General features: G+C 66.7%; 36 protein-coding genes and 2 pseudogenes. 28 read left to right on the forward strand and 10 right to left on the reverse strand.

Annotated features, from left to right (window positions below):
- Positions 1-82: 82 nt before the first annotated feature.
- Complete coding sequence (gene pfkB, locus ADBZ5N_RS04050; RefSeq protein WP_526256237.1) at positions 83-1,120, reverse strand: 1-phosphofructokinase; 1,038 nt, start codon at positions 1,118-1,120, stop codon at positions 83-85.
- 11 nt (positions 1,121-1,131) lie between these two features.
- The gene (locus tag ADBZ5N_RS04055; protein ID WP_526256206.1) at positions 1,132-1,911 is read right to left on the reverse strand and encodes a DeoR/GlpR family DNA-binding transcription regulator; all 780 of its coding nucleotides are present in this window, start codon (positions 1,909-1,911) and stop codon (positions 1,132-1,134) included.
- 110 nt (positions 1,912-2,021) lie between these two features.
- On the opposite strand from ADBZ5N_RS04055, the gene ptsP reads away from it, so the two are divergent.
- On the forward strand, positions 2,022-3,710 hold the full coding sequence (ptsP, locus tag ADBZ5N_RS04060) for a phosphoenolpyruvate--protein phosphotransferase (RefSeq protein ID WP_526256207.1): 1,689 nt from the start codon (positions 2,022-2,024) through the stop codon (positions 3,708-3,710).
- A 7-nt stretch (positions 3,711-3,717) separates the two neighbouring features.
- Here ptsP and ADBZ5N_RS04065 read toward each other — a convergent pair whose 3' ends face one another.
- Positions 3,718-5,871, reverse strand: coding sequence for an FUSC family protein (locus ADBZ5N_RS04065; protein WP_526256208.1), 2,154 nt, complete (start codon positions 5,869-5,871; stop codon positions 3,718-3,720).
- A gap of 6 nt (positions 5,872-5,877) precedes the next feature.
- Complete coding sequence (locus ADBZ5N_RS04070) at positions 5,878-6,441, reverse strand: TetR/AcrR family transcriptional regulator (protein WP_526256209.1); 564 nt, start codon at positions 6,439-6,441, stop codon at positions 5,878-5,880.
- Positions 6,442-6,850: 409 nt separating this feature from the next.
- Here ADBZ5N_RS04070 and ADBZ5N_RS04075 point away from each other — a divergent pair, with 409 nt between their 5' ends.
- Together ADBZ5N_RS04075 and ADBZ5N_RS04080 are read left to right on the forward strand one after the other, a co-directional pair.
- Positions 6,851-7,486, forward strand: a complete 636-nt coding sequence (locus tag ADBZ5N_RS04075) for a TetR/AcrR family transcriptional regulator (RefSeq protein WP_526256210.1) — start codon at positions 6,851-6,853, stop codon at positions 7,484-7,486.
- Between the two features lie 47 nt (positions 7,487-7,533).
- Positions 7,534-8,469 carry a class I SAM-dependent methyltransferase gene (locus ADBZ5N_RS04080; RefSeq protein ID WP_526256211.1) on the forward strand — a complete coding sequence of 312 codons (936 nt, stop codon included), beginning with the start codon at positions 7,534-7,536 and terminating at the stop codon, positions 8,467-8,469.
- Positions 8,470-8,481: 12 nt separating this feature from the next.
- On the opposite strand, the gene bla is transcribed toward ADBZ5N_RS04080, so the two are convergent.
- On the reverse strand, positions 8,482-9,378 hold the full coding sequence (bla, locus tag ADBZ5N_RS04085) for a class A beta-lactamase (protein ID WP_526256212.1): 897 nt from the start codon (positions 9,376-9,378) through the stop codon (positions 8,482-8,484).
- Positions 9,379-9,511: 133 nt separating this feature from the next.
- On the opposite strand from bla, the gene ADBZ5N_RS04090 reads away from it, so the two are divergent.
- Genes ADBZ5N_RS04090 through ADBZ5N_RS04100 form a run of 3 tightly spaced genes read left to right on the forward strand, consistent with a single transcriptional unit; the run spans position 9,512 to position 11,830 of the window.
- Positions 9,512-10,372: an SDR family oxidoreductase gene (locus tag ADBZ5N_RS04090; protein WP_526256213.1), complete on the forward strand. Its 861-nt coding sequence runs from the start codon at positions 9,512-9,514 to the stop codon at positions 10,370-10,372.
- Positions 10,373-10,382: 10 nt separating this feature from the next.
- Complete coding sequence (locus ADBZ5N_RS04095; protein WP_526256214.1) at positions 10,383-11,348, forward strand: NADPH:quinone oxidoreductase family protein; 966 nt, start codon at positions 10,383-10,385, stop codon at positions 11,346-11,348.
- Positions 11,345-11,830: a DUF456 family protein gene (locus tag ADBZ5N_RS04100; RefSeq protein ID WP_526256215.1), complete on the forward strand. Its 486-nt coding sequence runs from the start codon at positions 11,345-11,347 to the stop codon at positions 11,828-11,830. Before ADBZ5N_RS04095 ends, ADBZ5N_RS04100 begins: the two co-directional genes overlap by 4 nt.
- On the opposite strand, the gene ADBZ5N_RS04105 is transcribed toward ADBZ5N_RS04100, so the two are convergent.
- Positions 11,819-12,634: a tyrosine-protein phosphatase gene (locus ADBZ5N_RS04105; RefSeq protein ID WP_526256216.1), complete on the reverse strand. Its 816-nt coding sequence runs from the start codon at positions 12,632-12,634 to the stop codon at positions 11,819-11,821. The two genes, ADBZ5N_RS04100 and ADBZ5N_RS04105, sit on opposite strands and share 12 nt — an antisense overlap.
- Positions 12,634-13,851 carry an acyl-CoA dehydrogenase family protein gene (locus ADBZ5N_RS04110; protein ID WP_526256238.1) on the reverse strand — a complete coding sequence of 406 codons (1,218 nt, stop codon included), beginning with the start codon at positions 13,849-13,851 and terminating at the stop codon, positions 12,634-12,636. The genes ADBZ5N_RS04105 and ADBZ5N_RS04110 overlap by 1 nt, the downstream gene beginning before the upstream one ends.
- A gap of 65 nt (positions 13,852-13,916) precedes the next feature.
- Here ADBZ5N_RS04110 and ADBZ5N_RS04115 point away from each other — a divergent pair, with 65 nt between their 5' ends.
- Entirely contained in the window at positions 13,917-14,570 is a 654-nt protein-coding gene (locus ADBZ5N_RS04115) for a response regulator transcription factor (RefSeq protein ID WP_526256217.1), read from the forward strand.
- 2 nt (positions 14,571-14,572) lie between these two features.
- Positions 14,573-15,802, forward strand: coding sequence for a sensor histidine kinase (locus tag ADBZ5N_RS04120; RefSeq protein ID WP_526256218.1), 1,230 nt, complete (start codon positions 14,573-14,575; stop codon positions 15,800-15,802).
- On the opposite strand, the gene ADBZ5N_RS04125 is transcribed toward ADBZ5N_RS04120, so the two are convergent.
- Complete coding sequence (locus tag ADBZ5N_RS04125) at positions 15,756-20,522, reverse strand: glycosyl hydrolase family 18 protein (protein WP_526256219.1); 4,767 nt, start codon at positions 20,520-20,522, stop codon at positions 15,756-15,758. The two genes, ADBZ5N_RS04120 and ADBZ5N_RS04125, sit on opposite strands and share 47 nt — an antisense overlap.
- A gap of 243 nt (positions 20,523-20,765) precedes the next feature.
- Here ADBZ5N_RS04125 and ADBZ5N_RS04130 point away from each other — a divergent pair, with 243 nt between their 5' ends.
- Genes ADBZ5N_RS04130 through ADBZ5N_RS04140 form a run of 3 tightly spaced genes read left to right on the forward strand, consistent with a single transcriptional unit; the run spans position 20,766 to position 23,622 of the window.
- Positions 20,766-21,851 (forward strand): Re/Si-specific NAD(P)(+) transhydrogenase subunit alpha, encoded by a 1,086-nt coding sequence (locus ADBZ5N_RS04130; protein ID WP_526256220.1) that lies wholly within the window; start codon positions 20,766-20,768, stop codon positions 21,849-21,851.
- Positions 21,851-22,195, forward strand: a complete 345-nt coding sequence (locus ADBZ5N_RS04135) for a proton-translocating transhydrogenase family protein (protein ID WP_526256221.1) — start codon at positions 21,851-21,853, stop codon at positions 22,193-22,195. The genes ADBZ5N_RS04130 and ADBZ5N_RS04135 overlap by 1 nt, the downstream gene beginning before the upstream one ends.
- On the forward strand, positions 22,192-23,622 hold the full coding sequence (locus ADBZ5N_RS04140) for an NAD(P)(+) transhydrogenase (Re/Si-specific) subunit beta (protein ID WP_526256222.1): 1,431 nt from the start codon (positions 22,192-22,194) through the stop codon (positions 23,620-23,622). The genes ADBZ5N_RS04135 and ADBZ5N_RS04140 overlap by 4 nt, the downstream gene beginning before the upstream one ends.
- 7 nt (positions 23,623-23,629) lie before the next feature.
- Here ADBZ5N_RS04140 and ADBZ5N_RS04145 read toward each other — a convergent pair whose 3' ends face one another.
- On the reverse strand, positions 23,630-25,030 hold the full coding sequence (locus ADBZ5N_RS04145; protein WP_526256223.1) for an HNH endonuclease signature motif containing protein: 1,401 nt from the start codon (positions 25,028-25,030) through the stop codon (positions 23,630-23,632).
- A gap of 141 nt (positions 25,031-25,171) precedes the next feature.
- Here ADBZ5N_RS04145 and ADBZ5N_RS04150 point away from each other — a divergent pair.
- Together ADBZ5N_RS04150 and ADBZ5N_RS04155 are read left to right on the forward strand one after the other, a co-directional pair.
- Positions 25,172-26,343 (forward strand): annotated as a pseudogene (locus ADBZ5N_RS04150) (DDE-type integrase/transposase/recombinase).
- A gap of 65 nt (positions 26,344-26,408) precedes the next feature.
- Positions 26,409-26,891, forward strand: coding sequence for an acyl-CoA thioesterase (locus ADBZ5N_RS04155; RefSeq protein WP_526256224.1), 483 nt, complete (start codon positions 26,409-26,411; stop codon positions 26,889-26,891).
- Here ADBZ5N_RS04155 and ADBZ5N_RS04160 read toward each other — a convergent pair.
- Positions 26,876-26,998, reverse strand: a complete 123-nt coding sequence (locus ADBZ5N_RS04160; RefSeq protein ID WP_526256225.1) for a hypothetical protein — start codon at positions 26,996-26,998, stop codon at positions 26,876-26,878. The two genes, ADBZ5N_RS04155 and ADBZ5N_RS04160, sit on opposite strands and share 16 nt — an antisense overlap.
- A gap of 107 nt (positions 26,999-27,105) precedes the next feature.
- On the opposite strand from ADBZ5N_RS04160, the gene ADBZ5N_RS04165 reads away from it, so the two are divergent.
- From ADBZ5N_RS04165 to ADBZ5N_RS04235, 15 genes and pseudogenes are all read left to right on the forward strand, one after another.
- The gene (locus ADBZ5N_RS04165) at positions 27,106-27,762 is read left to right on the forward strand and encodes a TetR/AcrR family transcriptional regulator (RefSeq protein WP_526256226.1); all 657 of its coding nucleotides are present in this window, start codon (positions 27,106-27,108) and stop codon (positions 27,760-27,762) included.
- The gene (locus tag ADBZ5N_RS04170) at positions 27,762-28,208 is read left to right on the forward strand and encodes an SRPBCC family protein (protein ID WP_526256227.1); all 447 of its coding nucleotides are present in this window, start codon (positions 27,762-27,764) and stop codon (positions 28,206-28,208) included. Before ADBZ5N_RS04165 ends, ADBZ5N_RS04170 begins: the two co-directional genes overlap by 1 nt.
- Before the next feature lie 71 nt (positions 28,209-28,279).
- Positions 28,280-29,875 carry a fatty-acid--CoA ligase FadD5 gene (fadD5, locus tag ADBZ5N_RS04175; protein WP_526256228.1) on the forward strand — a complete coding sequence of 532 codons (1,596 nt, stop codon included), beginning with the start codon at positions 28,280-28,282 and terminating at the stop codon, positions 29,873-29,875.
- A 217-nt stretch (positions 29,876-30,092) separates the two neighbouring features.
- Positions 30,093-30,833 carry an MlaE family ABC transporter permease gene (locus ADBZ5N_RS04180; RefSeq protein ID WP_526256239.1) on the forward strand — a complete coding sequence of 247 codons (741 nt, stop codon included), beginning with the start codon at positions 30,093-30,095 and terminating at the stop codon, positions 30,831-30,833.
- Positions 30,834-31,709 (forward strand): MlaE family ABC transporter permease, encoded by an 876-nt coding sequence (locus ADBZ5N_RS04185; RefSeq protein WP_526256229.1) that lies wholly within the window; start codon positions 30,834-30,836, stop codon positions 31,707-31,709. It abuts the gene before it with no gap.
- Positions 31,710-31,713: 4 nt separating this feature from the next.
- Positions 31,714-32,925, forward strand: coding sequence for an MCE family protein (locus ADBZ5N_RS04190; RefSeq protein WP_526256230.1), 1,212 nt, complete (start codon positions 31,714-31,716; stop codon positions 32,923-32,925).
- Positions 32,922-33,962 carry a virulence factor Mce family protein gene (locus ADBZ5N_RS04195; protein WP_526256231.1) on the forward strand — a complete coding sequence of 347 codons (1,041 nt, stop codon included), beginning with the start codon at positions 32,922-32,924 and terminating at the stop codon, positions 33,960-33,962. Before ADBZ5N_RS04190 ends, ADBZ5N_RS04195 begins: the two co-directional genes overlap by 4 nt.
- On the forward strand, positions 33,959-35,431 hold the full coding sequence (locus ADBZ5N_RS04200; protein WP_526256232.1) for an MCE family protein: 1,473 nt from the start codon (positions 33,959-33,961) through the stop codon (positions 35,429-35,431). Before ADBZ5N_RS04195 ends, ADBZ5N_RS04200 begins: the two co-directional genes overlap by 4 nt.
- 3 nt (positions 35,432-35,434) lie before the next feature.
- Entirely contained in the window at positions 35,435-37,084 is a 1,650-nt protein-coding gene (locus ADBZ5N_RS04205; RefSeq protein ID WP_526256233.1) for a virulence factor Mce family protein, read from the forward strand.
- A gap of 62 nt (positions 37,085-37,146) precedes the next feature.
- The gene (locus ADBZ5N_RS04210; RefSeq protein WP_526256240.1) at positions 37,147-38,238 is read left to right on the forward strand and encodes an MCE family protein; all 1,092 of its coding nucleotides are present in this window, start codon (positions 37,147-37,149) and stop codon (positions 38,236-38,238) included.
- A gap of 16 nt (positions 38,239-38,254) precedes the next feature.
- Positions 38,255-39,817: an MCE family protein gene (locus ADBZ5N_RS04215; protein ID WP_526256241.1), complete on the forward strand. Its 1,563-nt coding sequence runs from the start codon at positions 38,255-38,257 to the stop codon at positions 39,815-39,817.
- Between the two features lie 143 nt (positions 39,818-39,960).
- The gene (locus ADBZ5N_RS04220) at positions 39,961-40,431 is read left to right on the forward strand and encodes an Mce protein (RefSeq protein ID WP_526256234.1); all 471 of its coding nucleotides are present in this window, start codon (positions 39,961-39,963) and stop codon (positions 40,429-40,431) included.
- Positions 40,428-41,489 carry an RDD family protein gene (locus tag ADBZ5N_RS04225; protein ID WP_526256235.1) on the forward strand — a complete coding sequence of 354 codons (1,062 nt, stop codon included), beginning with the start codon at positions 40,428-40,430 and terminating at the stop codon, positions 41,487-41,489. Before ADBZ5N_RS04220 ends, ADBZ5N_RS04225 begins: the two co-directional genes overlap by 4 nt.
- Complete coding sequence (locus tag ADBZ5N_RS04230; protein ID WP_526256236.1) at positions 41,486-42,034, forward strand: Rv1363c family protein; 549 nt, start codon at positions 41,486-41,488, stop codon at positions 42,032-42,034. Before ADBZ5N_RS04225 ends, ADBZ5N_RS04230 begins: the two co-directional genes overlap by 4 nt.
- Positions 42,031-42,284, forward strand: a pseudogene (locus ADBZ5N_RS04235) (hypothetical protein); the annotation flags it as partial. The gene ADBZ5N_RS04230 and the pseudogene ADBZ5N_RS04235, both read left to right, overlap by 4 nt.

The raw sequence follows: 42,284 nt of genomic DNA on the forward strand, positions 1-42,284 counted from the left end.
GACTCCTTCTCCGAGCCGGCGTCGGTGTCGAGCAGGATCAGGTCGGTGGTGATGACCGAGGGAGTGGTCGGCGGGGGATTGCTCATGGCGCACCTTCGGTTGGCGGATGTGGGGTTGGCGGATGTGTGGTTGGCGGATGTGTGGTTGGCGGATGTGGGGTTGGGGTGACAGCGGTGACCGAGACATCGTCGAGATTGAGTTGGGCCGGGGTGGGCATCGCCGATCCGGGCAGCGCTGCGGCGCCACTGCCGTAAGCGACGGCCATCTGCAGTCGGGCCGGCGCGTCGGCGCCCTCGACGTCGGCGCGAACATATCCGGCCAGCGACGAGTCCCCGGCCCCGACGGTGCTGCGGGGTTGGATCGGCGGCGGGGTGGCCAGCCAGGCACCGTCGGCGTCGACAAGCAGGGCGCCGGCGGCCCCCAGGGTCGCCAGCACCGCACCCACACCGCGGTCCACCAGGTGGCGGGCGGCCCGGACGACGGGTTCAGCGTCGCCGCGGGCCACCGCCGACTCCAGCGATTCGGCCGACACCCCGGTCAGGCCAGCGAGTTCCTCGGCGTTGGGTTTGACCAGATCAGGCGCCGCGCGCTCCAGGCCCGCGGCCAGCGCCGCCAGGGGTGCCTCCGAGGTGTCCACCGCCACCTTGCAACCGTGCGCCTTCAACGCCGCCGTCATGTCGCAATACCAACCGTCCGGCAGGCCCGGCGGCAACGATCCGGACAACACCACCCAGTGATCGGCCTGAGCCCGCTGCATGACCGCCCAGGCCAGGTCTTCAGCCTCGGCCGCGCTCAGTGCGGGGCCCGGTTCGTTGATTTTGGTTGTGGTGCCGTCGGGTTCGGTGATCGTGAGGTTGGTCCGGACGGCGCCGGAAACCGGAACCGCCGCGAACTGCACTCCCGCAGAACGCAACCCGGCCAGGATGGGATCGTGGTCGCCGGCCGGCAGGATCGCGACGACGTCGATGCCGGCCAGGGTGAGCGCCCGCGCGACGTTGACCCCCTTGCCGCCCGGTTCGGAGGTCACTGAGGTGACTCGGTGCACCCCACCGCGGACCAACTCGCCTGCAAGCGTCGCGGTGCGGTCGATGCTCGGGTTGGGGGTGACGGTGATGATCATGCTGCTCCCAATCATGATGTGCTCTGCGCGACAACCACTTCCAGCCCTTCGCGGGCAAGGTTGTCGTGGTCGGCAGCGGTAATCTCCGAATCGGTGACCAGCACGTCCAGCGAGCTGACCGGTGCGAAGCCAACGAACTCCTCGCGGCCAATCTTGGATGAGTCCGCAACGACCACAACAAAATTCGCGGAAGCCACCATGGCTCGCTTGACGGCCGCCTCGTCCGGATCGGGAGTGGACAGACCGTGCCGAACCGTGATCCCGTTGGTCCCGATGAACGCGATGTCGACCCGCAGTGCGGCCAGGGCTTCCAGGGCGGGAGCGCCGACGCAGGCCTGGGTCAGCCCGCGCACCCGACCGCCGAGTACCTGCAGGCAGACCGACCCGAAGCCGGCCAGACGAGCGGCGATGGGAATCGAATTGGTGACCACCTGAAGTTCCCGGTCCGGCGGCAACAGTGCCGCCACCCGCGCCGTGGTGGTGCCGGCGTCGAGTAACACGGTGCTCCCCGACTGCGGGAGGAACTCCGCGGCCGCCCGTGCGACGGCCTGTTTGTGTGCGGCCCGGGTGACCTCACGTTCATCCACGCTGGGTTCGACAAGGCGGAGAGTCCGGGCCGGGACCGCCCCGCCGTGCACCCGGCGCAGCACCCCGGCCCGGTCCAGCACGGCCAGGTCGCGCCGGACGGTCTCGGTGGTCACCTCGAATGCCTGCGCCAGTTCGGTCACCGAAGCACGGCCGTGAGTGGTCACCTGTGCGGCGATCGCCTGCTGCCGTTCCTCCGGGTACACGGGCGCGCCACCGCCTTATCGTGATGTGGGATTACCCCAGATTCATGTTGATCTGTGTGGTTTTACCGCCGCGGCCGTGCGACTGTCAACGTTTTGCTGTAATCCACAGCATGACCCCGCCTGATGTGTCGACACCTTCCACCGTTTTGCAGGGCGTTCCGGTGGTACCGGGCGTCCGGTTCGCCCCGGTGCTCCGGGCCAACCGGCTACCCGCGATCACCGAACTCGATCCCGGCGTCGAGGTGCCCGAGGCCGATCGGTCGGCTGAGGTGGCACGTTTCGGCGCTGCGGCGTCCGCCGTCGCCCAAGGCCTGCGCGACCGCGCCGCGGCGGCCACCGGCGCTGCCGCCGAGGTGCTGACGGCGACCGCGCAACTGGCCACCGACCGCGCCTGGCTCGGCGCGGCGGAGAATGCCATCAAGGCCGGTAAGGGCGCGGTTCGGGCGACGGCTGACGCCGCCGCACAGTTCATCGAGATGTTCACCAAGATGGGCGGACTAATGGCCGAACGGGTGACCGACCTCAAGGACATCCGAGACCGCGTGATCGCCGATCTCGCCGGGCTGCCGGCCCCCGGGGTGCCAGACCCGGTCGAGCCGTCGATCCTGTTCGCCGAGGACCTCGCCCCGGCCGATACCGCCGGCCTGGACCCGCACCGGATCGTGGGCCTGGCCACCTCGCTGGGCGGGCCGACCAGCCACACCGCGATCATCGCCCGCCAACTCGGTATTCCGTGTGTGGTGGCGGTGAAGGGTCTCGACGATGTGCCGGCCGGGACGATGGTCCTGCTGGACGGCAGCCGCGGAACCGTCACCGTCGATCCGGACCGGGCCGACGCGGCGGCGGCGGTTGCTGCCTCCGATGTCGCGGCGGCGGCGATGGCCGGGTGGACCGGACCGGGCGCGACGGCAGACGGGCACGCGGTATCCATTCTGGCCAACGTGGCCGACGGTTCGGCCGCCCGGGCGGCACGTCAGGCGCCGGTGGAAGGCGTCGGACTCTTCCGCACCGAGTTGTGTTTCCTGGACGCCAACACCGAACCGAGCGTCGATGAACAGGCTGCGATCTACGCCGAGGTACTCGAGGCGTTCGCCGGCCACAAAGTCGTGATCCGGACGCTGGATGCCGGATCGGACAAACCGCTGAAGTTCGTCAACAGTCCCGATGAGGAGAACCCCGCACTGGGGGTTCGCGGATTCCGGATCATCGACCTCGATGCCGCACTGGTGGGCCGCCAACTCGACGCCATCGCCATGGCGGCGGAGCGGACCGGTAACGCACCGTGGGTGATGGCGCCGATGATCGCCACCCCCGACGAGGCGCGACGGTTCGCCGCCCTGGCCCGGGAACGCAATCTGCACCCGGGCGTGATGATCGAAGTGCCCGCGGCGGCACTGCTGGCCGAGCGGATCCTCGAGCACGTCGAGTTCCTCTCCATCGGGACCAACGACCTGACGCAGTACACGATGGCGGCCGACCGGATGTCCTCGGATCTGGCGACGTTGACCGACCCGTGGCAACCCGGCGTGATCAACCTGGTCGCCGCGACCGCCCGCGCCGGCCAGGCCACCGGCAAACCGGTCGGGGTGTGCGGCGAGGCCGCCGCTGACCCCCTGCTGGCGTGCGTGCTCACCGGCTTGGGCGTGACGTCGCTGTCGGCGGCCGCGTCCGCGGTCACCCCGGTGGGAGCCAAACTGGCGTCGGTCACCCTGCAGCAGTGCCGGGACGCGGCCGAGGCGGTGCTGACCACGACGGGTCCGGCCGAGGCGCGGGCGGCCGCGCAGGAGATCCTCGGCTGAGCCGAGGTCAGACCGCCTCGGCCGGTTCGGTGTTCGCCGGATAGGCGGATTCGAGTTCGCCGATGTTGGCGGCCACCGTCACCAACGGAAGCGCGGCGGCCTCGGCTGCCGGGGTGATCGCGGCCTCGGCGCGCAACGCGGGTACGAATTGCGCGCTCATGTCGGGTACGGGTCCTGCCGATGAGGCTGCCGGATCGGACCCCTCGAGGTGGGCGCACAGCGCTGCCGTGTGCTCCTCCAACACCTTTCGGGTCCGCGGGTACACCCCCGGGGGCGGGGGGACGATGTCGGCGATGAGGTCGGCCGTGGTGCGCAGACGCGGGATCCGGCCGGCGCCCTCCAGTTGGCCGGTGTCGGTCGCGCCGGCGTTCTCGCACAGGTACACCCGGACCGCATCGCCGTGGGTGCGGGCAGCGGTGAGTGCGGCCGCGCCCAGATCAGCCACCGCCTGTTGGGTCTGCGGGGACACCCCGCGGGTAACCCGGTTCACCGCGCCGGCCAGGTAGCGCGAACACGCACTGACGGCGTCGTCGACCGACCGTTGCAGCGCCGCCTGTGCACCGCCCGGCCACAGCAGCATCGAGACCGCCAGGCCGACCAGCGCCCCGAGGATGACGTCCTCGACCCGGATCAGGCCGATCTGCCAGCCGATCGGCCGCATCAGGTTGAACACGATCAGTACCTGCATGGTGAACATGGCTTGGCTGGCGATGAACGAGCCCACCGCCAACACATACGTTGAGCCGAAAGTCGCCAGGGGCAGCAGCGTCCACAGCACAACCGGGTTGACACCGACGACGGCGATCACCGCGGCACCGATGACGAACCCGATCAGCGTGCCGGTGATGGCCCGCACCACCGTGGTCCGGGTGCCGGCTGCACTGCTGCGCAGCACCGACAGCGCGCCGAGGACAACCCACAGCGCGTTCTGCACGGGCAGGACCATGGTCACGATGACGGCCAGCGCGAGCGCCGAACCAGTGCGCAGACTGTTGATGACGGTGACCGAACGGGTTTTCAGATAACCGATCAGGGACAGCCAGGCACTGCGCCGGGTATGCACCCGGTCGGCGATCCCGGTCTCCGGCAGCCCTCGCCCGAGCATCCGGTCCAGCAGGGGTCGGGCGTCGATCGCGGTCGCGGTGGCGATGATGCTTCCGGTCAGCCCGATGGTGGCGCTCATGGTCCGTCTGCTCAACAGCGTGCGGCCGAGCTGCACGGCCGCGGCGTCGCTGGCCTCACCCAGGATGTCGTGTATGTCGTTGTCGTAGCGGGCGTAGGCGATCAGTCGGTGTGCCGCCACAACGCCAGACAACTCCGCGGCGTGCTCAGCCGCCGGCGACCGCAGAGCCTCGGCGCTGCTCCGCAGCACCGCGACGCTGAGTGGGGCGATATCGGCAAGCAGCCGTGCGGTGTCGGCAGTCACCCGGTCGGTGAGCCACTGCAGGTTGGACACCACCCGGATCAGGCTGCGACTGCCCGCCGTCATCGCCATCGGCCGGAAGGCGCTGCTGAGGAATTCCGCCCGCAGGCTGTCCATCGCCTCCTCGACCCGATCTCCGCCGCCGTCGTGGTCGCCGGCCTCGATCCGATCGGCCAGGGCGGCGCAGACCACGGCGGCGTGGTGCCGCAGTTCGGTGGTGTAGCGCGGCGGGAACAGGAGCAACGCGGCCGGTACGCACACCAGAAGTGCCAACGCCCAACCCAGCAGCCGGTCGGTGAGGGGGGCCACCGGCATCACCACCGGCAGCAGGAACACCATGAGGGTGGCGCGTTGCCCGGCCGCCACCAGTTCGCTGAGCAGACCCAGAAAACTCACCAGCGCCCCCACCGCGAAGCACAGCACGACGGCGGCCCACGGACACGGAGCGGCCCAGGTGCCCAGCGCGATGAGCAGCGCGCCGTTGACGCCGAGACTGGCGTAGCCCGTCGCGCGCGTGCCGATCGAGCCGGGAAAGTCCGCCGCGATGAGCAGTGCGATCGACCCGACCAGAGTGAACACCGGCGCCTGAGTGTCCCCGGCCACCAGGAAGCTCACCGTCGCGGCCAACGGCAAGGCGATCCCGGCCCGCAGCGCCCGGCGCAGGCCGTCACGGCCGGGGTCGCGGGTGCGCAGGGTGTCGGCGACTCGCCGGAAGACGGTGCGATCGGGGGGTGCCATGGACCCTTACGGCGCCGGAACGTCGGCGAACCGGCCGGCCTGCAGGTCGTGGAGCATGGTCTTGCTCATCCAGGCGAACAGTTCGGCTTCCCTGGGCAGAGTGGCCTGCTCGTAGCCCACGAACACATAGACAGACCAGGCTGCGTAGGTCTGCGCCTGACGGGGGTCGCCGACGATTTCCAGCGCGGACTCGTAGATGATGTCGAACCGCTCCTGGTCGACATCCCGCTGCACCGCCAGAACCTCGGGATTCACCGAGCTCCACGCTCGGATGGCGGCCTCTGCGCTGTGCGGCAGGGCCAGCGCGACGTCGATGATGGCCTGGATGCGACGCGGGGCGTCGGGCTGAGCCCGGAGCACCTCGATCAGCCGGACGGTGCGGTCCTGCCGCCAGTAGGCCACCAGCTCACGGGTGTAGGCGCCCCAGCCGCTGAAGTAGTGGTAAAAGGACCCGGTCGTGACGCCGAGCCGGCTGCAGACCTCAGCCAGCTTCAGGCCGCCGAACCCGAGGTCGGCCAGGATTCCCAGGCCGATCTCGAAGTACGACTCCCGTGCGGCAACGATGGGCATGCACAGACCTTAAGCGTCTGCCCGGTGCGACGGGAGTGAGTGATGCTGTCTTGAAAAATGGACATTCCGTGTGTTGTTGAGACGAGCGGCGGCAGGGGAGTCGCCCCCCGCCTCCGGTATTTCGCACGTAGCGAAGATTCTGGCAAACGATGGTCCGTTTTCTCTTCGGTTATGATAATTATCGGCGATCGTCACGATCCCGAGCGGCCGCTCTCAGGCCTGGTGATCGGCATCCCGTCACTGATTGCGAATCGGCAGGTTGCTTACTGGTGACTGGGCCGTGAATAACACGTTTTTTCAACAATTCTCGGCGCAAAATGTCAGTGCCACGCTGCGGGTGCAGCGATCCTTCGCCGGGGTCCCGACCAGTCCCGTGCGGGCGATAGGGGGCATCTGGCACAATCAAGGGATGCGAAACTCTGTGCGCCGTGGACCAGGCAGGCCACCGGCAGCGAAATCGGCTCAGACTCGCGGTCGAATCCTGCACGCAGCGCGCGAAGTGTTCAGTGAGGTGGGCTACGACGCCGCCACGTTCCAGGAGATCGCGCTGCGCGCCGATCTGACCCGGCCCGCCATCAATCACTACTACCCGAGTAAGCACTCGCTCTATCAGCACGTCGTCGACGAGACCAACACGACGGTCATCGCGGCTGCCCTCGATGAGGCCGGCAGTGCGGAGACATTCGTGGGCCGTATCCGGGCCTTCCTCGAAGCCGCCGCGCGGTCCAAGGACTACGACCGCGCCGCAGCGGCTTTCCTGGTCACCTCGGTGCTGGAGTCCCAACGGCACCCGGAACTGAGCCTGCACGACAACGATTCGCTGCATCGCACCCGGCAATTCGCGGCCGATGCGGTTCGGGATGGCATCGCCAGCGGTGAATTGCGCGCCGATATCGACTCTTATGCCGCAACCGAGATGCTGGTCGCCGCATTCTGGGGGCTGGGCTTCTACGCGGGCTTCGTGGGGGAACAGGACAGGCTGGATCGGATCACGGGTGAGTTCATGAAGCTGTTCGGCGCCGGCAGTTGGTTTACCAGCGACTAGCTTGTCTAAGCTTTAGCTACGCGCGGCCGGAAGTTTGGAGCACACCCGTGAGCACTTTGCGTAGCCATGACGACACCTGGGATATCGCCAGCAGTGTGGGGGTGACGGCGGTGATGGTGGCCGCCGCCCGGGCCAGAGAAACCGAGGCCGCCGATCCGCTGATCCGCGATCCCTACGCCCGGGTTCTGGTCACCGGCGCCGATACCGGGGGTTGGGCGAAATTCCTCGACCCGGACATGCAGGAGCGGATCTCCACCGCCGACCCGGAGGCCGCCGCACTGTTCGCCAACATGCTCGGCTATCAGGCGGTGCGCACCCGTTTCTTCGACACTTTCTACACCGATGCAGTGGCCGCCGGGATCCGGCAGGTGGTGATTCTGGCTTCGGGTCTGGATTCGCGGGCTTACCGGTTGGGTTGGCCGCAGGGCACGGTGGTGTACGAGATCGACCAACCCAAGGTGCTGGAGTACAAGGCTGCCATCTTGGCCGAGCACGGCGCCGTTCCCACAGCCGAACGGCGGGAGGTGGCCATCGATCTGCGCCAGGACTGGCCCGCTGCGCTGAAGGCGGCCGGATTCGACCCCGCCGGGCGCACTGCGTGGTTGGCCGAAGGCCTTTTGATGTACCTGCCGGCTGAGGCCCAGGACCGGCTGTTCGAACAGATCGGTGAGCTCAGTGCGCCGGGCAGCCGAATCTCCGTCGAGGCCGTTGCACACCACGACGAGGAACGTCGCGCGCAGATGCGCGAGCGCTGGAACCACGTGGCCGACGATCTTGGCATCGAGCGGACCATTGACATCGCCGATCTGACCTACAACGACCCGCACCGCGCCGACGCCACTGCCTGGCTCAATGCCCACGGGTGGAGGGCGTCCGGGACAGGGTCCACTGAGGAGATGCGTCGTCTGGACCGGTGGGTGGAGGTGCCCAGCCAGGACGGCCAGGAGAACTTCACCACCTTCGTCGTGGGGGAACGCCTCTAGGGAGCCTGGCCGTCAGGCAAGCAGCCAGGGCACGACCAGCCGGGTGACATCGCCGAGCAGAGCGTCCGACCGGGGTGCCTTCGGATCATCAGAGCGGGTGCGGGTCATGACCGACAGCAGCAGACGTTCGTCGCCGGGGCCGAAGGCCAGACCGATGTCGTTGGTGCTGGCGTAGTCACCGGCCCCGGTCTTATCGGCGATGGTCCAGCCAGGGGGCAGCCCTGCCCGGATGCGATTGTCTCCGGTGACGATGGTGAGCATCCACTCCCGTAGTTGATTGCGGTGCGGTTCGTCGAGGACGTCGCCGGTCAACATGTTCAGAAATCCGGTGCCCATCCCGCGTGGGCTCGAGGTGTCCCGGGGATCGCCCGGGTAGGCGGTGTTGAGGTCGGTCTCCCAGCGCACCATCCAGGTACGGTCGTCACCGACCGAGCGGGCGAACTGCGTCACACTGGCTGGTCCGCCGAGGATTTCGAGCATCAGATTGGTAGCCGTGTTGTCGCTCTGGCGCACCGCCGCCGCGCACAGATCCGACAGCGACATCCAGTCGCCCACGTTGGGCTCGGTGATCGGGGAGGCGACGGGGACGAAAAGCGCCGGGTCGATGTACACCTCGTCGGTGAGCCGCAGCTCGCCGCGCTGATCCTTCTGCAGAATCTGTGCTGCCACATAGGCTTTGAAGGCCGAACAGGTGGCGAACAGGTCGTTGTCCCGGTAACCCAGCATTCGGCCGGATCCCAGGTTGCGGCCGTAGAACCCGACCTTGGCGTTGTACTGATCCTCCAGTGCGGCAAGGCCGGCCTCGATCGGCGGAACCGGATCGGCCGTCGCGACACCCCGATAGCCGCTGGCCGCCAGGGCTGCCGCGGTGGCACCTGCGAGGAGCACTCGACGGCGGGAAAGGTTCACAGCGCACCTACTTCGGATCGGTGACATCGTCGGAGCCACCCTCCCATGAGGCGGTCGGAAAACCGCGCAGGATGGCTCGTTACGATAGCCGTCGGCGGTTGGTTGCCACGGCCGGTTAGCAGAGAGGACCCCCATGCCCGGAGTTCAGGATCGAGTCATTGCCGTCACCGGCGCAGGCGGCGGCCTGGGTCGCGAATACGCGCTGGCCCTCGCCCGTGAAGGTGCCAGCGTGGTCGTCAACGACCTCGGTGGGGCCCGTGACGGCACCGGCGCGGGACATTCGATGGCTGATCAGGTGGTCGGAGAAATCACGGAAGCCGGTGGGCGTGCGGTGGCAAACTACGACAGCGTCGCTGACGCCGAGGGTGCCGAGAACATCGTCAATACCGCCCTCGAGGAGTTCGGCGCCATCCATGGCGTGGTCAGCAACGCCGGCATCCTCAGGGACGGCACCTTCCACAAGATGACCAGCGAGGCCTGGGATTCGGTGCTCAAGGTGCATCTCTACGGCGGGTACAACGTCATCCGCGCCGCCTGGCCGCACTTCCGTGAGCAGTCCTACGGCCGAATCGTGGTGGCCACCTCGACCAGTGGCCTGTTCGGCAACTTCGGCCAGGCCAATTACAGCGCTGCAAAGTTGGGCCTCGTCGGTCTGATCAACACGCTGTCCCAGGAGGGCGCGAAGTACAACATCAAGGCCAACGCCGTCGCTCCGATCGCCGCCACTCGCATGACCGAGGACATCCTGCCGCCCGAGGTGTTCGCCAAGCTAACCCCCGAGTACGTGGCACCAGTAGTGGCCTACCTGTGCAGTGAAGAGGTGCCCGATTCCGCGTCGGTGTTCATCGTCGGCGGCGGGAAGGTCCAGCGTGCGGCGCTGTTTCAGAACGAAGGTGTGACCTTCGAGAGCGTGCCCGGCTATGACGACGTCGCTGCGCACTGGTCGACCATCGACGATATGTCGGCGGCAAAACCGGCATCGTTCAAGCTCTAGTACTCGTGTCGTGAAAGCTCTTGTCGCGCAGGAGCTCAGCGGGCCGGCAGGGCTGGTGTACACCGAGGTCGAGGATCCGATCATCGGACCGGACACCGTTGTGGTGGACGTTCTTGCGGCCGGGGTCTGTTTTCCCGATCTGCTGTTGATCAGCGGGCAGTATCAACTGCGACTGCAAACCCCGTTCATCCCGGGTGCCGAGGTGGCCGGGGTCCTGCGGTCAGCCCCGCCGGGGTCCGGCTTGGTCGCCGGCGCTCGGGTTTACGGGATGGGACTGCTCGGCGGATACGCCGAACAAGCCGCCCTTCCGGTTGACGCCGTCCTTCCCACGCCGCCGGAACTCGATGACGCGCAAGCGGTTTCGCTGCTGGTCAATTACCACACCATGTATTTCGCGTTGGCCCGTCGTGCGGCGCTGCGCGCAGGGGAGACCGTCGGAGTGCTCGGATCTGCCGGTGGGGTGGGTGCCGCGGCGATCCAAGTGGCCAAAGCCATGGGCGCAACAGTGGTCGCGATGGTGAATCGGGAGAACGGGCGGGACTTCGTCGCAGGACTCGGCGCCGATGTCGTGCTGCCACTGTCCGGGGAGTGGTCCAGAGCGGTCCGCGAGCACACCGGGGGTCGGGGTGTCGACGTCATCGTCGACCCGATCGGCGGGGACGCCTTCGACGAGGCGATCCGCGCACTGGCACCCGAGGGGCGATTGTTGGTGATCGGCTTCGCTGCGGGCGGAATCCCGGTCGTGAAAGTCAATCGACTGCTGTTGCGCAATGTCGGGGTTCTCGGCGTCGGCTGGCGCGAGTTCGTCATGTCCAAACCTGAGGTCCAAGCCGAGTGCGCGGCAGGGGTGGCCCGTTTGGTGGCGGGCGGCTTGAGACCACCCGCACCGCAGCGCTTTCCGTTATCTGAGGGTCGCGCCGCGCTGGAGAGCCTGGCCGCCGGTAAGTTGTTCGGAAAGGTCGTGCTGGAACCGTGAGCACCGGTGCGCTTGTCCTCGTCGCGATCGCCATCGCCGTCGGACTGATGGGCATCCTGGTGCCGTTCCTGCCCGGCAGTCTGCTGGTGTGGGCGGCCATCGCGGTGTGGGCTTTCGTCGAACAAACCACTACCGCCTGGGTGGTGCTCGGTGTGGCCACCGCGGTGATCGGTGCGGGCATCCTGGTGAAATACCTCTGGCCGGCCCGGCGGATGAAGGCCGCCGACGTCAGCGGACGAACCCTGGCCGCCGGTGCGGTACTGGGCGTGATCGGTTTTTTCGTGATCCCGGTAGCCGGTCTGCTGATCGGCTTCGTGCTGGGCGTCTACCTCGCCGAAGTCGTTGCGCGCCGTGACCGGCGGCGGGCATGGGCCTCCACCAAGCACGCCATCAAAGGGGTCGCGTTGTCGGTGGGCGTGGAACTGGTGGCGGCGCTGCTGGCGACAGCGGCGTGGGTCGTCGGAGTGGTGCTAACCCAGTAGCCGGGTGCGCAGCAGTGCCACATCCTCATCGGTCACCCCGGATTCGGCCAGATAACCGGGCAGGCCTCCGTGGGTCTCGTCAAGCACACGCCGCGCGCCGAGGAGGTACTCCTCCCGCACCCCCAACACGTCGTCGGTGAGCCGGGACTCGGCGAATGAGAGCACCTCATCGGTCATTCCCTCGCGGCTGCGCATCGTGGTCAGGATGGCGTTGCGCAGCCGCCCGACCGCATCATTGCTGCGCAGATAATCGGCAAGTACGTCATCGGCGGGCACCCCGGCGGCTTCCAGTGCCACCGCCACCGCGAATCCGGTCCGGTCCTTGCCGGCGAAGCAGTGCACGAGCACCGGCCGGTCAGCGCCCAGCAGGGTGATGATCTGTCGCACCGCCCGGCGCGCCCCACCGAGGGTGGGGAAGCGTTCGTACTCCGCGGTCATCCACCGGCGGGCGGCCGCGACCGGGTCCTCCTCGGAGAACTCGGTCAACATCTTGTTCCAGCTCGATTCGTGCGGGGCCTCACCGGTTTCATGGGAGTCATGGGAATGGGACACCTCCGGGAACGGGAGGTTGTGGACGGCCACGCCGTCGGGCACCAAACCACCGCCGCGCCGCTGAACCTCGGCGGGTGAACGCAGATCCGCAACGTCGGTCACGCCCAGTGCAGCCAGTGCGCGTCGGCCGTCATCGTCGAGGTGGGACAGCTCGCTGGACCGGAACAGCCGTCCGGGCTGCAACGGAGCCGTCTCGGCGACATCACGGAAATTCCAGGCGCCGGAGAGCCTCTCGTGGGCGTCGCTGGGCATCACCCGCGCGTCACCGCCGAGGCCATCGGCCCCGGTTCCCGGCCGAGTTCCGCGCGGGCGATGGTGCGGATGTGCACCTCGTCGGGACCGTCGAAGATCCGCATGGCGCGCTGCCAGCCGTACATTCGGGCCAGTGGGAAGTCGTCACTGACACCGCCGCCGCCGTGGATCTGGATGGCCCGGTCGATCACGTTGAGCGACATCTGCGGGGCCACCGACTTGATCTGGGAGACCAGGGCGAAGGCAGCGCGGTTTCCGTGCTGGTCGATGGTCCACGCCGCCTTCTCGCACAGCAGTCGGGCCTGGTCGATCTCGTTGCGGGACAGTGCGATCTGCTGCTGCACCATGCCCTGCTCGGCGAGCGGTTTGCCGAAGGCGACCCGGGTGCGGGCCCGTTCGGTCATCAACGCCAGGGCGCGTTCGGCCACCCCGATCGCGCGCATGCAGTGGTGAATGCGGCCCGGACCCAAGCGCGCCTGGGCGATGGCGAAGCCCATGCCCTCCTGCGCCAGCAGATTCGACGCAGGGACCCGCACGCCTGAGTAGATGATCTCGGCGTGGCCATGCTGGTCCTGCCAGCCGAACACCGACGTTGACCGCACTATGTTGACTCCGGGGGTGTCAGTGGGCACCAGGATCATCGACTGCTGCTGATGCGAGGCGGCGTCGGGGTTGGTGCGGCCCATCACGATCAGGATCTTGCAGCGCGGGTCGTTGGCGCCGGAGGTCCACCACTTGCGGCCATTGATGACGTAGTCGTCGCCGTCGCGGACGATCTCGGTCTGGATGTTGCGGGCGTCGCTGGAGGCCACCGCCGGTTCGGTCATCGAGAAGGCGCTGCGGATCTCCCCGGCCAGCAGTGGCTCGAGCCACTGCTTCTTCTGCTCCGGGGTGCCGAACATGTGCAGCACCTCCATGTTCCCGGTGTCCGGGGCGGCGCAGTTGATGGCCTCCGGGGCGATCTCGGTGCTCCACCCGGACAACTCCGCCAGCGGTGCGTACTCAAGATTGGTCAGACCGGACTCCGACGGCAGGAACAGATTCCACAGACCGCGCTGCTTGGCCTTGATCTTCAGTTCCTCGACGACCGGCGGAACGGTGAAGTCAGCCGGACCGGCCGAGGCCCGGTACTCGTCGTAGTACTTCTCGGCCGGGAACACTTCCTCGACCATGAATTCGGTGAGGCGGTGGTGGTAATCGGCGGCCTTGGCGGACATGGCGAAATCCATAACGCCACGATAGGACACCTGAGCGGGGACCGATGTTGTGGGAGGCTGCTCGCATGCGCGAACCGGACGACGGCAACAGGGTTCGTGTGGTGGTGGCCGACGACCACCCGCTCTACCGGGATGCCTTGGCCCGGGCGTTATCGGACAGCAGTGCGATCGAGGTTGTGGGGGCGGCGTCCACCGGTCCCGAGTCCCTCGATCTGATCGCCGGGTGCCGGCCCGACGTCGCCCTGCTGGACCTGCACATGCCCGGCATGGACGGGGCCCGGGTGGCGGCCGCGGTACTGCGCGACGGGTTGCCGACACGGGTGCTGATCGTGTCGGCCTTCGACGATCCGGCGGAGGTCTACGAGGCCTTGGAACACGGCGCGGTGGGTTTCGTGCATAAGGAGTCCACGCCGCGCGAGGTCATCGACGCGGTGCTCGCCTGCGCGGCCGGGCGTGAGGTGCTGACCCCGCGGCTGGCCACCGGTCTGGCGGCGGAGATCCGCCGCCGTGCCGAGTCGACCGGCCCCGGGCTGACTGAGCGGGAGCTGGAAGTCCTCGGACTGATCGCCGCGGGGGCCAGCGTCCCGGCGATCGCCGCGCAGCTTTACCTGTCGAACTCGACGGTCAAGACCTATGTGCAGCGATCGTGCGACAAGCTCGGCGTCGCGGGTCAGGCGGCCGCCGTCGCCGAGGCCATGCGCCGCGGGCTGCTGGAGTAACCATGGGCGCCCGGGCGGTTCGGAAGCTGGACTTCCTCATCAGTGATCCGCTGCCGGTTCGGTCGTTGCTGCGGCTGGCGCTGATCGCGCTGATCGCTTTGCTGGTCTCGGTCAGCGACGTCGCGCACTGGTTCGGCCCGCTGTTCGTCGCCGTACTGATGGCCTACGCGGTCGCGGCGATCGCCTGGGCGGCTTTTCTGACTCGGCAGCCTTTTTACGAGTGGTATCGCTGGGCGGCGACCGCGGTCGACGTGCTGTTCGTTGTGGCGTTGTGCGTCGTCTCCGGCGGTGCCACCGTCTTGCTGCTGCCCATTTTCTTCCTGCTGCCCATCCCGGTGGTGTTCCTGGAGAGCCCGCTGGTGACCGCCGCCCTGGGGGCCGGAGCGGGCCTCGGCTACCTGGTGGCGTGGTTCGTGCATGCGGTGCGCGACGAGGGGACCGCGATACCGGCCGTGGTCTACGTCCAGGTCGGGTGTCTGCTGTGGCTGGCCGCCGCGTTGAGTGTGCTGTCGCTCTCGCTGCGGCGCCGGGCCCGGCGGGTGGAGAGCCTGCTCGAAGTTCGCCGCCGCCTGGTTTCGGAGATGATGCAGGCCGACGCCCGCAACAGCCGGTCGCTCTCCGAACAGCTGCACGACGGGCCGTTGCAGAACCTGCTCGCCGCCCGTGTCTACCTCCACAGGCTGCGCGCAACCGCGAGCGAGCCGGATATAGAGCAAGTGGATGCGGCGTTACTGGAAGCGGTGTCCGCGCTGCGCGGGGCGGTCTCCACCTTGCACCCTGAGGTTCTCGACCGGGCCGGACTGACCATGGCGATCCGCCAGTTGGTGGACGGCCACGAGCTGCGCTGGGGCATCCCGATCCAGGCGGATCTGGAGGAGGTGGGTTGTCCGGTCGGTCAGGAGATGCTGTACCGGGCCGCCCGCGAGCTACTCGTCAACGCCGCCAAACATGCCCGAGCCGAGCGGATTCGGGTTCGGCTCCGGCGCGAGGCGGGGGCCGACACCGTCACCCTGCTCGTCGCCGACGACGGCATCGGCTTCGACCCCGACCTGCTCGCCGACCGGGTCGCCGAGGGCCATATCGGACTGGCCTCACTGGTCGCCGGCATCGAGGCGCTGGGCGGCTCGGTATTGCTGGACACCGCACCCGGGGCGGGCACCGCGGTGACCGTCGCCCTGCCGGGTTCTACAGCGCCGTCCCGCCCGGCAGTCCAGTCGGCAGCGCTGCGATGACACCGTCGCCACCGATGATCAACTCGGCGGGCAGTGGCGCACCGGAGCGGATCGCGGCCATGGTCTGATCCAGAACCCATGACGAGTAGGCCGCCCTGACAAGGCTGTCAGGTGAGCCGACCGCGTCATTGCTGATGTCCCAGAACATTATTCCACCCAGGCCTATCGCCTCGGCCCAGTCTGACTTCTGCGCAATCGATGTCGGCGTCTCGAACGAACTGAACAATCCCTTGGACGGGTTGTACAGATACGCTGCCTGGGCGGTGTCGTCCCAGTACAGCTTCCAACCGCTGGCCGGATCCTTCAGTTGCGCCACCAGGTCCTTGTAGTCGTAGACGCCTGCCTCGAAGGTGCCGGGCGCGGAACCGGTCGCCCGCTCCAGATAGCCACCGTCGCCGCCGTCGGCAACACCACTCCAGCCCCGGGTGTACAGCGGGGCGCCGAGGACGATTTTCGCCGCTGGGACACCTGCGGCCCGGTACAGGCCGACCGCGGTCTTGACGTCGTACCCGTTGGCGTCACCGGTGAACGCCGACTGATGGCCGGTGGTCTTCTCCCAAGTGCCGTGGAAGTCGTAGGACATCAGGTTGAAGAAGTCAACGCTGGGTGCCAGGCCGGCCAGATTGAAGTTGGCGATCTTGTCGTAGCCGGCCGGCGAGGCCACCGAGATCTCGTATTGACGGCCATTCCGCTGCTCCAGCACATCGAGTTTGGCGCGCACCAGTTTGAGAAGCTCGGCGTAGTTCGCGCCGTCGTTAGGACTCGCGGAGTTGCCATCCAAGCCGCCGCCGCCGGGGTACTCCCAGTCGAAGTCCACGCCGTCGAACATCCGGTAGGTGTCGATGAAGGTCACGACGGAATTGGCCAGCTTCTCCCGTCCCGCCGCGGTGGCCGTGACAGTGCTGAAGTTGCCCGACAGCGTCCACCCGCCGACGGCGATGCTCACCTTCAGGTGCGGGTGCTTGGCTTTGAGCTGCGCGAGCTGGTTGAAGTTGCCCCATACGGTCTGCTGCGAGCGCGGGTCGTTGGGTGGGTAGTACCACAGGTCGGCTTCACCGGACACTGTCTCGCCTGCGGCGAAGCGCTTCTCGAGAGCGGCGAAGCTGTCGTAGACGGCTACCTCGCCGCCCGGTGTCACGTTGAGGAACGAGTAGATGACGTGGGTCAACTGATCACCGGGGATGTCGGCGACCTGGAAGTTGCGACCGTAGATGCCCCACTCCGGGAAGTACGCGGCCAGCACCTTGTCATGTGCGGCGATGGGCAGCGCGGTCGCCGGCGGCGGGACTGTTCCACTGGCGGTGTCGTCGTTGGTGATGGTGCCGGTGGCGGTCGCGGTGGCCAGGGTGGCTCCGGTCGGGTTGGACAGTGTCACGGTGAGGGTTTCGCTGGGCTCCACCGTGGTGTCCCCGGCGATGGCGACGTTCACCTGCTGGGACAGCACCCCGGGCGCGAAGGTCACCGTGCCCGAGGCGGCGGTGTAGTCCTGTCCGGCGGTCGCCGTGCCGTTGGACGTGGCGTAGTTGACGCTGACCGCGGTCGTCGACGCCGTAGACAGGTTCACCGTGAAAGCGAGGTTTCGGCTACCCGAATTCCCCTCGGCCAGGGAGGCATTGGTGATGGCGATTGTCGGCGCGGTCACCACGGGTGGGGTCGCGCCCTGGACGGCGGCGCTGATGGCGCTCTGCCACTTGGCCACCGTGCCGGAGTCCAGGGCGATGATGTTGGCCGTGCTCATCCGATTCAGCGCGACGCCGGACAGGGTGTAGGTCTGGTTGTTGTTCGCGATCGTGATGACGGTTGAGCCGGATGCTTCGCTGATGTTGAAGTAGCTCGGGCCCATCCAGACGAAATCGAGTTTGTCCTTGGCCGGGTCGAAACTCAACACGGCGTTGCTGCCCCAGTTCCAGCCGATCTTCGTGGTGGTGCCGCCGGTGACCGGGGTGGCGGTGCCCCCGCCGGTGCCGCCGGTGCCGGTGTAGGTCAACGGGTTGACGGTGCCGTAGTCATTGAGGATCTTCGCGAAGCTGCCGGCCGGCGCGCTCAGGCCGGAGTGGGTGTAGGTGGACACCCCGAGTGGGCCGGGTGTGTCGCGAGTGACCGACCACAGCGCCAGCATCCCGATGCCCTTGGTCCGGGCGTAGTTCTCGAGCACTTGCGCGTCGGCGAGGGTGAAGACCTCCGACAGCACGTCGTTGACCCCGAGCATCGGCGTCACACCCAGGTTGGCGTAACCGAAGGTCTTGCCGTAGCTGCCGAAAAGCCGGTTCATCTGGGCGTAGGTGGACTCCGCGGACTCGATTGCGTAGGCGCCCATGCTCTTGGCGTTCGGACCGGAGGTGGGTGCGGCGGACTCGCCGTAATCCATCGCCATCACGTTCACCCCGGCTAGCGTGACGCCGGCCTTCAACGCCGAGTCGACGACTTTGATGCCGTCGGCGGTCAGACCGGTCGGCAGCACCGGCAGCGTGTACCAGACCTTCAGGTCAGGCTTGGACTGCTGCAGGATCTTCAGCGCCTGGCTGTGCAGCGCGATCGCCGCCTGATCGGTCACCGCCGCGCCCTCGATGTCGAAGTCGAGATGATTGATTCCGTAGGTGTCGACCACCCCGGCGTAGGCCGTGGCTAGCTGCGTGGCGGTCATCCCGCGCCGCGAACCCCACTCGGCCAGGCTGACCCCGGCGACCCCGCCCAAGGAGACCATGACGTCCCCGCCGGCGGCCTGCAGCGCCTTGATCGAGCGGTTGATGGCCCGGGCCTGATCGTTGTCGGCGCCCGGTTCCAGTGCGTTGAGTCCGGCCCAGGCGAGTTTGCCGTCGGGGGTGGCCTGCATGAAGGCCGCGGTGAACAGCGACCCGCCGCCGTTGGTCTGGCTGATCGCCAACAGGTCGGGCACCGGCCAGCCGCCCATGTCGACGTACGGCGCGTAGAACGCGTTGCCCCATCTGTCGGATGTGGTCGGCGGCACAGTGGAGGTGTCGTCGTTGGTGATGGTGCCCGTCGCGGTGGCGGTGCCCAGTGTCGCGTTGCTGGGTCCGGCCAGGGTCACCGACAGCGTCTCGTTGGGTTCGACGGTGGTGTCGCCGGTGACGGCGACGCTGACCTGCTGGGCGGTGGTCCCCGGCGCGAAGGTCAGAGTGCCCGACTTCGCGGTGTAGTCCTGCCCGGCGGTGGCGCTGCCGTTGGTGGTGCTGTAGCCGACCGTGACCGTCTTGTCGGATGCCTTGGACAGCGACACGTTGAAGGCCAGTGTCGTCGACCCCGAATTACCCTCGGCGACGGTGGCATTGGCGATAGACACCGCGGGGGGTGTGACGACGACAGCGGTGTCGTCATTGGTGATGGTGCCGGTGGCGGTTGCGTTGCCCAGAGTGACCCCGGACGGTGCGCTGAGGGTGACGGTAAAGGTCTCGTTGGCTTCGACGGCGGTGTCACCGATCACGGCTACGTTGACCTTAGTCGAGGTCACTCCGGGGGCGAAGGTGAGTGTTCCCGATGTCGCTGTGTAGTCCGAGCCGGCGGTGGCGGTGCCGTTGCCGGTCCCGTACCCGACAGTGACCGACCGGGTCGAGGCCTTGGACAGCGTCACTGTGAACGCAGCGATTGAGCTGCCTGAGTTCCCCTCGGCCACAGACGCACTGGCGATGGAGACCGTCGGAGTGGTGGTCTGCGCGGCTGCGATCAGGCCCTTCCACTTGCTGACCGTCCCGGCATCGTTGGCGACGATGTTGGTCATCGTCAGCTGAGCCAACGGCACATTCTGCAGCGTGTAACTGTGGTTGTTGCCGACTATCGCAATCTTTGTCGAACCGGAAGCCTCGGTGACATCGAAGGCGCTCGGTCCCATCCAGCCGAAGTCCAGTTTGTCGGTGGCGGGTCTGAAGCTGAGCACCGGGTTGGTTCCCCATGCCCAGGTGATCTTCGTGGTGGTTCCGGTAGTTGCCGACGGGTAAGCCACCGCGGCTACAGGGCGCGGAGCACCGGGTGACGGGGCGTCGGAGCGGCCGAGTCGGCGGGCGACCGCCAGCGCTGCCCAAGGCGTGGGGGACTGCAGCGGCAACCCGCCGCCCAATCCGGTGAACGGGGCGAGGAAGGCCGACAGGGCAGCAGTCACAGGCGCCGCGGCGGCCGTCGGTACCGGGGCCTGCGCGACGGCTCCGCTGATCGAAGCGGGCACGGAGCGAAGGGCTGCGGGCGGCGCGGCGGCCGTCGGCACCGGGGCCTGCACGACGCGTGCGGTGACCGCAGCGGGCCCGGAGGGCAATTCGGCGATCGTGGGGGCCCCCCCCATCGCACGATGAACCGCCGTGTTGGGCACAGGCATCGCCGACACCTTCGCAGGTAGCCGGTCGGTGGGACCGGACGTTGGGGCGCCTGAGGCGGGGCGCTGGCCCGCGGTGACCGTCGACGCCGCCGGAGGAGCCTCGCCCCGGGGGCGGCGGCTTTCACGCCGTGGTGCTGCCTGCGTGCCGCTTGTCTGCCGGGTGGCGCCATGCCCGGGGTCCGTCTGCGTTGCTGCCGCTTGGCGGGCGACCACCGCGTCCCGCGTCGAGTTCCCGCGGGACTCCATCGCGGGGGCGTTGTCGGAGGTGTCGGTGTCCGTTCGGGTGTCGGCCGCCGCGACGCCCTGACCGCCGATGACAACCCCCACCCCGAGGGCCACCGCCAGGCTTCCCACTCGGCCAACGAATCGGGCGGCAGTGCTTCTAGCGAAGTCCATCAGAGCGTCCTTTCCGGTTGGCCGTCTAGGCCTATTTGCAAAGCGTAAAGCCGTTTTCAGGCGGTTTCATCACAGTCGCCGGATGGGCCGACAGCGGGGTCGTCCGATAGGGGGACACAGAGTTCACTCGCATTTGGCGGGCCGTTCGGCTTGGGAATCCGCTGCTGCCAGCGGTTAGGGTATGCCGGGCGGCGGGAGTGATCCGCCGCAAAGTCCTCTGCGAGAAAGTGCGCGCACAGTTCCATGACAATTACCCAGACGACAATTGGAGTCGTCGCCGAGTCGGACGCCGACGAGCGCCGGGTGGCGCTGGTTCCCAAGGCGGTGGCGACGCTGGTCAACACGGGCGTCGCCGTGGTGGTGGAGTCCGGCGCCGGCGATAGCGCTCTACTGCCCGACGACCTCTACACCGCGGCCGGTGCCACCATCGGCGACGCCTGGGGGTGCGACGTGGTGGTCAAGGTGGCTCCACCGACGGCCCATGAGGTGGCCAGGCTTCGATCCGGGCAGACGCTGATCGGCTTCCTGGCCCCGCGCAATGCCGACAACCAGATCGAGGCCCTCACAGCCGCCGGGGTGCAGGCCTTCGCGGTCGAGGCGATCCCGCGGATCTCTCGGGCACAGGCGATGGATGCGTTGTCCTCGCAGGCCAATGTGGCCGGCTACAAATCGGTGCTGCTCGCGGCCAGCGAGTCCACCCGGTTCTTCCCGATGCTGACCACCGCGGCGGGCACAGTGAAACCGGCCAGTGTGCTGGTCCTCGGCGTAGGCGTGGCCGGTCTGCAGGCACTGGCCACCGCCAAGCGTCTCGGCGCCAAGACCACCGGCTACGACGTCCGCCCGGAGGTCGCCGACCAGGTGCGCTCAGTGGGTGCCCAGTGGCTCAATCTCGGTATCGACGCCGCCGGTGAAGGCGGTTATGCCCGCGAACTGACCGAGGATGAGCGCGCGCAGCAGCAGCAGAGACTCGAGGAGGCCATCGGCGGCTTTGACGTGGTGATCACCACGGCCCTGGTGCCCGGCCGACCGGCGCCGCGACTGGTGACCGCCGCAGCGGTGCAGGGTATGAAGCCCGGCAGCGTCGTCGTCGACCTGGCCGGCGAGACCGGTGGCAACTGCGAACTCACCGAGCCCGGCCAGACCGTCGTCAAGCACGGCGTGACCATCACTTCTCCGCTGAACCTGCCGGCCACCATGCCCGAGCATGCCAGCGAGTTGTACTCCAAGAACCTCACCTCGCTGCTGGAACTTCTGATCACCGACGGCGTTCTGGCGCCGGATTTCTCTGATGAGGTCATCGAGGCCTCCTGTGTCACAAGGGGTCACTGATGTACACACAGTTATTGGCCAATCTGGCGATCCTGGTGCTGGCTGGTTTCGTCGGTTTCGCCGTGATCTCCAAGGTGCCCAACACCCTGCACACCCCGCTGATGTCGGGCACCAACGCCATCCACGGCATCGTCGTCCTCGGCGCGCTGCTGGTTCTGGGGAACCTGCCGGCTGACGCCAGCTGGGGTGTGCGAGTCATCTGCTTCGTCGCGCTGGTGTTCGGCACCCTCAACGTCATCGGCGGATTCCTGGTGACCGACCGCATGCTGGGCATGTTCAAGAGCAGGAAGAAGGAGCTCCCTGAGTCGAACGCGTCCGCATCAAGCAAGGAGCTCGCGAAGTGACTTACGTCGTCGACGTTCTCTACATTTTCGCGTTCGGCCTCTTCATCTACGGCCTGATGGGGCTGACCGGACCGAAGACCGCGGTGCGCGGCAACTGGATCGCCGCAGTCGGTATGGGCATTGCCGTCGTGGCCACGCTGATCAAGGTTCGGGATACCGCGGCGATCAACTGGATCCTGATCATCGCCGGTCTGGCGATCGGCGTGATCCTGGGTGTGCCGCCGGCCAAGAAGACCAAGATGACCGCCATGCCGCAGCTCGTCGCGCTGTTCAACGGCGTAGGCGGCGGCACCGTTGCGCTCATAGCCTGGGCGGAATTCATTGAGACTAAGGGTTTCTCGCACTTCAAGCCGGAACAGACCCCGACCGTTGCGCTGATTGTCGGATCGCTGTTCGCGGCGATCATCGGCTCGGTGTCGTTCTGGGGTTCGCTGGTCGCCTTCGCGAAGCTTCAGGAAAACATCATCCCGAAGAACGTCGAGAAGGCGTTCGTCAAGAGCGCCAAGCTTTTCCAAGCCGCCAACATCGTTCTGCTGATCGCTGCGGTGGGTGTCGCGGTGTTCATCGGCATCAACGCCGGGCTGTCGACATGGTGGATCGTGCTTCTGCTGGTGCTGGCCGGTCTGATGGGCCTGTTCGTGGTGTTCCCCATCGGCGGGGCCGACATGCCGGTGGTGATCTCTCTGCTCAACGCGCTGACCGGGTTATCAGCCGCCGCAGCGGGTTTAGCACTGAACAACACCGCCATGATCGTCGCCGGCATGATCGTCGGCGCGTCGGGTTCGATCCTGACCAACCTGATGGCGGTCGCGATGAACCGCTCCATCCCGGCGATCGTGTTCGGGTCGTTCGGCGGTACGGACGCGGTCGGCGGACCGGCCGGTGCCGAGCAGGGCACCGTCAAGGCGACTTCGGCGGCGGACGCCGCCATTCAGATGGCCTACGCCAACCAGGTGATCGTGGTGCCCGGATATGGGCTTGCCGTCGCCCAGGCACAACATGCGGTCAAGGAGATGGCCGACCTGCTGGAGGAGAAGGGCGTGGAGGTCAAGTTCGCCATCCACCCGGTGGCCGGCCGGATGCCCGGCCATATGAACGTGCTGCTCGCCGAGGCCGATGTCGACTACGACGCGATGAAGGAAATGGACGACATCAACGGTGAGTTCCCGCGCACCGACGTCACCATGGTTATCGGCGCCAACGACGTCACCAACCCGGCGGCGCGCACCGACCCGTCCAGTCCGATATTCGGGATGCCCATCCTCAACGTCGACCAGTCCCGGTCGGTGATCGTGCTCAAGCGGTCGATGTCATCGGGCTACGCCGGTATCGAGAACCCACTGTTCTTCGGCACCGGTACCTCCATGCTCTTCGGGGACGCCAAGAAGTCGGTCGGTGAGGTCATCGAGGAACTGAAGGCGTTGTAGAGCACTGCTAGAAGGGCGGCGGATCAGCGGCCCAGCGGGCTTCGTTGAGCCCGCGCTCCCAACGGATTCGGGCGGCGCGTTCGTCGGCCCGACTGCGTTGGCGGGTAGGCATCACCAGCGTCCGGCCCGGGGTTGAACCTGTCTGTCGAATCGTGGGTGTCAACTCGCCGGTGGGTTGGATCAGGTGGGGGAAGAAGAGTGCCCCGCCGGGGACGGTCGTGTAGGAGCGCCCCGACGGAGACGTCCACACGATGGTGCCGTCGCCGCGTTGCTGTTCGCTCCAGCCGGTCCGCCCTGTCCAGAAGGTTTTCAGTAGATGGTGAGCACGGCAGAGTAATGCCAGGTTGCAGGGGTGTGTGAGGCCGCCTTGGTGCCAGGGCACGGTGTGGTCGATGTCGCAGTACTCGGCGGGTTTGTCGCACCCGGGGAAGCGGCAGTGCAGGTCTCGGCAGCGGATGAACTCGGCCAACGTCGCCGAGGGCCGGTAGCGCGCTTCGGGACACATCAGGGCCGAGGGGTTCAGGGGACGCAGAGTTGCGCGCTGGGCCAGTTCGCGCAGCATCGCCGGTGGGACGGTGCCGTAGCCGGGCAGATACGCGGGGGTGTCGCCGTGCCCGCTGGAGGTGGCCGTTTCGGCGATCAGATGAATGACCACCGCTGGTGGGGGTGTGGCGTCGGTGGCGGGGCAGTCGGAGAGGCCGCACTCGCACGACATGGTGGCGGTGGTGCCGGCCAGGGTCGCCAGGGCGTCGGCGCGGCGCTGCCGTTTCGTGCGCGGGTCGGTGGCGCATACGGCGCCGGACAGGCGGTCGAGGGTGCGTTCGAGGGCCGCGGCGTCGGGGGCGCGCATGGCACCCCAGAACTCGACCATCCCGTCGCGGGCCGGGCCGAACTCTATGTGCCGGTCCTGCTCGGCGGGCCGGGCGCTGCGAAGCGCCGCAGGGTCCAGTTCGGCGACCAGCCAATCAATCGCATCGGCTAACCGTTTGCGCGACAGCGCATTCCAGGCACGTGCCCGCCGAGATAGCGCATCGTCGATTCGGGTGAGTATTTCGGCGTCGGTGATCAGTCCGGTGCGAAACACCACCGCGGCGATCGCCCGGAATTCGATCTGCCCGGCGGCGAACGTCGCGCCCAGCCGGGGCAGCCGTTCGAGTAACTCCACCCCGTAGTTCATCTGAGCCGAGGCGCGCCCGCGGCTGATGCCCAGTTCTGCACCCACCTCGGCGGCCACCGCCTCCCAGTTGTCGATACACCACTGGAAGCGCTCCGCATCGTCCACCGCGGCCATCCGCAACTGGCACAGCCGCCCAGCGAGAAGGATGCGTCGCGCCGTCGCCACCCGCTCGTCGTGCTGAGCAGCGGACATACCGGCCAGCAGCTGCGACTCGCGAAGTGAATCGAACATGTTTTCGGTTAGGCGCACGTGCGGACCGAATTGCCTCATCAGAAGTGCGCGTGAATGGGTGCTTCGTTGCCTCATCGGAAATGCGCGTGTGGACGGCGCGTCTGCCGGATCGGTCAGCAATGACTTCGGTAGGCCCAGACGATGGGATTGACATTGGGCGAGCGCAGAGCGGTGACACTGGCAGCGGCGACGCGCTACCAGGAGGCCGGCAAGGGCCAGAAGAGCAGGATCCTCGATGAGCTCTGCGCGAATACCGGCTGGCATCGCAGCCACGCCCGGAAGGCGCTCGCGGCGGCGCGGGCGCCTCGGGTCGCCACCGTTCGCCGGCCCCGGCCGGTGCGGTACGGTCCCGAGGTTCATTGCCGCTTTGACGGTCTGTTGGACGGTGCTGGGGATGCCCGCCGGCAAACGGCTTGCCCCCATGCTCGCCGAACTGGTGGCCGTGCTGCGCCACTTCGGGGAGTTGGTGATCAGTGATCAGACCGCGGCGTTGCTGGTGTCGATGTCGGCGGCCACCATCGACCGCCGACTGGCCGATGAGCGGGCCAAGCACAAAGTCAGGGGGCGGGTGGGCACCAAACCGGGGTCGCTGCTCAAAAGTCAGATCCCGGTGCGTACCTGGGCCGAATGGGACGACGCCGTGCCCGGCTTCGTCGAGATCGACACCGTGTTTCACGACGGCGGGCATCGCGGTGGGGGCCATGCCTTCACGCTCACGGTCACCGACATCGCCACCGGGTGGACCGAGAATCGCTCGCTGCCGGACCGGGCCGCCAAGACCGTGGTGGCCGCCCTCAATCACATCGCTGCGGCGATGCCGTTCCCGATCCTCGGCGTGGACTGTGACAACGGATCGGAGTTCATCAACGAAGAACTGCTGGCATGGTGCGACAACCGCAACATCACCTTCACCCGCTCCCGGCCGGGCAACAAAAACGACGGCTGCCACGTCGAGCAGAAGAACTGGGCGGTGGTCCGCACCGTGGTCGGCTACCACCGCTACGACACCGCCACAGAGTTGTTGCTGCTCAACGAGATCTGGCAACTGCAGTCGAAGCTGACCAACTTCTTCCACCCCCAGCAGAAACTGCTCTCCAAAGTCCGCACGGGCGCCAAGGTGTCCAGGAAACACGACACGGCCACCACCCCGTTTCATAGGGCAGTCGGGCACCCAGGCATCGCCGTAGAGCGCGTCGTGGCACTCAAGCGGACCTACTCGTTGATCAATCCCAGCCCTCACCGGAGTCCCCGCACCAATCACCAAACGCGCACGCTCACGTGAGGCAACGAACCAACCTTCGCGCGCATCTTGACGTGAGTCAACGTGCGGACATTGACACGGTCGGACATTGATCAGCGTTGTTAGGCTCGCCATCTTGTGAACGACTGGACGTCCGACTGGACCACAACGGCGCCGCGGCCCGATCCGATGAGGCTCAGGCTGGACTGCTACCCGGTCGTCGATGAGATCGCCGCCCGCTACGGCGATATGGACGCCAATGCGCATCTGAACAACCTCGCGTTGGAGTCGCTGCACGAGAACGCCCGGGCAACCATGAACCGGCGACTTTTTCCCCAGGCATACCGTGCGGGTGCCCGCCAATTCCGCCTGGTCACCTCACAGAACGCGGTGCACTTTCTGGCAGAGGCGCATTGGCCGGCCCTGATTCAGACCGGGGCGGGTGTCGGCCGCATAGGGCGCACGTCGTTCACAGCCTCGACCGGGCTGTTCGTGGACGGCTCCTGTATCGGGGTTTGTGACACCGTGCTGGTGCTGCTCGCAGACGACGGTCCGATGCCGATCCCCGACGGGTTCAGGGCGGCGTTGAAAACGGTGGTGTTGGGTCAGACCGGCGGGTAAGCCGGGGTGCCGGTCCAGTCGGTCCCGCGCAGCGCCCACGGCAGCCAACTGAAGAAGTACTCGATCTCATCGGTCGCGTCGTAGTCCGGTTGCGGATCGAAATTCATGGCTGACCTCCTAGGCGTCCGACGGGATTCTATCCCCTACGGGTGCGCAGCAGGGCCGATAGGCGGCCATTGCCTAGACTGTCCAACCAGTTGATAGGGAGGGCCTGATGCCACCGGAGAACGGGACGACCCGGCGCGAGGAGTTGCTGGCTGTCGCCACCAGGCTGTTCGCCGCGCGCGGCTACCACGGCACCCGGATGGATGACGTCGCCGACGTGGTCGGCCTGAACAAGGCGACCGTGTACCACTACTACGCCAGCAAGTCGCTGATCCTGTTCGACATCTACCGGCAGGCGGCGGAGAACACCCTGGCCGCGGTGCACGACGATCCGGCGTGGACCGCCCGTGAGGCGCTCTACCAGTACACGGCCCGACTGTTGCGGAACATTGCCGACAACCCCGACGCGGCGGCGGTGTACTTCCAGGAGCAGCCCTACATCACCGAGTGGTTCACCGAGGAACAGGTCACCGAGGTGCGGGAAAAGGAGACGCAGGTCTACGAGCACGTCGCCGGCCTGATCGACCGTGGTATCGCCAGTGGGGAGTTCTTCGATTGCGATTCGCACGTGGTCGCGCTGGGCTACATCGGCATGACGATGGGCGCCTATCGGTGGCTGCGCCCTGATGGTCGCCGCACCGCCACCGAGATCGCCGCCGAGTTCAGCACCGCTCTACTGCGGGGGCTGATCCGAGATGAGGGGATCCGCACCGACAGCCCACTGGGCGAGGCCCAGGCCGCCGGGCAGAAGAAGGCGCACGTCTGATGCCGCTGGTCAGCAAGACCGTCGAGGTCGACGCCGATGCCGCCGCCATCCTGGCGATCGTGGCCGACTTCGAGGCCTACCCGCAGTGGAATGACGAGGTCAAAGCCGTCTACATCCTGGCCCGCTACAACGACGGCCGGCCCAGCCAGCTGCGTATCGACACTGAGATTCAGGGCCAGCCGGGTACCTACATCCACGCGGTCTACTACCCCGGCCCCGGGCAGATTCAGACCGTGATGCAGCAGGGCGAGCTGTTCTCTCAACAGCACCAACTGTTCTCGGTGGTGGAAATGGGTCCCTCGAGCCTGCTGACCGTGGACCTGGATGTGGAAACCTCGATTCCCGGGGTGCCGGCAGTGATGGTGAAAAAGATCGTCAGTGACGCCCTGGATCATCTGGCCGGAAACCTCAAAACGCGTGCCGAGCAGTTGAGGCCGGGCATCTAGAGGAGATTTCCGCCGCGTGATTCCGGCGTTTCGCGCCGTCTTTCGGCGGCGGTGACGCAAGCTGGAACGCGATGGATACAGCACCGGGGCAGGCGAGCATCGAGCAGCCCTATCTGTCCCGGCGGCAGAACTGGATCACCCAGCTGTCGCGACACGCTCTTATGCAACCCAATGCCACCGCGCTGCGCTTCATGGGAACGACAGCCACCTGGGTCGACCTGCACCGCCGGGTCAGCGCCCTGGCCGCTGCCCTGCATCGTCGCGGTGTCGGCAGCGGCGACCGGGTGATGATCCTGATGCTCAATCGGCCTGAATTCGTCGAAACCTGCCTTGCCGCAACGATGTTGGGGGCCATCGCTGTGCCGGTGAACTTCCGGCTCACCCCGCCTGAACTCGCTTATCTCGTCGACGACTGCGGGGCAGCGGTGCTGGTTACCGAACCTGCGCTGGCGCCGGTCGCCGCCGCGCTCGGTGACATCACCCCGGCGCTGTCGACGGTGATCGTGGCGGATTCGGCTGGCGACGGTGGGGTGCTCGGATACGAGGAACTCATCGCCGAGGAGGGTGAACCGGCGCCGCCCGTCGACATCCCCGGTGACAGCCCGGCACTGATCATGTACACCTCGGGGACGACCGGGCACCCCAAGGGTGCGGTGCTGACCCACACCAATCTGGCCGGCCAGGTCATGACGGCGATCTACACCTACGCGCCGGACATCAACAACGACGTCGGATTCATCGGTGTGCCGCTGTTCCACATCGCCGGAATCGGCAATGTGCTGCCGGGGATGACGATGGGCATACCGACCGTGATCCACCCGCTCGGCGGATTCGATCCCGGCGGCCTGCTCGATGTCCTGGAGGCCGAACGGGTCAGCGGGATCTTTCTGGTGCCCGCCCAATGGCAGGCGGTCTGCGCTGAACAGCAGGCCCGGCCCCGGAATCTTCGACTGCGAAACCTGTCGTGGGGGGCGGCGCCGGCGTCGGACACCCTGTTGCGTCAGATGGCCGAGACCTTTCCCGACTGCAGGATCCTCGCAGCTTTCGGACAGACCGAGATGTCGCCGGTCACCTGCATGCTGCTCGGTGATGACGCGATTCGGAAGTTGGGTTCGGTGGGCAAGGTGATCCCCACCGTCGCGGCGCGCATCGTCGACGACAACATGAACGATGTACCGGTGGGTGAGGTCGGCGAAATCGTCTACCGGGCACCAACTCTCATGGCGGGCTACTGGAACAAGCCGCACGCCACCGCCGAAGCATTCGCTGGCGGCTGGTTTCACTCCGGGGACCTAGTCCGCAGCGACGATGAGGGCTACATCTGGGTTGTCGACCGCAAGAAGGACATGATCATCTCCGGCGGCGAGAACGTCTACTGTGCCGAGGTCGAGAACGTGCTGGCCGGTCACCCGGCGATCATCGAGGTGGCCGTGATCGGCCGTCCCGACGAGAGATGGGGTGAGGTGCCGGTCGCGGTCGCCGCTGTCAGCGAGGAGCTACGGCTGGAGGATCTCGCCGGGTTCATGGACGAGCATCTGGCCCGCTACAAGCAGCCCAAATTTCTCGAGATCGTCGACGCGCTGCCCCGTAATCCCGCTGGCAAGGTGCTGAAGACCCAGTTGAGAGCGCTTTTCGGCGGGTCGGGAACACCGGCGGGGAGGCAATAGTGCCGTTGCGATATGACACCTCCGAAGCATCGGGTACATTCCTGTGGTCTTCCTTACTACGTCACGTAGGGGAGGCTGCGGTCACAGTTGCTAGGTCAAAGGAGGGGTGCGTGCCGAACGGTCTGCCGTTACGCCGCGACGACCGGCGCACCCTCAACGGGGCGGTCCTGCGGTGACCGCTTCGACAAGCTTCCTTCGCAAGCGGTTCAACGGGCCCATGCAGGCAATGGGCGGGTTTTTCCGGATGTGCGTCCTGACCGCCAAGGCGCTGGCGCGGCCGTTCCAATGGAAAGAGTTCCTGAACTACAGCTGGTTCCTGATGACGGTGGCATTGCTGCCCACCTTCGCCATGTCGATCCCGCTCACCGTTCTGATCATCTTCATCTTCAACCTGCTGCTGACCGAGTTCGGCGCCGCCGACGTCTCCGGCGCCGGTGCGGCCCTGGCCTCGGTCACCCAGCTCGGCCCGTTGGTAACCGTTCTGGTGGTGGCGGGCGCCGGATCCACGGCCATCTGCGCCGACCTGGGAGCCCGCACCATCCGCGAGGAGATCGACGCACTCGAAGTGCTCGGCATCGACCCCATCCACCGTCTGGTCGTACCCCGGGTCGCGGCGGCAACGCTGGTCTCGGTGCTACTCAACGGCGCCGTGATCACCATCGGCCTGGTGGGCAGCTTCATCTTCGGCGTCTACCTGCAGAACATCTCGGCGGGCGCTTACCTTCAGACCTTGACCTTGATCACCGGACTGCCCGAGGTGATCATCGCGGTGGCCAAGGCCGTCGCCTTCGGCTTGATCGCCGGCCTGGTCGGGTGCTACCGCGGCCTCACAGTGGGCGGTGGAGCCAAGGGTGTGGGCATCGCGGTGAACGAGACCCTGGTGCTCTGCGTGGTCGCATTGTTCGCCGTGAACGTCATCTTCACGACAATCGGTGTGCGGTTCGGGACGGGGCGATAGATGGCAACGGCAACGGCAAACCCCCAAGCGGCGATCCCGGCGCGGTTCCCGGGAATCTCGGACAAGTGGGCCAAGGCACCCGGTAAATTCCTGGACTCGACCGGAAAGGTCGCCTGGTTCGCCATCGAGGCCATCCGGGAGATCGGGCATGCGGTCCGGCACTACCCCAAAGAGATCATCCGTCTGATCGCCGAAGTCGGGATGGGCGCGGGTGCGATGGCGGTGGTCGGCGGTACGGTCGCCATCGTCGGTTTCGTCACGCTCTCAGCCGGATCGCTGATCGCCATCCAGGGTTTTGCCTCGCTGGGCAACATCGGGGTCGAGGCGTTCACCGGCTTCCTCGCCGCCATGGTCAACGTGCGCCTCACCGCGCCCGTGGTCACCGGGCAGTCGCTGGCAGCCACCGTGGGGGCCGGTGCGACAGCCGAGTTGGGTGCCATGCGCATCTCCGAGGAGATCGATGCACTGGAAGTGATGGGCATCAAGTCCATCTCCTACTTAGTGTCCACCCGCCTCGTCGCGGCGGCCGTGGTGATCATCCCGCTCTACGCGATGTCGCTGATCATGGCCTTCCTGGCTGCGCAGTTGACCACCACGGTGCTCTACGGGCAGTCGTCGGGAACCTATCTGCACTACTTCCACACGTTCCTGCGGCCCAACGACGTTTTCTGGTCGTTCGTCGTGGTCATCGTCATATCCGTGTTCGTCATGATCAATCACTGCTACTTCGGCTACAACGCCTCCGGAGGCCCGGTCGGCGTGGGTGAGGCGGTCGGCAAGTCGATGCGTGCGTCGCTGGTTCTGATTCAGTTCGTGGTTCTCTTCGCTTCGTTGGCGCTGTACGGCACCAACCCGAACTTCAACCTGACGGTGTAGCGACATGACTGCGCCTCTGAACGACACGCGGACACCGCCACTACGGCTGGCGGGACTCATCTTCTTACTGGTGCTGGCCCTGATCGTCACCTTCCTGCTGCTGCAGTTCCGGGGCACGTTGACCCCGAAGACCGAGCTGACCATGGTGGCGGCCCGGGCGGGTCTGGTGATGGACCCCAACGCGAAGGTCACCTACAACGGAGTAGAAATCGGCCGCGTCACGCGGATCGAGCCGACGGTCGTGGACGGGACCCAGGCCGCGAAGTTCGCGCTCGAGGTCAAGCCGAAGTTCATCCCGCTGATTCCGTCTAACGTCGACGCCGACATTCAGGCGACGACGATCTTTGGCAACAAGTTCGTCTCACTGTCAACCCCCAAGAATCCCTCTCCGGAGCGCGTCAGCAGTTCCCAGGTCATCGACGCGCGCAGCACGACAACCGAGTTCAATACGCTGTTCGAGACAGTGACCAACCTGGCGGAGAGCATCGACCCGGTCAAGCTCAACCTGACGCTGTCGGCGACTGCTGAGGCGCTCACCGGTCTGGGCACCAAACTTGGCGAGACCATCGGCAAGGCCAACGTGGCGATGGATAACCTGACCCCGCGACTTCCGAGACTGCAGTACGGCCTCCAGCAACTCGCAGGTTTTGCCGATGTCTACACCGCAGCCGGACCGGATCTCTGGGACGCCCTGGACAACGCTTTGACCACGATCCGGACCCTCAACGACCAGCGCGGTGATCTCGACGCCGCCCTGCTCGCCGCGGCTGGTTTCGGAAACACCGGCGCCGACGTCTTCGAGCGGGGGGCCCCCTACCTGGTCCGTACCCTGTCTGACCTGGTGACCACCTCGCGAACACTGAACACCTACAGCCCGGCGCTGTTCTGCATGATTCGCAATTACGCGGAACTGCTGCCGAAGGCCCTCGACGGATTCGGTGGAAACGGCTACTCGCTGGCTGACCACGCCAAGCTGATCGGCGCCCCGAACCCTTACATCTATCCGGATAACCTGCCGCGGGTGAATGCCCGTGGCGGCCCCGGCGGGGCGCCGGGTTGCTGGCAGCCGGTCACCCGGGACTTCTGGCCGGCACCCACCCTGGTCACTGACACCGGTGCCAGCATTGCTCCGTACAACCACTTCGAGATCGGGCAGCCGCTCCTCACCGAGTACGTCTGGGGCCGCCAGTTCGGGGAGAACACGATCAACCCATGAGCATCCGCGGAACACTTATCAAACTCGGCATCGTTGCGACGATCCTGGCGTTGTGCACGGCCCTGCTCGTCGTGGTCTTCGGCCAGCTGCGCTTCCAGCGGTTCAACACCTACACCGCAGATTTCAGCAACGGCAGCGGTTTGAAGCCTGGCCAGTTCGTCCGCGCCGGTGGCGTGGAGGTCGGCAAGGTCAAGGACGTGACACTCGCCGAGAACGGCCAGCGGGTGACGGTCAGGCTCAATGTCGACAAGTCGCTTCCGCTGTATCAGTCGAGCACCGCGCAGATCCGCTACGCCAACCTCATCGGCGAGCGCTACGTCAACCTTGACCGGGGCAGCGGTGAGGGTGCGGATCAGGTGCTTCCGCCCGGGGGCGTCATTCCGCTGGCCCGCACCACCCCGGCGCTGGACCTCGATGCGCTCATCGGCGGATTCAAGCCGCTCTTCAAGTCGCTTGATCCGGAGAAGGTCAACAACATCGCCACCTCGCTGGTGACGGTCTTCCAGGGTCAGGGCGGTACCGTCGCGAACATCCTGAGCCAGACCGCGCAGTTGACCTCGACGCTGGCCGACCGCGACCGTGCCATCGGAGAGGTCATCACCAACCTCAACACCGTGCTGACGACAGTGAACCGGCATCAGCGGGAATTCGACTCGACGGTGAACAACCTGGAAATCCTGGTGACCGGCCTGAAGAACCGGGCCGATCCGCTGGCCCAGGCCATCGCCGACATCAGCAACTCCTCGACGGCACTGGCCGGCTTGCTCAGCGACGAACGGCCCCGCCTGCAGCAGACCCTCCAAAAGCTCGAGGTCATCCAGCAGCCGTTCGCCGACCAGCCGGAACGTCTCGACAAGCTCCTCACGGAGTACCCGACGGCGATCAACCTGATCGGCCGGGCCGGCGGCATCTATGGTGACTTCTTCAACTTCTACCTGTGCGACCTCACCCTGACCCTCAACGGTCTGCAGCCCGGTGGCCCGGTTCGCAACGTCCGGATCACCAAGCAGCCGACGGGGAGGTGCACGCCGCAATGAGGACCCTCCAAACCGACAACCGGGTTCGGCTAGGCCTGTTGGGCCTGCTGATCGTGGTCATGGTGGTTGCCGTCGGCCAGAGCTTCGCCAGCATCCCGATGCTGTTCGCCAAGCCGATGTACTACGCGCACTTCTCCGACTCCGCAGGTTCGGCTCCCGGGGATAAGGTCCGCATCAGCGGGTTCGACGTGGGCCAGATCAAGTCGATCGATATCGACGGCGACCGGGTCAAGGTCGGGTTCACCCTGGGCAAGTACCGCATCGGCACCGACAGTCGGTTGTCGATCCGCACCGACACCATTCTGGGTAAGCGGGTCATGGAGATCGACCCGCGCGGCACCAAGCCGCTTGCGGTCAACGGATTGTTGCCGCTCGAGCAGAGCACCACGCCGTACCAGTTGTACGACGCATTCTCGGAGTTGACCACCAACACCAGCCAGTGGGACCTCGATGCCGTCAAGCGGTCGCTGAATGCATTGAGTGAGACCCTCGACGCCAGCCAGCCCGAACTCAAGGCCGCCCTTGACGGGGTTGCCCGGTTCTCCGACACGATCGGCAAGCGCGATGACGCATTCAAAGACCTGCTGGTACAGGCGAATAAAACAGCGTCCGTCCTGGGCAACCGCGGTGAGCAGATCAACCGGCTGCTGGTCAACGCGCAGGTGCTGCTCTCCGCGGTGAATCAGCGCAGCCGCGAAGTCGACGTGCTGCTGCAGAACATCACCCTGGTGTCCCGGCAGTTCGAAGGGTTCATCGCTGACAACCCCAACCTGACCAACGTCCTGACCCAGTTGCAGACCATCAGCACCGTGCTGGCCCAGCACAAGGACGACCTGGCGTACTCGATCACCACGGCCTCGAAGTTCATGGGCGCCCTGACCGAGGGCATCGGCTCGGGGCCGTACTTCAAGACATTGCTGGTGAACATTCTCCCGTACCAGATCATTCAGCCCTGGGTCGACGCGGCGTTCAAGCAGCGCGGGATCGACCCTGAGGAGTTCTGGCGCAATGCGGGCCTGCCTGCCTACCAGTTCCCCGACCCGAATGGCGTGACTCAGCCCAACGGCGCCCCGCCGGCCGCTCCGCCGGTGTTCGAGGGGACGCCGGAGAACCCGGGTCCCGCCGTCGGACCGGGTGCGCCGTGCTCCTACACACCGCCGGTGGGCGGTATCCCCTCGCCGGGCAACCCGCTGCCGTGCGCGGCGGCGACCCAGGGCCCCTACGGCCCCGTTCCCGGTGGTTACCCACCACCCAACGTCGCAGTCTCCGAGCGCAATCCGGCCGCTGAGGTCCCCAACCACGGTGTACCGGCCGCCGCAGTGCCGGGGCAGCCCGGCCCGCTGGTGCCGGGGGCACCCGGTCCGGCCCTGGCACCCGGCCCGCCGGGAGCCCGCACCGTTCCGGTGCCGGGTCCTGGTCCTGGTAACTCTGTTCCGCCGATCGCGCCGTTCGAAACGGGAGGTGCCTAGCCGATGTCCGTTCGTAACGTGGGCCTGTCCAAGGTCTCCCGGGGCGGGGCCGTGATCGCCGCCATCGTCCTGGTGCTGGCTCTGCTGGCGGCCATCATCGGCTACCGGATGTACAAGAAGGCCAGCACCACCACCGTCAGCGCCGAGTTCGCCGACGCGCTCGCGGTGTACCCGGGCGACCGGGTGCAGATCATGGGCGTTCGGGTCGGGAGCATCGACAAGATCGAGCCGACCGGCAACGGCGACCGGATGAAGGTCACCTTCAGCTTCGACAGCAAGTACAAGGTGCCGGCCGACGCCGTCGCGTCGGTGCTCAACCCCACCGTCGTGGCCTCCCGTGTGCTCCAGTTGGATCCGCCTTTCACCGGCGGCCCGACCCTGGCCTCCGGTGACGTGATCCCGATCGAGCGCACCCAGGTTCCGGTGGAGTGGGACGACATCCGCGGGAACTTGGACAGACTCGTCACCGAACTGGGGCCGACCCCGAGCCAGCCCAAGGGTGCACTCGGCGAGGTGGTGGACTCCCTCGCCGACAACCTGAACGGCAAGGGCAAGCAGATCAACACCACATTCCGGGCTTTGTCGGATGCAGTGGCCGCCCTCAACGACGGCCGGGGCGACCTCTTCGCCACGACCAACGCGCTCGCGGTGTTCGTCAACGCCCTGCACCAGAGCGATCAGCAGTTCGTCGCGCTGAACAACGACCTCGCCCAGTTCACCGGCCTCCTGGACAACTCCGATCAGGAGCTGGCCCAGGCGCTCGTCGAGATCGACCGCCTGCTCAAGACCGCCCGCCAATTCGTCGATGACAACGGTTCGCTGCTGTCCACGAACATCAACAACTTGGCGGATGTGACCAACGCGCTGATGCAGCCGGAAGCCCGCAACGGTCTGGAAACCGCATTGCACGTCTACCCGACGCTGCAGGCCAACACCAATCAGATCTACCACCCGACGCACGGTTCGATCGTGGCCATCCCAGCGGTGGCCAACTGGGCCAACCCGATGCAGTTCCTGTGCAGCGCCATCCAGGCCGGCAGCCGGTTGGGCTACCAGGATTCTGCTGAGCTGTGCGCGCAGTATCTCGCGCCCATCCTGGATGCGACGAAGTTCAACTACCCGCCGTTCGGGGTCAATCAGTTCGCCAGCGCATCCACGCTGCCCAAGTACGTGGCGTACTCCGAGGAGCGGCTGCGCCCGCCACCCGGATACAAGGACACCACCGTGCCCGGTATCTGGTCACGCGACACCCTGTTCTCGCACGGCAACCACGAGCCCGGCTGGATCGTCGCTCCGGGGATGCAGGGCGTGAAGGTGCAACCGTTCACCGCCAACATGCTGACCCCGGATTCGCTGGCGGCGTTGATGGGCGGACCCGACCCGGCGTCGTACCCGGCTGCGGGTCCGCGCGGTGGGGCCCCGTCGAACTCCTATGACCAGAAGAATCCGCTCCCGCCGCCGTGGTACCCGCCGGCCCCGCCGGCCCCGGCACCAGGCCCGGACGTGGTTCCCGGTCCGTTGCCGGTGTCCCAGCAGATCGGCCCGCCGGCACCCGGCACGGTGGCGCCGGCGGCACCCGCGCCGCCCGCCGCCCCGATGCTGGCACCGCCAGCACCGCCCGCTCTACCTGCCGAAACGGGGGCCGGACAGTGACCGAACAGGTGAAGCGTTCCCGCCGACTCGGGCTACGCGGTCTCGCACTCGGTGCGACCGCGATGATCCTGACGTCCTGCGGGTGGAAGGGCATCGCCAACGTTCCGCTCAATCTCGGTCCGGGTAGCGAGAAGGGCGCCCAGACCTACTTCGTGCAGGTACCGGACACCTTGGCTCTTAACGTCAACAGCCGGGTCCGGGTCGCCGACGTGTTCGTGGGCACGGTGCGCAAGATCGAACTGAAGGATTGGGTGCCGACGCTGACACTCAGCGTCGACCACACCGTCGAGTTGCCTGCCAACGCGACTGCCAAGATCGGCCAGAGCAGCATCCTGGGCACCCAGCATGTCGAGTTGGCGGCACCGGCCAATCCGTCCTCGGAGCCGCTGCGCAGCGGCGACACCATTCCCGTCGAACGCTCGTCGTCGTTCCCGACCGTCGAGCGGACGTTGGCCAGCCTGGCCGCCGTATTGCGTGGCGGCGGCATCGCCAACCTCGAAGTCATCCAGAACGAGGTCAACAACCTGCTGACCGGCAACGCCGAGGAGATCCGGTCGTTCCTGACCAAGCTCGACGGGTTCACCGCCGAACTCAACAAGCAGCGCGAGGACATCGCCCGGGCAATCGAGTCGACGAACAACCTGTTCGCCTACGTGGCCAGCCGCAACAGCACGCTCGACCAGTTGCTCGTCGACTTGCCTCCGCTCGCCGAATATCTGGCCGGGTCTCGGGACCGACTCGCCGACGCGATCACCGCGTTGGGCCGATTCGGCAAGGTCACCAGCGAGACGCTGACGGCGGCGCAGGCGGATCTGAGCACGAACCTCGACATCTTGCAACGTCCGTTGGTCCAGCTGGGCCGCGGCGCGCCGTATTTCCTGGACGCGATGCGGCTGATCATCACCAACCCGTACCCGTTGGACAACATCCCGAAGGTTATCCGCGGCGACTACATCAACCTGTCGCTGAATGTCGACCTCACCTTGAGTTCGGTCGACAACGGATTGCTGACGGGTACCGGTGTGTCGGGCATGCTGCGGGCACTCGAGCAGTCCTGGGGCCGCGACCCGGCGACGATGATCCCCGACGTTCGGTTCACTCCGCACCCGAACATGACCGATGGTGGCGGACCGTTCATCGAGCGCGGCGACTAGGGGCGTGATCTGAATGGTGTTGACTCGCTTCATCAAAACCCAGTTGCTGCTTTTCGGCATCTTGACCGTGCTGGCATTGATCGCGCTGAGCGTGTTCTACCTGCGCGTGCCGAACCTGGTGGGCATCGGGCAGTATCCGCTCAAGGTTGAGCTGCCGGCCGCCGGCGGTCTGTACAAGACCGCGAACGTCGCCTACCGGGGCACGACGATCGGGCGGGTGACCGATGTGCAACCCACCGAGTCCGGTGCGGTGGCGACGCTGAGCATCAGTGACAAGTACAAGATCCCGCTGAACGCCAGCGCGAACGTCCGTTCGGTCACCGCGGTCGGCGAGCAGTACATCGACCTGGTCTCCGACGGGGCATCGGGCGAGTACTTCCAGCCCGGGCAGACCATCACCAACAGCACGATCCCGACCCCGATCGGTCCTGCGCTGGATCGGGCTGAAGCGGCACTGGCGGCCATCCCGGCCAACAAGCTGCCGAATCTGCTCGATGAGACCGCTCAAGCAGTGGGAGGGTTGGGTCCGACCCTGCAGGATTTGGTGCGCAACACCGAGTCTTTCGTAACCGCGCTCAACGACGACATCGACGGCGTCAACAACCTCATCGACAACGCACCGCCGATCTTCGCCAGCCAGGTGCAGTCCGCCGATGCGATCTACCGGTGGGCTGCGAACCTGAACTCACTGACGGCGCAGGCCCGGGACCAGGATGCCGCGCTGCGCAGCGGACTGCAGCAGGCGGCGCCGGCAACGGAGCAACTCAACACCCTGTTCGTGAACGTGCAGGACGCGCTGCCGGAGACGCTGGCGAACCTGGCGATCATCACCGAGATGCTCAAGCGGTACAACAAGGGCGTCGAACAGGCTCTGGTGCTGCTGCCGCAGGGTGCTGCCGCCGGGCAGGCCGTCGCGTCGCCGTTCCCGGGCGAGGCGTCCCTGGACCTCGCCCTGTCGATCAACCAACCGCCGCCCTGTCTGACCGGCTTCCTCCCGGCCTCGGAGTGGCGTTCACCGGCCGACACCAGCCTTAAGCCGGTCGAGGACGATCTGTACTGCAAGGTGCCCCAGGAAACTCCGGCAAACACCGTCCGCGGCGCCCGGAATATCCCCTGCGTCGACGTCCCCGGAAAGCGGGCGGCCAACCCGCTAGCGTGCCGCAGCGAAGAGCCCTACGTCCCGCTGGGTACCAACCCGTGGTACGGCGATCCGAACCAGATCCTCACCTGCCCTGCTCCCGGCGCGGCGTGCGACCAGCCGGTGAACCCGGGCACGGTCATCCGGGCCCCATCCATCAACAACGGAATGAACCCGGCACCGGCGGACTTGCTGCCCGGGCCCGTGGCGCCGTCCAGCGATGCGCCGTCTGCGCCCGGTCAGGGAAGCGTGCAGTGCAACGGCCAGCAGCCCAACCCCTGCACCTACACCCCGGCGGCCCCGGCGGCGACGAACATGTCGTCCACCTACAATGCTGCAAGCGGTGAAATCGTCGGTCCGGATGGCACGACGTACACCGTTCAGAACTCGACCACTACAGGAGACGACGGATGGAAGGAGATGCTGGCCCCGGCCGGCTGACCCCAACCCCGCCACTCACAGCTGACGAGAGACCGGATCCCGAACTCAGCGATCACGTGGATGATGCCGGGACCGCATCGGAGCCCGAATCGGTGTCCGACTCGTGGCTGTCCGACTCGTGGCTGTCCGGTCGTCGGCTGAACATGGTGATCGGCGGGATCGCCGTGGCCGCTCTTGTGCTCGCCGCGGCCGGCGTCCTTGCTCTCTTCGGCCACCGGGTGAGCTCCAAAGCTGCCAGCGATGAGGCCGTCGCGGTTGCCGCGGCAAAGGACTGCATCACCGCTACACAGGCCCCGGACGTCAAGGCGATGGCCGAGAGTCAACGCAAGATCGTCGAGTGCTCCTCGGAAAACTATGCTGCGCAAGCGAACCTGTACAGCGGCCTGCTCTTTGATGCCTATCAGACAGTGAACGCACAGGTGAAGGTCACCGACATGCGGGCGGCGTCGGAGCGACACAACTCCGACGGTTCTATCGACGTTCTGGTTGCGACCAGGGTGGCCTTGTCGAACACCCAGCAGCAGGATCAGGAACTCAGTTACCGGCTGCGGGTGCGGATGGTGCCCGCCGATGGGACATTCAAGATCGACAGCATTGAACCGGTGAGCAAGTGACCGTCGCGCTGGACAGCGCGTTGGACGATCCGCAGGTCGACCCGCCCGACAATCCCGCTGGCTGGTGGTCACGTGCCGGTGCCTTCGCCATCGACGTCCTGGCCCCCGCTGCGGCCGTCGCGGCGATGCTCATGGTCGGCTGGTCGGCGCCGGAACGCGGCTGGTTGTGGTGGTTGTGCATGGTGCTGGCCGCGCTTACGGTGGTCGCCATCGCCGTCAACCGACTGCTGCTGCCATCCGCCACCGGATGGAGTGTGGGGCGGGCCGTCTTCGGGATCGCGGTGGTGGAACGAGGCGGCGAAGCCGTCGGGCCGTGGCGCCTGTTGGTCCGAGACCTGGCGCATCTGGTGGACACCATCCCGTTGTTCCTGGGTTGGCTGTGGCCGTTGATCGAGGGCCGCGGCCGGACCTTCGCCGACTTGCTGGTCGGCACCGAGGTTGTCCAGCAGGACGGGCCGCGGCCGGACTGGCGCCGACTGGCCGGTGGTCTACTGGCTGGCGCGGCCGCACTGTGCGTTCTGGCGGCCGCGTTGGGCTACGCGACTGTTTACCAGGACCAACGGGCGGTCGAACGGGCCCGCAGCCAGATCGCCGATGCGGGACCCCGGATAGTCTCGGACATGCTCAGCTATACCACCCAGACCGTGGAGGACGACTTCGCGAAGGCCCAGACGCTAGTCACTGACGGATATCGCCCCGAGTTGGTCAAGCAGCAGGACGCCGTGCGCAAGGCGCCGGTCAACAACGACTACTGGGTGAGCAACAGTGCGGTGTTGTCCTCGACCAAGGACCGGGCGGCGATGCTGATGCTGCTGCAGGGTCAGCGCGGTGTCGAACCGAACCAGCGATTCGTCACCGCCTCGCTGCGGGTGGATTTCGAACGGACCGGTCCCGGCGAGTGGAAACTGGCTAACCTGACGGTGCTGGCAGCGCCGGCGTCAGCCGAGGGCGATCAGCCCAAGCCTGATGCGCCCAAGCCTGACGCGCCCAAGCCTGACGCGCCCAAGCCTGATGCGCCCAAGCTCCCGCCGCCCGAGCCTGGCGAGGGTGGGCGATGAGTCCGCGTCGCCGGTTTGAACCGGGTCGGCTATCGGCGTTTCGGCTTCCTGACCCGCCACCGTCGCGCCGGAGACTTGCTGTCATCGGCGCCCTTGCTGCGGCGGTCATCACCGTGGCGGTGGCGACCAGCGCAGTGGTGTTCGTCAAGAACCAGACCGAGCGCCGGACGCAGATCCGGGAAGCGGCGGTGCTGAGCTTCGTCCGAACTTTCATCACCGAGTACACGTCACCAAATCCGTTCAGCGCCAACGATTACGCCGACAAGGTCCTCGCACTGGGAACCGGAAACTTCGCCAAGATGTATTCGGAACGGATGAACGAGGTCGTCATCCAGGTAGCCCGGGCCGAGCGCGGCTTCGGATCGGTGCAGGAAGTCGGCATTGAGCGGTGGAACGACGACGGTAGCGCCAGTGTCATAGCAGTGGCGAATATGACCACCAAACTGCCCGACGGCCGCAAGTTCGACAGCAGCAGTCGGTGGGAAGTGACGGCGGTCAAGGAAGGGGACCAGTGGAGGGTCAGCGACCTGATTCAGGTGTTGTGAATGAGGAGGCCGAAGCTACTGCCGAGGCCACTTCCGAGGCCACTACCGAGGCGGTGGTCGAGGACGGGGTGCTCGAGGAGCAGACCGAATCTGCGGCCGATGGCGACGCGGCGGTGCTCGCCGACGCGCCGGTCAAGAAGCCGTCTGCGTTGCGCACCTGGATCGCCGGCCACCAGCGAGCGGTTGCGGTGGCGGCCGTGGCGTCCTTCGTAGCCGCTGGTGGCTTCGCCGGCGCGGCCCTGCAGCCCTA

Source organism: Mycobacterium sp. (genome assembly GCF_044370595.1).
Lineage (GTDB): Bacteria > Actinomycetota > Actinomycetes > Mycobacteriales > Mycobacteriaceae > Mycobacterium.

What these genes read in the sequence shown, in the direction of transcription:
- pfkB (WP_526256237.1), bottom strand. Translation starts at nt 1,120, where the DNA reads ATGATCATCACCGTCACCCCCAACCCGAGCATCGACCGCACCGCGACG.
- ptsP (WP_526256207.1), top strand. Translation starts at nt 2,022, where the DNA reads ATGACCCCGCCTGATGTGTCGACACCTTCCACCGTTTTGCAGGGCGTT.
- ADBZ5N_RS04065 (WP_526256208.1), bottom strand. Translation starts at nt 5,871, where the DNA reads ATGGCACCCCCCGATCGCACCGTCTTCCGGCGAGTCGCCGACACCCTG.
- ADBZ5N_RS04070 (WP_526256209.1), bottom strand. Translation starts at nt 6,441, where the DNA reads ATGCCCATCGTTGCCGCACGGGAGTCGTACTTCGAGATCGGCCTGGGA.
- ADBZ5N_RS04075 (WP_526256210.1), top strand. Translation starts at nt 6,851, where the DNA reads ATGCGAAACTCTGTGCGCCGTGGACCAGGCAGGCCACCGGCAGCGAAA.
- ADBZ5N_RS04090 (WP_526256213.1), top strand. Translation starts at nt 9,512, where the DNA reads ATGCCCGGAGTTCAGGATCGAGTCATTGCCGTCACCGGCGCAGGCGGC.
- ADBZ5N_RS04105 (WP_526256216.1), bottom strand. Translation starts at nt 12,634, where the DNA reads ATGCCCAGCGACGCCCACGAGAGGCTCTCCGGCGCCTGGAATTTCCGT.
- ADBZ5N_RS04110 (WP_526256238.1), bottom strand. Translation starts at nt 13,851, where the DNA reads ATGTCCGCCAAGGCCGCCGATTACCACCACCGCCTCACCGAATTCATG.
- ADBZ5N_RS04115 (WP_526256217.1), top strand. Translation starts at nt 13,917, where the DNA reads ATGCGCGAACCGGACGACGGCAACAGGGTTCGTGTGGTGGTGGCCGAC.
- ADBZ5N_RS04120 (WP_526256218.1), top strand. Translation starts at nt 14,573, where the DNA reads ATGGGCGCCCGGGCGGTTCGGAAGCTGGACTTCCTCATCAGTGATCCG.
- ADBZ5N_RS04125 (WP_526256219.1), bottom strand. Translation starts at nt 20,522, where the DNA reads ATGGACTTCGCTAGAAGCACTGCCGCCCGATTCGTTGGCCGAGTGGGA.
- ADBZ5N_RS04130 (WP_526256220.1), top strand. Translation starts at nt 20,766, where the DNA reads ATGACAATTACCCAGACGACAATTGGAGTCGTCGCCGAGTCGGACGCC.
- ADBZ5N_RS04135 (WP_526256221.1), top strand. Translation starts at nt 21,851, where the DNA reads ATGTACACACAGTTATTGGCCAATCTGGCGATCCTGGTGCTGGCTGGT.
- ADBZ5N_RS04145 (WP_526256223.1), bottom strand. Translation starts at nt 25,030, where the DNA reads ATGTTCGATTCACTTCGCGAGTCGCAGCTGCTGGCCGGTATGTCCGCT.
- ADBZ5N_RS04160 (WP_526256225.1), bottom strand. Translation starts at nt 26,998, where the DNA reads ATGAATTTCGATCCGCAACCGGACTACGACGCGACCGATGAGATCGAG.
- ADBZ5N_RS04165 (WP_526256226.1), top strand. Translation starts at nt 27,106, where the DNA reads ATGCCACCGGAGAACGGGACGACCCGGCGCGAGGAGTTGCTGGCTGTC.
- ADBZ5N_RS04170 (WP_526256227.1), top strand. Translation starts at nt 27,762, where the DNA reads ATGCCGCTGGTCAGCAAGACCGTCGAGGTCGACGCCGATGCCGCCGCC.
- fadD5 (WP_526256228.1), top strand. Translation starts at nt 28,280, where the DNA reads ATGGATACAGCACCGGGGCAGGCGAGCATCGAGCAGCCCTATCTGTCC.
- ADBZ5N_RS04180 (WP_526256239.1), top strand. Translation starts at nt 30,093, where the DNA reads ATGCAGGCAATGGGCGGGTTTTTCCGGATGTGCGTCCTGACCGCCAAG.
- ADBZ5N_RS04185 (WP_526256229.1), top strand. Translation starts at nt 30,834, where the DNA reads ATGGCAACGGCAACGGCAAACCCCCAAGCGGCGATCCCGGCGCGGTTC.
- ADBZ5N_RS04190 (WP_526256230.1), top strand. Translation starts at nt 31,714, where the DNA reads ATGACTGCGCCTCTGAACGACACGCGGACACCGCCACTACGGCTGGCG.
- ADBZ5N_RS04195 (WP_526256231.1), top strand. Translation starts at nt 32,922, where the DNA reads ATGAGCATCCGCGGAACACTTATCAAACTCGGCATCGTTGCGACGATC.
- ADBZ5N_RS04200 (WP_526256232.1), top strand. Translation starts at nt 33,959, where the DNA reads ATGAGGACCCTCCAAACCGACAACCGGGTTCGGCTAGGCCTGTTGGGC.
- ADBZ5N_RS04205 (WP_526256233.1), top strand. Translation starts at nt 35,435, where the DNA reads ATGTCCGTTCGTAACGTGGGCCTGTCCAAGGTCTCCCGGGGCGGGGCC.
- ADBZ5N_RS04210 (WP_526256240.1), top strand. Translation starts at nt 37,147, where the DNA reads ATGATCCTGACGTCCTGCGGGTGGAAGGGCATCGCCAACGTTCCGCTC.
- ADBZ5N_RS04220 (WP_526256234.1), top strand. Translation starts at nt 39,961, where the DNA reads ATGGTGATCGGCGGGATCGCCGTGGCCGCTCTTGTGCTCGCCGCGGCC.
- ADBZ5N_RS04230 (WP_526256236.1), top strand. Translation starts at nt 41,486, where the DNA reads ATGAGTCCGCGTCGCCGGTTTGAACCGGGTCGGCTATCGGCGTTTCGG.